47 protein-coding genes and 3 pseudogenes are annotated in these 57,671 nt (G+C 60.2%); 33 read left to right on the plus strand and 17 right to left on the minus strand.

Annotation, left to right across the window (positions count from 1 at the left end):
* The 4 genes and pseudogenes from AC5ZG5_RS36785 to glyA all read left to right on the plus strand — a co-directional run.
* The coding region (locus AC5ZG5_RS36785; RefSeq protein ID WP_496165506.1) for an IS256 family transposase at window positions 1-900 on the plus strand (900 nt) is incomplete at its 5' end.
* Window positions 901-1,105: 205 nt separating this feature from the next.
* Window positions 1,106-1,408, plus strand: a complete 303-nt coding sequence (locus tag AC5ZG5_RS36790) for a helix-turn-helix domain-containing protein (RefSeq protein ID WP_456645784.1) — start codon at window positions 1,106-1,108, stop codon at window positions 1,406-1,408.
* A gap of 84 nt (window positions 1,409-1,492) precedes the next feature.
* Window positions 1,493-1,786 (plus strand): annotated as a pseudogene (locus AC5ZG5_RS36795) (hypothetical protein); the annotation flags it as partial.
* A gap of 124 nt (window positions 1,787-1,910) precedes the next feature.
* Window positions 1,911-2,197 (plus strand): annotated as a pseudogene (glyA, locus tag AC5ZG5_RS36800) (serine hydroxymethyltransferase); the annotation flags it as partial.
* A gap of 610 nt (window positions 2,198-2,807) precedes the next feature.
* Here the strand turns inward: glyA and AC5ZG5_RS36805 are convergent.
* Window positions 2,808-3,014 carry a hypothetical protein gene (locus AC5ZG5_RS36805; protein ID WP_456645783.1) on the minus strand — a complete coding sequence of 69 codons (207 nt, stop codon included), beginning with the start codon at window positions 3,012-3,014 and terminating at the stop codon, window positions 2,808-2,810.
* Window positions 3,015-3,027: 13 nt separating this feature from the next.
* On the minus strand, window positions 3,028-3,999 hold the full coding sequence (locus tag AC5ZG5_RS36810) for a CobW family GTP-binding protein (RefSeq protein ID WP_456645782.1): 972 nt from the start codon (window positions 3,997-3,999) through the stop codon (window positions 3,028-3,030).
* A gap of 355 nt (window positions 4,000-4,354) precedes the next feature.
* Here AC5ZG5_RS36810 and AC5ZG5_RS36815 point away from each other — a divergent pair, with 355 nt between their 5' ends.
* The 13 genes and pseudogenes from AC5ZG5_RS36815 (at window position 4,355) to AC5ZG5_RS36875 (ending at window position 14,809) form a co-directional block, all read left to right on the plus strand.
* Complete coding sequence (locus tag AC5ZG5_RS36815; protein WP_456645781.1) at window positions 4,355-4,888, plus strand: hypothetical protein; 534 nt, start codon at window positions 4,355-4,357, stop codon at window positions 4,886-4,888.
* A 1,195-nt stretch (window positions 4,889-6,083) separates the two neighbouring features.
* Window positions 6,084-6,857, plus strand: coding sequence for a TonB-dependent receptor domain-containing protein (locus tag AC5ZG5_RS36820; protein WP_456645787.1), 774 nt, complete (start codon window positions 6,084-6,086; stop codon window positions 6,855-6,857).
* A 34-nt stretch (window positions 6,858-6,891) separates the two neighbouring features.
* The gene (gene tnpA / locus AC5ZG5_RS36825; RefSeq protein WP_456645780.1) at window positions 6,892-7,332 is read left to right on the plus strand and encodes an IS66-like element accessory protein TnpA; all 441 of its coding nucleotides are present in this window, start codon (window positions 6,892-6,894) and stop codon (window positions 7,330-7,332) included.
* On the plus strand, window positions 7,329-7,688 hold the full coding sequence (gene tnpB / locus AC5ZG5_RS36830) for an IS66 family insertion sequence element accessory protein TnpB (protein WP_456645779.1): 360 nt from the start codon (window positions 7,329-7,331) through the stop codon (window positions 7,686-7,688). Before tnpA ends, tnpB begins: the two co-directional genes overlap by 4 nt.
* A 43-nt stretch (window positions 7,689-7,731) precedes the next feature.
* Window positions 7,732-9,278, plus strand: a pseudogene (gene tnpC / locus AC5ZG5_RS36835) (IS66 family transposase); the annotation flags it as partial.
* Between the two features lie 215 nt (window positions 9,279-9,493).
* The gene (locus AC5ZG5_RS36840; protein WP_456645786.1) at window positions 9,494-9,937 is read left to right on the plus strand and encodes a UPF0149 family protein; all 444 of its coding nucleotides are present in this window, start codon (window positions 9,494-9,496) and stop codon (window positions 9,935-9,937) included.
* Window positions 9,938-10,143: 206 nt separating this feature from the next.
* Complete coding sequence (locus tag AC5ZG5_RS36845; RefSeq protein ID WP_456645789.1) at window positions 10,144-10,770, plus strand: hypothetical protein; 627 nt, start codon at window positions 10,144-10,146, stop codon at window positions 10,768-10,770.
* Window positions 10,758-11,546 carry an outer membrane protein gene (locus AC5ZG5_RS36850; protein WP_456645778.1) on the plus strand — a complete coding sequence of 263 codons (789 nt, stop codon included), beginning with the start codon at window positions 10,758-10,760 and terminating at the stop codon, window positions 11,544-11,546. The genes AC5ZG5_RS36845 and AC5ZG5_RS36850 overlap by 13 nt, the downstream gene beginning before the upstream one ends.
* 72 nt (window positions 11,547-11,618) lie before the next feature.
* Window positions 11,619-12,428, plus strand: a complete 810-nt coding sequence (gene exbB / locus AC5ZG5_RS36855; protein ID WP_456645777.1) for a tonB-system energizer ExbB — start codon at window positions 11,619-11,621, stop codon at window positions 12,426-12,428.
* Between the two features lie 5 nt (window positions 12,429-12,433).
* Complete coding sequence (exbD, locus tag AC5ZG5_RS36860; RefSeq protein WP_456645776.1) at window positions 12,434-12,868, plus strand: TonB system transport protein ExbD; 435 nt, start codon at window positions 12,434-12,436, stop codon at window positions 12,866-12,868.
* The gene (locus AC5ZG5_RS36865) at window positions 12,865-13,587 is read left to right on the plus strand and encodes a TonB family protein (RefSeq protein ID WP_456645775.1); all 723 of its coding nucleotides are present in this window, start codon (window positions 12,865-12,867) and stop codon (window positions 13,585-13,587) included. The genes exbD and AC5ZG5_RS36865 overlap by 4 nt, the downstream gene beginning before the upstream one ends.
* Window positions 13,588-13,737: 150 nt before the next feature.
* On the plus strand, window positions 13,738-14,094 hold the full coding sequence (locus AC5ZG5_RS36870) for a hypothetical protein (protein WP_456645788.1): 357 nt from the start codon (window positions 13,738-13,740) through the stop codon (window positions 14,092-14,094).
* A 424-nt stretch (window positions 14,095-14,518) separates the two neighbouring features.
* Complete coding sequence (locus AC5ZG5_RS36875) at window positions 14,519-14,809, plus strand: hypothetical protein (RefSeq protein ID WP_456645774.1); 291 nt, start codon at window positions 14,519-14,521, stop codon at window positions 14,807-14,809.
* Here AC5ZG5_RS36875 and AC5ZG5_RS36880 read toward each other — a convergent pair.
* Window positions 14,796-14,975: a hypothetical protein gene (locus tag AC5ZG5_RS36880; protein ID WP_456645773.1), complete on the minus strand. Its 180-nt coding sequence runs from the start codon at window positions 14,973-14,975 to the stop codon at window positions 14,796-14,798. The genes AC5ZG5_RS36875 and AC5ZG5_RS36880 overlap by 14 nt on opposite strands.
* A gap of 90 nt (window positions 14,976-15,065) precedes the next feature.
* Between AC5ZG5_RS36880 and AC5ZG5_RS36885 the strand changes: the two genes are divergently transcribed.
* Both AC5ZG5_RS36885 and AC5ZG5_RS36890 read left to right on the plus strand, forming a co-directional pair.
* Window positions 15,066-15,614 carry a hypothetical protein gene (locus AC5ZG5_RS36885; RefSeq protein ID WP_456645772.1) on the plus strand — a complete coding sequence of 183 codons (549 nt, stop codon included), beginning with the start codon at window positions 15,066-15,068 and terminating at the stop codon, window positions 15,612-15,614.
* Window positions 15,615-15,631: 17 nt separating this feature from the next.
* Window positions 15,632-17,272 (plus strand): hypothetical protein, encoded by a 1,641-nt coding sequence (locus AC5ZG5_RS36890; protein WP_456645771.1) that lies wholly within the window; start codon window positions 15,632-15,634, stop codon window positions 17,270-17,272.
* Between the two features lie 644 nt (window positions 17,273-17,916).
* On the opposite strand, the gene AC5ZG5_RS36895 is transcribed toward AC5ZG5_RS36890, so the two are convergent.
* Together AC5ZG5_RS36895 and AC5ZG5_RS36900 are read right to left on the minus strand one after the other, a co-directional pair.
* Entirely contained in the window at window positions 17,917-18,204 is a 288-nt protein-coding gene (locus tag AC5ZG5_RS36895) for a VirK family protein (RefSeq protein ID WP_456645770.1), read from the minus strand.
* Window positions 18,201-18,347 (minus strand): hypothetical protein, encoded by a 147-nt coding sequence (locus AC5ZG5_RS36900; protein ID WP_456645769.1) that lies wholly within the window; start codon window positions 18,345-18,347, stop codon window positions 18,201-18,203. Before AC5ZG5_RS36900 ends, AC5ZG5_RS36895 begins: the two co-directional genes overlap by 4 nt.
* Before the next feature lie 700 nt (window positions 18,348-19,047).
* Here AC5ZG5_RS36900 and AC5ZG5_RS36905 point away from each other — a divergent pair.
* From AC5ZG5_RS36905 to AC5ZG5_RS36920, 4 genes are all read left to right on the plus strand, one after another.
* A complete protein-coding gene (locus AC5ZG5_RS36905; protein ID WP_456645768.1) occupies window positions 19,048-20,037 on the plus strand; it encodes a hypothetical protein in 990 nt (329 codons plus the stop codon).
* 2,060 nt (window positions 20,038-22,097) lie between these two features.
* Window positions 22,098-22,787, plus strand: coding sequence for a response regulator (locus AC5ZG5_RS36910; RefSeq protein WP_456645767.1), 690 nt, complete (start codon window positions 22,098-22,100; stop codon window positions 22,785-22,787).
* A gap of 31 nt (window positions 22,788-22,818) precedes the next feature.
* Window positions 22,819-24,273, plus strand: coding sequence for a type II and III secretion system protein family protein (locus tag AC5ZG5_RS36915; RefSeq protein ID WP_456645766.1), 1,455 nt, complete (start codon window positions 22,819-22,821; stop codon window positions 24,271-24,273).
* A gap of 10 nt (window positions 24,274-24,283) precedes the next feature.
* Window positions 24,284-24,949: a CpaD family pilus assembly lipoprotein gene (locus AC5ZG5_RS36920; RefSeq protein WP_456645765.1), complete on the plus strand. Its 666-nt coding sequence runs from the start codon at window positions 24,284-24,286 to the stop codon at window positions 24,947-24,949.
* 283 nt (window positions 24,950-25,232) lie between these two features.
* Here AC5ZG5_RS36920 and AC5ZG5_RS36925 read toward each other — a convergent pair whose 3' ends face one another.
* Window positions 25,233-26,972, minus strand: a complete 1,740-nt coding sequence (locus AC5ZG5_RS36925; RefSeq protein ID WP_456645764.1) for an alpha,alpha-trehalose-phosphate synthase (UDP-forming) — start codon at window positions 26,970-26,972, stop codon at window positions 25,233-25,235.
* 523 nt (window positions 26,973-27,495) lie between these two features.
* Here AC5ZG5_RS36925 and AC5ZG5_RS36930 point away from each other — a divergent pair.
* The 7 genes from AC5ZG5_RS36930 to AC5ZG5_RS36960 all read left to right on the plus strand — a co-directional run bounded on the left by AC5ZG5_RS36930 (window position 27,496) and on the right by AC5ZG5_RS36960 (window position 37,873).
* Window positions 27,496-30,648: a DUF2169 family type VI secretion system accessory protein gene (locus AC5ZG5_RS36930; protein WP_456645763.1), complete on the plus strand. Its 3,153-nt coding sequence runs from the start codon at window positions 27,496-27,498 to the stop codon at window positions 30,646-30,648.
* On the plus strand, window positions 30,638-31,714 hold the full coding sequence (locus tag AC5ZG5_RS36935) for a pentapeptide repeat-containing protein (protein ID WP_496165507.1): 1,077 nt from the start codon (window positions 30,638-30,640) through the stop codon (window positions 31,712-31,714). Before AC5ZG5_RS36930 ends, AC5ZG5_RS36935 begins: the two co-directional genes overlap by 11 nt.
* A gap of 4 nt (window positions 31,715-31,718) precedes the next feature.
* A complete protein-coding gene (locus AC5ZG5_RS36940) occupies window positions 31,719-32,126 on the plus strand; it encodes a DUF4150 domain-containing protein (RefSeq protein WP_456645761.1) in 408 nt (135 codons plus the stop codon).
* Between the two features lie 33 nt (window positions 32,127-32,159).
* The gene (locus AC5ZG5_RS36945; protein WP_456645760.1) at window positions 32,160-33,116 is read left to right on the plus strand and encodes a hypothetical protein; all 957 of its coding nucleotides are present in this window, start codon (window positions 32,160-32,162) and stop codon (window positions 33,114-33,116) included.
* A 17-nt stretch (window positions 33,117-33,133) separates the two neighbouring features.
* Window positions 33,134-33,790 (plus strand): DUF3540 domain-containing protein, encoded by a 657-nt coding sequence (locus tag AC5ZG5_RS36950; RefSeq protein WP_456645759.1) that lies wholly within the window; start codon window positions 33,134-33,136, stop codon window positions 33,788-33,790.
* 5 nt (window positions 33,791-33,795) lie between these two features.
* A complete protein-coding gene (locus AC5ZG5_RS36955; protein WP_456645758.1) occupies window positions 33,796-35,568 on the plus strand; it encodes a tetratricopeptide repeat protein in 1,773 nt (590 codons plus the stop codon).
* A gap of 466 nt (window positions 35,569-36,034) precedes the next feature.
* Window positions 36,035-37,873, plus strand: a complete 1,839-nt coding sequence (locus AC5ZG5_RS36960; protein ID WP_456645757.1) for an NEL-type E3 ubiquitin ligase domain-containing protein — start codon at window positions 36,035-36,037, stop codon at window positions 37,871-37,873.
* Window positions 37,874-38,518: 645 nt separating this feature from the next.
* On the opposite strand, the gene xopAG is transcribed toward AC5ZG5_RS36960, so the two are convergent.
* The 4 genes from xopAG to AC5ZG5_RS36980 all read right to left on the minus strand — a co-directional run bounded on the left by xopAG (window position 38,519) and on the right by AC5ZG5_RS36980 (window position 43,263).
* Window positions 38,519-39,904 (minus strand): XopAG/AvrGf1 family type III secretion system effector, encoded by a 1,386-nt coding sequence (gene xopAG / locus AC5ZG5_RS36965; protein WP_456645756.1) that lies wholly within the window; start codon window positions 39,902-39,904, stop codon window positions 38,519-38,521.
* A 798-nt stretch (window positions 39,905-40,702) separates the two neighbouring features.
* A complete protein-coding gene (locus tag AC5ZG5_RS36970; RefSeq protein ID WP_456645755.1) occupies window positions 40,703-41,215 on the minus strand; it encodes an Hcp family type VI secretion system effector in 513 nt (170 codons plus the stop codon).
* Between the two features lie 192 nt (window positions 41,216-41,407).
* Window positions 41,408-41,767, minus strand: coding sequence for a hypothetical protein (locus AC5ZG5_RS36975; RefSeq protein WP_130582872.1), 360 nt, complete (start codon window positions 41,765-41,767; stop codon window positions 41,408-41,410).
* Complete coding sequence (locus AC5ZG5_RS36980) at window positions 41,764-43,263, minus strand: type VI secretion system Vgr family protein (protein ID WP_456645754.1); 1,500 nt, start codon at window positions 43,261-43,263, stop codon at window positions 41,764-41,766. Before AC5ZG5_RS36980 ends, AC5ZG5_RS36975 begins: the two co-directional genes overlap by 4 nt.
* 1,284 nt (window positions 43,264-44,547) lie before the next feature.
* Here AC5ZG5_RS36980 and AC5ZG5_RS36985 point away from each other — a divergent pair.
* The 3 genes from AC5ZG5_RS36985 (at window position 44,548) to AC5ZG5_RS36995 (ending at window position 46,287) form a co-directional block, all read left to right on the plus strand.
* Window positions 44,548-44,841 carry a hypothetical protein gene (locus AC5ZG5_RS36985; RefSeq protein WP_456645753.1) on the plus strand — a complete coding sequence of 98 codons (294 nt, stop codon included), beginning with the start codon at window positions 44,548-44,550 and terminating at the stop codon, window positions 44,839-44,841.
* 65 nt (window positions 44,842-44,906) lie between these two features.
* The gene (locus tag AC5ZG5_RS36990; RefSeq protein ID WP_456645752.1) at window positions 44,907-45,239 is read left to right on the plus strand and encodes a hypothetical protein; all 333 of its coding nucleotides are present in this window, start codon (window positions 44,907-44,909) and stop codon (window positions 45,237-45,239) included.
* A 151-nt stretch (window positions 45,240-45,390) separates the two neighbouring features.
* Window positions 45,391-46,287: a hypothetical protein gene (locus AC5ZG5_RS36995; protein WP_456645751.1), complete on the plus strand. Its 897-nt coding sequence runs from the start codon at window positions 45,391-45,393 to the stop codon at window positions 46,285-46,287.
* Window positions 46,288-46,330: 43 nt separating this feature from the next.
* Here the strand turns inward: AC5ZG5_RS36995 and AC5ZG5_RS37000 are convergent, their stop codons facing one another.
* The 7 genes from AC5ZG5_RS37000 to AC5ZG5_RS37030 form a co-directional block, all read right to left on the minus strand.
* Window positions 46,331-47,176, minus strand: coding sequence for a serine/threonine-protein kinase (locus AC5ZG5_RS37000; RefSeq protein WP_456645785.1), 846 nt, complete (start codon window positions 47,174-47,176; stop codon window positions 46,331-46,333).
* Between the two features lie 313 nt (window positions 47,177-47,489).
* On the minus strand, window positions 47,490-51,047 hold the full coding sequence (tssM, locus tag AC5ZG5_RS37005) for a type VI secretion system membrane subunit TssM (protein ID WP_456645750.1): 3,558 nt from the start codon (window positions 51,045-51,047) through the stop codon (window positions 47,490-47,492).
* 13 nt (window positions 51,048-51,060) lie between these two features.
* Window positions 51,061-51,939, minus strand: a complete 879-nt coding sequence (gene icmH, locus AC5ZG5_RS37010) for a type IVB secretion system protein IcmH/DotU (protein ID WP_456645749.1) — start codon at window positions 51,937-51,939, stop codon at window positions 51,061-51,063.
* Between the two features lie 14 nt (window positions 51,940-51,953).
* On the minus strand, window positions 51,954-53,294 hold the full coding sequence (gene tssK, locus AC5ZG5_RS37015) for a type VI secretion system baseplate subunit TssK (protein ID WP_456645748.1): 1,341 nt from the start codon (window positions 53,292-53,294) through the stop codon (window positions 51,954-51,956).
* A gap of 63 nt (window positions 53,295-53,357) precedes the next feature.
* Window positions 53,358-53,867, minus strand: coding sequence for a type VI secretion system lipoprotein TssJ (tssJ, locus tag AC5ZG5_RS37020; RefSeq protein WP_456645747.1), 510 nt, complete (start codon window positions 53,865-53,867; stop codon window positions 53,358-53,360).
* The gene (gene tagH, locus AC5ZG5_RS37025; RefSeq protein ID WP_456645746.1) at window positions 53,867-55,591 is read right to left on the minus strand and encodes a type VI secretion system-associated FHA domain protein TagH; all 1,725 of its coding nucleotides are present in this window, start codon (window positions 55,589-55,591) and stop codon (window positions 53,867-53,869) included. The genes tssJ and tagH overlap by 1 nt, the downstream gene beginning before the upstream one ends.
* Before the next feature lie 1,204 nt (window positions 55,592-56,795).
* The gene (locus AC5ZG5_RS37030; protein WP_456645745.1) at window positions 56,796-57,476 is read right to left on the minus strand and encodes a papain-like cysteine protease family protein; all 681 of its coding nucleotides are present in this window, start codon (window positions 57,474-57,476) and stop codon (window positions 56,796-56,798) included.
* Window positions 57,477-57,671: the final 195 nt, after the last annotated feature.

Raw genomic sequence — 57,671 nt, forward strand, 5'->3', positions numbered from 1 at the left:
ACGCCAGCTGGCTCAACATGGTCGAGATCGAGATCGGCGTTCTCGCCCGCCAATGCCTCGATCGACGCATCGACGGTGATTTCCCGGCTGACCGCGGAGTGGCAAGGTGAGTACGAGCGTTGGCAAAGGCGCGATCTGTCGGCGCGGCGATACGTGTATGTGTGGGCCGATGGCGTCTTCCTGCAGGCCCGCATGGAAGACCACGGCGAGTGCATGCTGGTGCTGATCGGCGCGACGCCGGAAGGCAAGAAAGAACTGATCGGCTTTCAGGTCGGCGTGCGGGAGAGCGCGCAGAGCTGGCGCGAGCTCTTGATCGACGTCAAGCTGCGCGGATTGCAGATCGCCCCGGAAATTGCCGTCGGCGACGGCGCGCTCGGCTTCTGGAAGGCGCTCGAGGAGGTCTGTCCCGGCACGCGCCACCAGCGATGCTGGGTGCACAAGACCGTCAATGTCCTGGATAAGGTCCCGCTCTCGGTGCAGGCCGCCATGAAGAAGGATCTCCGCGAGGTCTATTGGGCGCCGAACCGGACGTCCGCCGAAGCGGCGATCGACGTTTTTGCCGAAAAATACCGCGCCAAATACGGCCGGGCGGTCGAATGCCTGGTCAAGGATCGCGACGCCCTGCTGGCCTTCTACGACTTTCCGGCCGAGCATTGGGATCACTTGCGCACGAGCAATCCCATCGAAAGCGTGTTCGCGACCGTGCGGCACCGGACGGTGCGCACCAAGGGCTCGTTGTCGCCAACTACCGCCAGGCTGATGGTGTTCAAACTGGTGATCGCCGCATCAAAGACCTGGCGGCGGCTCAAAGGCACAAATCAGTTGCCGAAGGTCATCGCAGGTGTCAGATTCAACGACGGCATCGAGGTCATCCAAATGCCGGCAAACCACGCCGCCTGATCACCTCATCACCCAAAATTCCGCATAGCTCGTGTTCCTACAGGTTCCCCATAGAGATTCTAACCTCTTTTAAAGCCACTTGCTCGATCGCGTTGCGAGCGTTCCTATATCTCGATCATGCGGTGTGCTGATGGATCGTGTGTCGACCCAAATAGTTGGATTATAGCCAGTGGTTTAAATATCCGGGCGCAGACATGATCGGCGCATGAAAGCTCGTGCTCTTGTGGCCCTAAATGTGCGTCGGATCCGCGTGGATCGCGGTATTTCGCAGCAGAAGCTGGCTTATGAGGCTGGGATTGACTGCTCCTACTTGGCGAGCCTCGAGCGGCAATCGAAAAGCCCGACAATTGATATCCTCGATCGCATCGCCGACGCGCTGGGTGTTCATCCATTCGAATTGGTTGTTCAGCATTCCAAACGCGCCAAAGCTCCAAATACGTTGCATGAAGGTCGTAAGCGCGCGCCTCTTAAACCGCCGAGGAGAGTTAAACCGCCGAGGAGAGGATAGTTGATCGACACTTGGTCCTCAGTTTCCGGCGAATGCCGCCTTGCGCGGTGTGATGGAGAATGCCGAAGGTCTCTGGGCTGGAAGTTGTCTCAAAGGTTCCGCAGGCGTGCCTCGCTGACATGCGCCCGCACCGGACTCTGCCTCGGCCCTGATGAATGGCTTCTCGAGGCGCCGGAGGCGGAAGGCGCTATACTGGTCGCGGCGCTTGCCGACCTCGCGGCGCGGATGCCGCTCGGCGCAGTAGATATCTCCGACCGTGAGGTGACGTTGGCTCTCGCCGGCCCTGTGGTTCTCGAACTGCTCGCCACCGGCTGCCCACGCGAACTCGCGCGGATGCCGGTCGGCTCCGGCGCCCGGACGATATTCGACACCGCTCAAGTGGTGCTGACCCGCGAGAGCGAGGACCGCTTCCACCTGACGGTCTGGCGATCATTTGTGCCCACGTCCGGGTTCTCCTCGATACCGCTGCCCGCGAGCTCGCCATCGGCCTTTGAACCCGTCCATGCTTCACGCGCCAGCATCCCGCCTCTCCAACCACGCCGTCGCGGCCGCCATCGCCCGCGAGCTCGGCCGCGAGCAGAATCAGATCGAGCTGATCGCCTCGGAAAACCTCGTCTCCCGCGATTGGCTGATCGCTCAAGGATGGATGCTTACCAAAAAGTATGCCGAGGGCTATCCCGGCAAGCGTTACTACGGCTGTTGGTCGAGACCATCGCCCTCGACCGGTTGAAGCAACTGTTCGGTGCGGCCTTCGCAAATGTGCAGCCGCACTCCGGCGCCCAAGCCAACTAGGCCATCGTCGCCGGCGCCTTGGCTTACCCGCGCGAGATCGACTCCGCGCCACGCACGAGATGTCCTGAGGCACGGAAGGGCAACAAGACTTCAGACGGCGGGCGGCGCGCGTGACAGGAATGCCGGGTGACGCGGTTTAATCACCCGATCGGAAACCGGATTGAACGCGCGACCAATCTCCGCGAATTGCAGCGCTTTCAGATCTTCAGGCGCATCCGATAGTGAGGAGTTCGACAGCAGCAAGCCCGAGAAGCAGACTGGGCAGTTGTCCTCGTGATCGGCCAGCCGCGCCGGCAGCGGTGTTACGGCTTGCTGTGTTGGCGGGGCGCGCCTGAGGCTGTCGCCATGGGCGCGGCCGGACCCTAAAAAGGCGAGATCATGTTTGTGGACGTGCGCGAACGCGAGCTGCAGTATCAGCGCCGCCAGCGCGAGATAGGCTCCGCATCGTCGGGTGAAGACCCCGTGCCGACATCGATTTCGCCTCTGCCAAGGAGCCGTTCCCCTTCTGACGTCCCTAGCCGCGAGGCCACCGCCTTCGGCCGAACGATGGCCGTGTTGTATTGGCGATCATTCTGCAATGGACGAGGAAAATATGGCGGATGAAGTGCTATAGGCGCCCCGTCATTCGAACGTTTCCTTCCGAGGGACCGGGTCCTTTCAGTCCGGTTGCATCACCTTTGCCGGCTCGGTCAGGCGGTCGGTCGCCGACCGCATCGGTCGATGGAAAGATGCTGTCATAGATCGCCCGAGCTTCGCGAATGAGGCGAAGCCGCTCGAGCTCGGATTTCGGAACGAATCCTGCGATCTCGCCCATTTTCGTTCCCCCTTTAGGCGCAGCACGCCTCAAAGCCTTGCCTTAGCAGGTCCTTTGGCAGGTCGCGCCCGATGAAAACGAGCCGTGTCTGGCGCGCCTCCTGGTCCTTCCAGGGACGCCGACTTCCGCCTTCAATGAGCATGTGCACGCTCTGAACGACAAATTGCCGATCGTCATGCTCGATTGATGCGATGCCCTTCATGCGCAGGATGTCCGGACCAAAGCGCTGGGTGACATCTTGAATCCAGGACACGAACCTGCCGGGCTTCATCGGTCGGTCGGCGACCAGGGACAGGCTGCCGATCCCGTCGTCGTGTTCGTGCTCGTGCTCTTCGGTGAGGAATCCGGGCTCGACTTTGAGGATGCGCTCGAGATTGAAGGCGTCTTGCCCCAGTATCTGGGCGAGATCGATACCACAGCGCTCCGTTCTGTGAATCTTCGCATATGGGTTGATGTTTCGGATACGACGTTCGACTATTGCGAGCCCGTCCGCATCGAGAAGATCAACCTTGTTGACGAGAACGACGTCGGCGAACGCGAGTTGCTCCTGCGCTTCCGGCGCGCGGTCGATCTGTTCGAGGAGATGCCTGGCATCCGCGACGGTGATAATAGCGTCGAGCTTCGTCTTGCGGCGGACGTCCTCGTCGACAAAGAACGTCTGCGCCACCGGCGCCGGATCTGCGAGCCCTGTCGTCTCGACGACAATGCCGTCGAAGGCTCGGCTGCGCCGCATCAGCCCTGCGATGATCCGGATGAGGTCGCCGCGGACCGTGCAGCAAATACAACCGTTGTTCATCTCGAAAATCTCTTCGTCGGCGTCGACGATGAGATCGTTGTCGATACCGACCTCTCCGAACTCGTTTACGATCACAGCATACCGCTTGCCGTGCGCCTCGGAGAGGATGCGGTTGAGCAGCGTCGTCTTCCCGGAGCCGAGATAACCGGTCAGAACGGTGACGGGAAGCCGGGGTGCAGCATCGGGCATGGGGCCATCCTTTCGCGCTTCGCGGGCAGAACGCTCAGCACCGTAATGCAAAACGCCGCCGCGAAACCGCATTGCAATGTTATAACATTACATGTACTAGAAGGAGACGCAAAGGGAAAGACTTTGGCTTGGCAGATGCGGGATAACCGTTCTGGAGGCTGAGTGCGGACGCGCGGATCGAACAGACCTTCGCCAACATCAAGCACTGGATGCGCTCCGCCTAGAAGCGCACGATCGACGACATTTGTCGCCATATCGGGCGGTCTCATCACAACCATCCAGCCCAACGAATCCAGCAACTACTTCGAAAACGCAGGGCAGGCTTTTATCAAAACGTGAAACGCTCCAGGCGGCCGTGGAGACGATCATCACCGGGCCCCCCGGGTCGAATAACTCAGGTATTCGCCGAGCGGCTGGTCGATTTTCAAACGCAAGGCCAATTTTCGACCCTTTGATCTTACGACAAGCTTGGATAACATTAGCTCGAGCGAGCGAAGGGCAATTGCTTTTCCAGATGCGCTGGTTTCGGAAACACATCAGGCGTGGTTCATGGCTTGCGCTGACCGCGCTTGTCATCAACCTTGCGCTGGCTTTTGGACACGTTCACGGTCTCAGCGCGAAGGTACCCGACCAGACCCGTGTCCTGGTTGCCGCCATAGCCGGCGCCGATGGTGGTCAAAATCGCCACCACCCGTCAGACAGCCATCCCGACTATCTCTGCCCGATCTGCATGGCGACCGCGGTCATGGGCAATGGCCTGGCGCCGACTCCGCCAGCGGTGCACGTGGAATTTGCCGAGGCGAGGATCGATCAGCCGATCGATCATTTCCGCGTCTTGCTGCAGCCGCCGCGTGCCGCGTTTGAATCCCGCGGACCTCCGATTTCCTGACATCGCTGCTTCGATCCGCCGCTGTGCCGCGCCATGGGCGCGCCGCGAGTCAGGGCCGAAGCTCCTTCCGTACACGACGCTTTTGCGTCGCGGGCAGGCGTTCAGTCAGGAAACATTTTTTCATGGGCACTCCGTTTCGCTTTCGCACCTTCCGCGGCATATTACTGTCGGCATCGTCGCTCACGCTCGTGGTGGCATCGGGTGCACCCGTGCTCGCCCAAGCCCCCAACGGCCCGGCCCCCCAGGGGCCGACGGCAACGCCGCAGCCGAGTGCCCCTCCGTCCGCCTAGCCTTCGCAGCAGCCGGAAAGCTCGGTCACGCCGGCGCCTTCTCAATCACCGGCCAATTCGCCGACTCCGCAATCAACGCCGGCCGTGCAGGCCGCGCCTCCGGGCGCCAACGTCCTGCCCGAGACGCGCGTCGCCGCGCCAGCCGAGCGGCGGCGGCCACGAACGCCCCCGCCGCGGCAGGTTGTTCGCAATCCGCCGCCGACCGCGGCGCCCGCGCCAAGCGCGGAGCAGGCCCAGGCTGCGGCGAATCGCCAAGTCGTCCAGCAGACCCAGACCTTTGACCAGCGGCGCGACAACATCATCATGCCCAAGCTTGGCACGACAAACTATCAACTTAGCCAAAGGGATATCGAGAACCTCCCGCAGGGGAATGCAGCCCAGCTCAGCGACATCGTCCTGCAATTTCCGGGCGTCTACCAGGATTCGACGAGCTCGGGCGATTTTCACGTTCGCAACGAGCACGCCAACGTTCAGTACCGGATCAACGGGATCCTACTGCCCGACGGCGTGTCCGGCTTCTCGCAGCTTCTGGAGACCTCTTTCATCGGCAGCATCGGCCTGATGACCGGTGCCCTGCCGGCACAATATGGCCTGCGTACCGCCGGCATCCTCGACATCACGACCAAGACCGGAGCGGCCCTGTCCGGCGGCAGCGTCAGCGTCTACGGCGGCAGCCGCCAGACCATCACGCCAAGCTTCGAATATGGCGGGGTCGAGGGGAAGACCGAGTATTACGTCGCCGGCCGCTATCTCAGCACCGGCCTCGGTCTTGAGAATCCTATAGCGCCCCTCAACGCCATTCACGATCATTCCGAACAAGGCAGGTTCTTCGGCTATACCTCCACCGTGCTCGATCCGACGGCGCGGGTGGTCACTATTTCGGGGTTCGGCGCGACCCGTACCAGATTCCCAACAATCCCGGGCAGCCCGGCAACGCGGGAGGCTTTTGCGGCGGGCCGTTCGATCCCGCGAACCCCTGCCTCAACCCGGATGGCACGCCGAACCCGAATGCTCCCGCCTATACAGCGTTCGGCAAAAGTGGATTCGACTCGGCCACCCTTAATCAAAACCAATACGAGAAGAACGCCTACAACGTCATTGCCTGGCAGAAATCGGAAGGCAATTTCGATGCCCAGCTGTCGTATTATTCGCGTTACAGCGATCTTCATTTCGTTCCCGACCCGGTAGGCGATCTCTTCATCAACAACGTCGCGTCCGATGTGTACCGCAGTTCGTTCCTGAACGGCGTGTCCGGCGATTTTTCGTACCGTCTGAACGATGCGCATACGGTTCGGGCCGGCTTCTACACCAACGGCGAGCAAACCAGCATCGCCACCGGAAGCACGGTCCAGCCGCTCGACCCGAATGATCCCAGCGGGCTGACTGCGATCGACAGACCATTCAACATTCTCGACGGCAGCAAATTGTTTGGCTGGCAGCTTGGTGCCTATGCCCAGGATGAGTGGCGGCTCACCCAGCAACTCACGCTCAATTACGGGCTGCGGTTCGATCAGATCTACCAATATGTCGACGCCAACCAATTCAGTCCGCGCGCAAGCCTGACTTACAAGCCATGGTGGTCGACTGTGCTGCACATCGGCTACATGCGAACGTTCGTAACCGGCGTGACGCCCCCACCTAGCCATCCCTCGGCTTGCGCGCGATACAGCCTGGCATGAGCGGTTCGGTGGAGGTGGAACGATGGCAAATGCCATGCTTGATGCCAGGCAGGAAGGCGATTCCTATCGTCGCGTCGAGGTGATCACCGGGGAGCGCCGGCGGCGACGATGGACGGGCGAGGAGAAGGCCCGGATCGCGGCGGAGAGCTTTGAGGCGGGTGCGAACATCTCCGAGGTGGCGCGGCGCAATGGCGTTTCCCGCGGGCTGCTCACAGTGTGGCGACGCCAGGTTGCGGCGGCGGTGGCCGGCAAGGCGCCGAGCTTCGTGCCGATCCAAATTGGTGCCGAGAGCGACGGCGAGACAGTCGGCGAGTCCGAGCGCATTTCGCCAGCACAGACGGAGATCGCCGCGCCGCCGGCGAAGGCCTGCGGGGTGATCGAGATCGAGCTGAGTGGGGCGCGCATCCGGGTTGAGCCGGGAGTGGAGCTGGCGACACTTTCGATGGTGCTGTCGGCGCTTCGGGGCATCCGGTGATTGCACTACGCTCCGACCTCAAGGTGGCGCTGGCGGCGCAGCCGGTCGACTTTCGCAAGTCGGTCCACACGCTGTCGGCGCTGGTGAGCGAAGCGCTGCGTGCGAACCCGTATTGTGGCGACGTCTTCGTGTTCCGCAGCAAACGCATGGACAGAGTGAAGCTCCTGGCGTGGGACGGCAGCGGCATGGTGCTGGTGACGAAGTGGTTGCACCAGGGGCGTTTCACCTGGCCGCCGATCCGCGACGGTGTGGTGCATCTAAGTGCGACGCAGTTCGCGATGCTGCTCGACGGACTTGAGTGGACGCGTGTCTCACCCAAGCCTGTGAAGCAGCCGGCCGTTGTTGGCTGGAGGTGAGGATTTCGCTGGAGCATGGAGTGGGCGCATGTATCGTCTGATCATGGCGATTCGCCCCGATGCTCTCCCGACCGATCCGGCGGCTCTGACCGAGATGGTGCTCGCGCTTGGCGCCGAGAACGAGAAGCTGCGCGTGGCGATGCAGACGCTCAAGGAGATGATCTTCGGGAAGCGCTCGGAGCGGCTTGCCACGCTCGTGGCCGAGCAACTCGCGCTTGAGCTTGACGACCTTGAGACCGGCGCCACCCCGCCTGCGGCTGCCAACGACGATGCGCCTGCGGCGAAGCCGTCTGATAAGCCACGCAAGAAGGCGCGCCGCAACATCGGCGCGCTGCCCAAGCACCTGCCGCGCTGCGAGCATGTGCTGGAGCCGGAGGCGACCGCATGCCCGTGTTGCCAGGGCCAGCTTCACAAGATCGGCGAGGACGTCAGCGAGGTGCTGGACATCATCCCGGCGATCCTGCGGGTGCTGCGGACGGTCCGTCCCAAGTACGGCTGCCGCCGCTGCACCGATGGTGTGATCCAGGCGAAGGTGCTGCCGCGCCTGATCGAGAGCGGCATGGCTTCGACCGCACTCGTGAGCCACGTGGTAGTCTCGAAGTTCGCCTGGTATCTGCCGCTGTACCGACAGGTGCAAATTCTGGCCGGCCAGGGTGTCCATCTCGACCGGGCGACGCTCGCCGGCTGGGTGAAGCGTGCGGCCTGGTGGCTCAGGAGCCTCTATGCGCTTCAGCTGCGCACGATCCAGGCCGCGCCGCGCCTGTTCTGCGACGAGACGCCGATGCCGGTGCTCGATCCCGGATCATCGCCCGCGCATCTGCCAGTTCTGGGCGCATGCCATGGATGACCGGCCATGGGGCGGTCCCTCGCCGCCGGCGGTGGCCTACGTGTTCGCCGACGGCCGTAGCACGGCGGAGATCGCCAGACAGTTGATGGGCTTTTCCGGCATTCTGCAGGTCGACGGTTATGCCGCCTACAAAGCGCTCGCCCGCGATCATGGCGGCGCGATCCAACTCGCCTTTTGTCTCGCCCACGCCCGCCGCAAATTCGTCGAGGTGTATAAGACGACCCAGTCGCCGTTCGCGCGCGAAGTGATCGAGCGCCTGCAGGCGGTCTATGCCATCGAAGCAGAGATCCGTGGCAGCAGTGCCGAGCAGCGGCTGGCCGATCCGTGGCAGCAGTGCCGAGCAGCGGCTGGCCACCCGCGGCACCAGGTCCGCTCCATTGATGGAGGCGCTCAGGACGCGCCTAACCGCAATGGTCGGCCAGCTCTTCTCCCAATCGAAGCTGGCGGAGGCCATCAACTACGCACTCAATCACTGGGACGGGTTGACGCTGTTTCTCCGCGACGGCCGTGTCGAAGTTGACAGCAACACAGTCGAGCGTTCCATGCGCCCGATTGCGATGGGAAGACGCAACTCATTGTTCAGCGGCAGCGAAGGCGGCGCCGAGAGCTGGGCGATCCTGGCGTCGCTCGTGAACACGGCAAAACTCCATGAGCTCGACCCGCAGGCCTACCTGACCGATGTGCTGGAGCGCATCGTGTCCGGGCGAACCAAGAGCCATCAGCTGCACGAGCTGCTCGCCTGGAACGGCGGCGCGCCGGCACACACCGCAGGCAGCGGCATGAGCCCACGTCGCCATAAGGCAGCATCGTCGATGGCGTCAGCCGCGATGTCGCTTGCGGAGCTCGAGCGATGGCTCCAGGATCGCGTCGATCGCCATCCTGCCGCCACCAGCATTCCCATGCTCGACGGCTATACCGCCGCGATCGTGGCCGGACCGGTGTCGATGAGCGCGCTCGATTGGATCTGCCCGCTGCTCGCGATCGATGCCGACGCTTCAACCATGGCGGCACGCCGGAGTTCGCCGCGATCTCCGCCGTCGCGCTGCGCCACAACGACATCAGCAACACCCTCTCGACTGCCCCCGATCGGTTCGAGCCGATGCACCGGCGCGACCCCAGCGGCAACATCGATGCGCATCCCTGGTGCCAGGGTTTCTATGCCGCGATGCGGCTCAGACTGTCGGCGTGGGCGCCGTTGCTGGACACCAACAACGTCAATCACGGCCTGCTGCTGCCCATCCTGCTGCATTGTCGCGACGATCAGGCCCGTCCGCTGCTCGGACCGCCACGAAGCGGTCGCAAAACCGAGGATTTCCTCCGTAACGCCTACCTCGATATCCCAGCCGTCGTCGAGGCGCTGCGCCAGCACTGGATGCCCATCCGCTACGCACGCGACCGCTAATCATCGCGGACGTGGGAGCTCATACCGGTTACGAACGTTCGAACCGCCCCAACAGGTGCTTGGCCGAACGATTCCAACCCAGATCTTCAACGGTACCACCGCGGGCACCCCGATCATTACCCCCGATCAGGCCGCCGTGCTGCCCGGCCAGGTCGCGGGCCAACCGGCTCCAGAGTATCGGCGCGATCCAACCCGAACGGGCGAATGTGTACGACGCCGGTTTCACCCAGCAACTGCTGCCGCAATGTCCGACGACACCGAGCTCCGTACCCGGCAAAGCACCCGCGGCAGCTGCAAATTGTCCGAGCCTCGAGCTCGGTGGCAGCATCTACTACAAGACTGCCCGGGACCTGCTTGATGATGGGCAGTTCGGTCAGGCCTATGTGCTTACCGCATTCAACTATGAAAAAGCCGAGAATTACGGTGCCGAGCTGAAACTCAGGTTCAGGTACGGCGGCTTCTCCGCTGACACCAGTTGGGCCTGGGGCGTCCAGCATGCGCACACTGTCGTATCAAACCAAACCCTGTTTTCCCCGGACGACTTGGTTTACATCCAGAACAATTGGATCCACACCGACCATGACCAAACCTATACGGGTTCCGGAAGGGTCGCGTACCGGTGGAGCAACACGAACAGTTGGTTGGACGGCACAACTGCGAGCGCCAGCTTCATCTACGGCAGCGGCCTAAGGACGGACCCAGCCGACGGAGCGTTTGCCCCAACTGTGGCCACCTGCCATCTTACTGGCAGATCAATACCGGCGTGTCGCATGAGTTTGCCAATGGCTGGAACGGACTACCGGCTACGGTCCGTTTCGACGTGGTCAACCTGACCGACTACATCTACCAGATCCGCAACGGTGCCGGCATCGGTGTGTTTGCGCCTCAATATGGACCGCGGCGCGGATACTATTTTGGCATTTCGCAGAAGCTCGGGGCCCCGGAGAAGGTTGCCGGTGTTCTGCCCGGCTTCTACACCAAGACCCGCAACCCCGCAGCGACCGCTTATTATTGGGCCGGTCCCTACGTCGGCGCAAATTTCGGTGGCGCCTTCAGCGGCGGCGAGCACGTGCTCACGCCAATCGGTACCGACAGAACCAATCCGGCGGGCGCGCTCGGCGGCTTGCAGGCCGGTTATAATTTTCTGGTTGCTCCGAACTGGCTGGTCGGGATCGAAGGCGAACTCGCCTGGACGTCAGCTCAGGGTAAAGCCAATTTCGTTGATCCCGCCGGCACGGCGTCGCTCTCGATCACCAGCGACCACAACTGGTATGACACCCTCACCGGCAGGATCGGCTATGTCACCGGGCCGCTGATGCTCTACGCAAAGGGCGGCGCCGCGTTGATGAATGCTGATGATCGCATGGAGGTGAATAGCGGGCTCGACGGTGTCTCCTTGACCAACACCACCCGGCCCGGATGGATCGCGGGCGGCGGCCTGGAATACATGCTGGGATCACACTGGTCGGCTAAGCTCGAGTACGACCATCTCGCCTTCGGCAGCAAAAACCTGGATTTCGTCCACCCGTTCGGCACCAGTGTGACTGTCAAAACTGAGGTCAACCAAGTCAAAGCCGGCGTGAATTATCACCTTGAGGGATTGCTTTAGCGACTGGTTAGCGCGAGCAGTCCCACAGGTACGGGGCATAAGTGGGGGCCGATTGAGACGAGAAAGAACGAAATGAAATACAGCAAAACAAAGCCTCAGCACAAAATTTGGCTCCGGCTGCTGCCGAGTGGCCTCATTCTTGCGGCCCTCGCCATCCACTCGCAGCCCGCGGTCGCGCAAGTTCCGGATTCCCTGCTGCCGCGGAATTTGTCGCCGTGGGGAATGTTCCTCAACGCCGATATCGTCGTGAAAGCCGTCATGATCGGCCTCGCCTTCGCCTCGCTCGTGACCTGGACGGTCTGGCTTGCCAAGACCATCGAGCTGCGCGTCGCGAGGGGCCGTGCGCCGCGGCGGGTGAGGATGCTGGAGGACGGCGGTAGCCTGACGGAGGCGGCCGATGAATGCAGTGGCGACCGGGATGCTGTCGCTCAGCTGATCCTTTCGACGGCGCGCGAGGCCGAGCTGTCCGACGGTATCGTCGACGACGGCTTCAAGGAGCGTGTCGCGCTTAGGCTGGACCGTGTGGAAGCGGCGATGACACGACAGATTTCGCGCGGCATTGGCATTCTTGCCACCATCGGCGCGACCGCCCCCTTTGTCGGCCTGTTCGGCACGGTTTGGGGCATCATGAACTCCTTCATCGGCATTTCGGAATCCCATACCACGAACCTTGCGGTAGTCGCGCCCGGCATTGCCGAGGCGCTGCTCGCCACCGCGCTCGGGCTTGTGGCCGCCATCCCGGCGGTCGTGATCTACAACCATCTCGCCCGCGTGATCGCCGGCTATCGCGCGCTCCTGAGTGACGCCTCGGCGCAGCTCCTGCTTCTGATCAGCCGCGGGCAGCGCAGCCGCGATGTGGTCCTGCCACACGCTGCGGAGTGATCGCCATGGCTGTCCGTCTCGGTTCTCGTTCGAACGGCGATGATCTCGAGATCCAGCACGAGATCAACGTCACGCCCTTCATCGACGTGATCCTGGTGCTGCTCATCATCTTCATGGTCGCAGCGCCGCTTGCGACCGTCGATATCGGCGTGAATCTTCCCGCCAGCACGGCGCCAGAGCAGCCGCGACCGGACAAGCCGGTTTTCGTCACGATCAAACCGGACCAGACCATTGCCGTCGGCGAGACCGTCGTCGTGCGCGAATCCCTCGCGAGCGCGCTGGATACAGCTACCAACAACCACAAGGACGAGACCATCTTCGTCCGAGCCGACAAGTCGCTGAGCTATGGCGATCTGATGGCGGTGATGAACACCTTACGGGACGCCGGATATCTTAAGCTCGCTCTCGTCGGGCTGGAAGCGCCGGCGACAAAGCCATGAACGCCCACGCCCTGCATCTGCCTGACAGTCGCGGTGCGTCACGTTGGATGCTGGCGGCGCTGGCAATCCTACTCGCGCATGCCGCAATCGTGGCCGCAGTCGCACTGTGGTATTCCCGGAGACCCGTCGAGCCCAACATCATTCCTGCGATCAGCGTCACGCTCGCCCCGGTCGAAGCCAGTTCACCTGAAATTCAGAACCAGGACATCGCGGTCGGCCCGACCATGCAGCGGGCGGAGGAGACGCCCAATGAGCAGCCCAAGCAGGAGCGGCCCGTCGAGAAGGTCGAACAGCCGCCACCTCCGCAAGCACAGGCCGAGGTCACCCTGCCGCAAGAGACACCCAAGCAAATCGAGGAGCCAAAGCCGCAGGTGCAGCCGCCCGCGCCCGAGACACGCGCGCCGCCGAAGACCGAGCATATCGGCCAGTTCTCACAGGCAAGCGCGAAGGCCTATAACGCCCTCGTGTTCGGTCATCTACAACGCTTCAAAAGGTACCCGGCGGCGGCGCATGGTGCCTCGGGAACGACGGTGCTGCGATTCGACCTGAATCGTGCGGGGGAAGTGATCGCAAGCGAAATATCCAAATCGTCAGGCAATACAGTGCTCGACCGAGAGGCGCTCGAACTGCTTCATCGCGCCAGTCCCTTCCCGCCCTTCCCGGCCGAGAAGCCCGGGGCGCGCGATAGCTATCTCGCGCCGGTCGCCTTCGCGCGCTGACGTCTGCCGTGAGATCAATAATTTCGTCGCGGTTAGGATTTTCCATGCCGAGGACGGGAGATCTCAGGGAGCAAACAGACCGCACGGTCAGAGTAGACCAGCCCGTCTGCCTTGGTCGGATTGTTAAAGCCACTCACAGAGGAGTGCCGAATGACAATGCGAACCTCGTTGTTGGCTCTTTTCCTTCTGCTTTGCAGTGTGGTGACCGCTGGTTCCATGGGCAGCGCCGTCACCAGGAATGATCCCTGGGATCGTCATCATATCGACGATCTGCCCGCCGAGATCCGACAATATATCGCTGCCATCTGCAGGGGGCCTCCCAGCGCGCAGAATGATTTTGCAACTTACTCTCCGCATGAGAAGCGCTGGCGGATCAATCTCGAATACCTTCGATGCGACGGTTTGGCCGAATATCGTCGAGGAAATCAATGTCTGGATGTGGACTTCATTGCTGTCGGCTCGCATTTCCGGCTTGCCAGAAGGGACTACAGAGACTGTGGGTTCTAAATCAGCAACATTCGAAGGCTCGCACGCCGGTCGCAAAGATTTCCAAGGAATTGAAGCGCACCGTCGGCCCCGTGCGCGTCAAGGCCTCGCAACTCGGCATTGGCTTGGGTCATCAGCGCTGAACGTTCTACTTTCGGATAGCGCTGCGCGCACGCGATGTCATCGGGTGAGGCACAAACACGGCGCGCTCAACAGGCCGGCGCAAGGCTAACATTCGCGCGTAGAAGGCGTTGAAAGATGGGCCGGGAGACCAACTCGATTCCGGCTCCCGCCGCTGCGGCTCAAGTCGTATGATTGCGCCGTTCGCGGCGAGCTTGGGGCAGCGTATGCGCTGCAAGGCGGCGTACCGGTACGGGTAACGAGTCCCGCCAGGACCGTCGTGGCCATGCTGCGTTAACGGGACAAGTTTGGCGACGAGCCGGCAATGAAGGCGATGAAGGATTTCATCGCCGCGGGCGGGGATCCACACCAAATGATGGAGATTGCGCGCGAGATCGGCTGTTACCGTCACGTCGAGCCGTTCACTCGCCTGGCCGAAGAGATGCAATCAGCATTCCCAGGAGATCTCCGTGAGACAGAACAACGTGTCGACCGAGAGCGTCTCGCGCAAGCTCGGCATTTCGCACGAGTTCCTGATGCGCTGCTACCGCGCCGACCTCCGACCAATCGAAAACCCGGCGAATGGCATACGGTCGTCGCGATCATGGCGTCGTGATCGCCGCAATCGATCTGAGGGCCAAGACGATCGCGATCGTCAGCGGAGCATACCACGCATTGCAGCCCAACTCTTCAGTTGAAGACACTCTTTTGTCATCCGGCGCCTTCTCTGGCGGCACGACCGAAGCTGCAGCTTCTTGGAAAAGGCACTTGCCGGCCATCATTAATTCTACCTTTCTGCCCGGCCACGTCAGGTTTTGGAAAGCTAGCGTGAGTAGCGAAAGAACGAGGAAGCGATGCCAGCGGACTGCACCATGGACCGATACAACACGATCAACCCAGCCGCTAAAGATTCCGCTGCGTCTGATGCCACCGTGGAACAGCAGCAACAACCGCAAGCGGTGTTTGAGCAACACTTGGGAGAGGCGCGACAGCTCGGCCCGATATATCCCCATAGGGAGCTTTATGACATCACTGAAGAAGACGATCGCCTCATCCAAGCAGCGTCTGGCGCTGCCCTCGAGCGAGGGCCACCGCCGAATGCGACCACCATCGAAATTTACGACCGTCGGCTTCGCAAATTGGCTGAGGCGCTGAAGCAGTCTGGCCAGTCGATTGCTGGGCTCGATGACGATACGTTGCTCGACCGCTCCAAGAAGCTGCCAAAAGACAAGGTCATCGCCCCTGCATTGTCAATGGTTAGCAGGTACCGCGAGCCCAGCGCCACCGCTCCGCCCCTCACAACACATTACCGTCCGTCCAAGGAAGACGCTCGCCTCATCAGAGAGGCCAGCGAGGCGGGCTTTGGTCGAGCAATCGACGCAAAACTGCCGGAAATTATGCTAGCAGTCTTCGGAAGCTAGCGGCAGCACTGCGACCCTTGTCAATTGCTAAGCTCAGCCACAAAGCGCTGCTCAGCCATGCCGACACTTTGTTTCAGAATGACAAGAAACTCATCTACGCGTTGAATAGGCTGAGTGACTACCGCGCGATCGCCGGGCAGGACAATTCGGGTGCTGAAGGAGGCAACTCGCGCCTGCCAATACAGCCGGCCGCCGATTTGCCCGTACAGCTTTTCGATCATGAGCAGCCTTTGGGGAACGCTGCGGACCAAGACGGCTCATTTCCGGCCGACGGTTTCAATGCTCTGCAGGTTTGGCAGGGAATGGGTTTAACCGCTCATTCTCCCGTGCAACGTGTCGCCCCGGATGTGCTTTTCGACGCTGTGCGCCGAAGCGACGTGCCTCCACGTGCCAGCTTCGATGCGCCGGTACTTTGGCAGGGAATGCGTGCCGCCACCCCCTCGCCCGTGCAGAGTTTTGCTCAGGAAGTGCTTTTCGATGCCGCGGATCGCGAGGGCCTGCTGCCAGCGACACCCTTCGATGCACCGGTGCTTTGGCCAACGACGAGTTCAGTCACCCACTCGCCCGTGCAAAGTGTCGCCCAGGAAGAGCTTTTCGATGCCGCGGATCGCGAGGGCTCTGTGCCTGCTGTCGGTCTCGATGCATCCAAGTTTTGGACGGCAATGGGGTCGACCACCCAAAGCGTCGGCCGAGCGGATCTTTTCGATGCCGCGATCTGGCAGCCCAGCTCACGGTCGCAGAATCCCGCCTCTGAAGAAGACTTTGGACGGATGATGGATCGAGATGGTGCGGCCCCGGCCACACTTGATCCGACGTCCGCCGCAGCCCGCGAGAGCTTTGATGCCTCTTTGGCCGTTCCCAAGGATTTCTCCCATGGCACCCAGCCCGCGCCGGACATGATGCGCTCCAAGCTCAGCCGCTGGGGTCTGTTGCCGGATGCAGCACAGCGGGTAAAGACCTACGACATTCACGGTGAACGCTATACGGCCGTGTTAGGACCGCGTGGGCGCAATGATATTCAGCTCATCCATCTGCGGTCTCCTGCTGTCGGCGATACATTTGATGTTTCGTTCGCCGTGCCCAAGGATTTTTCCCATCGAACCCAGCTGGCCCCCGACGTGATGCTTTCCACGTTGGGCAAGTGGGACTTCTTGCCTGATGCCGAACATCCGATCATGAACTATGAGATTGGCGGCGAACGCTACACGGCTGTGTTGGGACCGAGAGGATCCAACGACGTTCAACTCATTCATCACCCCAGGTTCGCTTTGCTGGGTGAAGCTGCGCTTGTGACGCCGACAGCTGCCCCGCATACCTACGGCGGCCTTGCACTCGGGTTTGATCCGCCCTCCTCGTTCGAATTGCGAAAGGACGCTCCTTCGGCGCTGGCGCCAAACCTTCCACTGCCGTCTGCCGCACCGGGATCGGGCCATCAGCCGTCCCCGCAAGTGCCTGAACTCGGAGAGTTGTTCGGCGACTACTGGAGGCACGGACCCAGAGAGGCTTCGCCTGTCGTGATCGATATGCTCCAAAACCTGGGTCTTCTGCCGAGCCAGGATGTCCCAATGAGCCGTTTTTTGATCCATGGTCAGCCCTGCACGGCCGAAAGCCTACCCGGAGGCCGCGTTCTTCTCTTCCATCGGCCGCAATTTGGCTGAACGAGGTGCTCGTCGGCACCTCGGACAGCTGCTCAAGCCTCCCGAAACAACGTCGGATCTTTCGCTTTCAGAGATCTTAGAACTGCGTCCGAACGGCAGCTGGGCCGTGAGCAAACCCGCCGCGGCCAGTCCCAGCATGATCTTAAGCGGGATGCATCAATCACATTGGTCCGCATTCGGCAGCACGGAACTTTCAGGTGAAAGGACTCAAAAGACTCGGGATACAAGGCGCGGTATCCACACTGTCGCGTGGCGGACGATCGAGCGTCATCATCGCGGGCCAGCGGCTTGATCGGGTTGGAAATAATGTCCTCACAAGGATCGCGGATAGCGTGCGGACGTACTTTGGCGAGCTCTATCTGGAGCGTTCAACTGAGAGGCCTTGGCTCCAAACCATACGAGGATAGCCGGAACCGCCGATCTTCCGATCACTGAGATTCAATGAGGATTTGACGGCCCTCATACGGTACCTTGAGCGAACTGCAACAAGTTCGTGCAACTCGATGACCCCCGACGAAAAGACGGCCAGAAACAATCTGGCCGTCCCTTACGATCGAGACTATCCGTGTCATGACTTGCGAAGATGTCCACGCGGTTAAAGCATCAAGGTTTCGAAGCGCATCCCCCTGCGCTGTGCTCTTGGTTTACCAGATGAACTTTGCGCCATCCGGCAGTTCGCAGATGAATTCGCCCTGGTTCACGAGTACGGTGGTCCCGACGACAAGCTTCGGGGCCCGCACCGTGAGCTTGCCTTCGCGGCTGAGGCTATGGCGGATGTACTCGGTCACGGCATGTCCGGAGCTGTCCACCGTTTGGTGCGCATTGGTGAAGTTGATGCCGTTCTGGGGAGTCACCCTGAAGGCATTGATGACCAGACCGGCCTGCGTCGCCGACGCGGGCTTGCCACCCTCCGCGGTGGTACAGCGGCTCATGTCTTCACATTCTTGCCGGTCTGCAGGGCATTAAGCACCTCGGTGTATTTCGGCGAGGGCTCATCGGCCCTCGCCATCGTGCTCACGCTTGCGGCCGAAAGCAAGGACAACAGAATCGCCAGCCCTTTGCGAGAAAACTTCATATGCTCTTCCCTCGATAAGTACCACAGGTCGCGCTTTGCAAGACGTCGTGCTCACAAGCCGTTTGGCGGATTCCAGACATCAAGCGCGCTCGCGCCTGCGACAAAAACAACTTGTCGCAACCAGGCGCAAGTCGTTGTGGCGGTTATTCCGACGTCACAACCTCGTAGGTCAGGTTTGAAAGTGGCCTAGCCTCGTGCGACATCGCTAGAACGATTTGATCGAGCGGCAACCACTTAGAAACCACAAAAGGCAACCGGTCGCGCTAATCCAACGGAGGCCGATATGATCGAGAGGATGCGGTTCTCACATGTGTTAAGCGGACGATTTCTTCAAGAACACTTCGACCCGCCGCAACTGCCAGCTTGTCCACGTTGATACCTGGCAAGGACTCTCTGCCACCCAGATGACCAGGCCCGCAATGAGGTGGCGGAGCGAACCTGACGCGGCGGGCCGCAAAAGCTCAGTCAAGGCACCCGATCTCGGCCTCGTCGAAACAGAAATGCCAGATGGCACAAAGCAGCGCCGACTTTTGATCCATCGCTTCGCGCGGCTTCCGTCTGGCTGACCGCTCGCCTCACTGAACTGAATTCATCCGGCAACCCTCAAACGGCTACTGGCTTCCTACCTGGTCCGTCAGCTTCTCGACAGCTGCACCTGCAACAATCTACGCCAACAGCCGGTACTCTAGGGAAGAGAGAAATGAATGTTGATCAACGGAATGTCGCAGACACTCCCTTTGAGGTTCACGACGTCCTGCAGCAGCCGCACCGGGTGGACCGGCAGCCAGACGAGCTGAGCGCACAGACCAACGCTCCGGCACACACGTCCGAGGATCAAGCAAGCTTTGAGCAGCAGCTAGATGACCTGGATCAAGGTGACTTGGATTCGGTCTACCCAACGTCGGATTCAGTCTCCTTTGCAGCAAATTCCAGGACCGCCACGTCTTCGTCTGCACCGAACGAGATGGCCCCGGAAACCGGTCGCTATCCAGCCACATCATTTGTCAGCGCGCGCGCTCAACTTGCCGCAACGCTGACAGGTGCCACGCTTGATGCGCTCAGAAACGAGATCGACCTCGCCGAGCAGCAATCAGCACGTTGGTCGCCAGCGACCGCAGTTCCCGATGACAGCGTCGATCGGGACCGCGTCTTCGACGACGTAGTGGGGTCGTCATATGTCACACTGCGGCGCTTTCAGAATCAGGACAATGATTGCAAGCCGCGCACGGAAGACAACACGAGCGCAATATCGCATGTCCGTAACACGGCGTGGGATCATTCTTCCGTTGGATATCCTCTGGAGCGATATCCCATGGACCGGGCGCGCCAGGCCGGATGGCATATGCGCGGCAAGACAGCAGCATCTCCTTTCGTGTCGTTGGTTGAGGATCCCTCGAAACTGGCTATTTCGCGCGACCACTGGGCGCGAGCGATCGCCAACAATGCGAACACGCTGCACACCTACACCGTCCCTAAGTCCGCGGTCTGGACGCCCGACGACGTGCTGAGCAGTATCGGGCTCGGAATGAACGTTGAGGACCAGGACAACATTGATGCGGATGTGGATCTGATGTGCTCGTTGGGCAGAACGCCAACCCGAGAGACCGAACGATTGTTTCTAGGCGGCAACCTCGACGACTACCGGACGGCCAGCGACGCAAATCCGTACAAGCGCGATGGCGCTGATTAGATACCTGCTGAGCTCGCCCTATCGCAGTGGGTGTCTTCACGCTCAATCATCAAGGCACCTACCCTTAGGGACGAGTTGGAGGATGCGCGCAGGCTTCAGGAACAATAGCTTGAGCAGCCTGAGCATCGAGCTGCCATCAGACGGCTCAATCGGCGCCGACATCCTGAGAGCGGATCCGACACCTGGAGCCCACTCGCTCCTCTCTTCCAAGTCGTTCCTTGGCGGTACTCATTCGAGTTTTTTCGGGTATTGCCCGACATCGATCCAATCGTCGCGGTCACATTCGCCACTGAGCTCGGTGACGTGAGCCGTTGAAAGCCGCGCCTCCACTTATGGCTGGCTCGACCAGATGCTGGACGCGCGTTCGACCAGAAGACCGCCGGACGCGATAAAAGCCGCATCAGCCATGGCATGGCAAGCGGCGTAACGCGCTACGCCTATCCGCCGCTTGAATGCGTTCCATTAAAACAATTGATTTTGCCGATCTTGCCTGAAGCCCCCATAGTCCGTCGCGGTTTTTGGATGCAGCATTCAAAATGTGGTGTGACAATCGATTCTCTCTTCCGTCCCCTGCCGATCAATTGGACTTGGGCAATCGCGTGTCTGCATCCACGACGTTAAGTCCCACGCGTCAGATCAACGCATCTCGCGGCCAGCCATAGTCTGCCTGCCAATCGCCTCATGTGAGGCAATTAGGCAATCGCATGCTTACGCGCGTTATGGCTTACCTTAAAGCCTAGCAGGAACGACTGACTCACACCATCGGCGCGGCTCAAGCTGCACCTCATAGGATTTGGACAGACGAAATGCTCACGACGTTGGAGAAAGCGAGACCGACCGCGATTCTCAAGGCTATGACCGTGTCCAGACTGTGTCGTCGTCGCTTCAGGACGCGCGCAAGTTGGAGGGTGCTCGTAACGAACTGTTAAAGACACTTGAATCTCACCTAACGTCAGATTGTAGGATTTCCGATAGCCTCGCGACACAGAACCCCTGCTCGCGCGAACACCTCCTGACAGGTAGCAAGAATTGCAAACGTCTTTCAAACTTAGCGCCGCACCGCTCCGCTTCATCACGCGGGTCGATCACTCCTGTCGGCAACGTGTTCTCCGCACCGCCTATGTGCAGGACAGACGAACCAGCGCCACCCCTGTTGCAGCCGGAGCAAGATTTAGCAGTCGCGTAGAAGTCGGGTTCTGTTTACCTCGCCCTTTCCGCGCACCACGGAAGTCCAAATTCGAGTTGCGATCATTTTGCCGTCGTTCATCCCAAGTGAAGAGATGCAACTGGCGTAACGACGTCAGCCAGATGCGCCATCGCCCCGAAATGCGGCGGTCCTATCCGTCCCTCGCTGGCTGCTTTCGATGGGATCACGCATCGGAGGCGACCGAACGTTGGGAGCGTTGGCGTCCTGCATGTCCATCACCGGCTAGGGAAAGGCTTTTTCCGTAGCCGGGAGGCGCATCGATCGTTTCGTCGCGCAACGCGGCTCTGGAGACATCCTCCAGATGCATAGCGTGAAACTGTCTTTCGCGCGGAACAACTCGCTTTGTCGTGACTTGGCGACGCCACAGGCTCGACAGCATAGCAGGACTGACCGCGGGACTGGGGCAAAGTGGGGAGTTCCCAATGTCGGTTTCGCTGGGCTATTCAGCCACAAATCCATCCGCTCGCTCGTGCGCTTGGGTTTCGATTGCGCGGTCCAGCGCTATCAAAACTGAGGGCTGCTGCTCAGTACGTGCAAACACGGCTGCGATCGACGCGCAGATGCGTCAACCTGCTGCTACGGCTTTCGGCCTCGTGAATGATTTCGGACTTCTTCCCGGCACAAGGGGCCTGCTCGGCATCGCCGACGACGCATGCGGTCCCCGGCAGGCCATCGCACTCTCCAATCCGGTGACAGGGGACTCACTGGGATTGATCGCCCGCCACCATGCTCTGCCTCCTCGCTACCGGACTTTGGCGCTCACGCCAAAGCGGGCGCCTGTCAGTTTCGTCGAACCTCTTGGTCAACCGTGCCGCGCTTAAGGTCTTGGCGTGGATAGACGAGAGGCGATGAAATGCGAATTCTCCTGGTTGATCATCATGCGGACTTTGCGCGTGCTGTGAAGGAAGCGCTGCTCAATTGCGGGTTCGCGGTCGACGTGGCACGCACGCTGGATGAGGCGGCGGCCGCGCTGGATTGCGCGCACTACCACATTCTTTTGCTCGAATTGGTTCTGCCCGATGGAGACGACCTGGACTGGCTGAAGCAGCTGCGGCGCGAGGAACGTTCAATGCCGGCTATGATGATGAGCAGTCTCAACGATCTCGGCCGGCGGATTGCGATTTTCAATGCGGGTGCGGATGATTTCCTCCCCAAACCTGTGTCGACCGAAGAACTCATCGCGCGCATGCGAGCCATTCTGCGGCGGTCGACGCAAATGACGGCGCCGGTCGTGACATTCGGCAACCTGCATTTCGACCCGATCGCGAGGCAAGTCGCGGTCGGCGGTCGGATACTGAGGATTGCCCGCCGCGAAGTGTGCATTCTTGAACATTTGCTCAACCGTGCCGGCCGCACCGTGCCGCGCGCATCCCTGGAGGATAGCCTTTATGCGTTCGACGACGAGGTCTCGACCAATGCGTTGGAAGTCGGGATCTATCGCTTGCGCACGCATTTGAGCCAGTCGGGTGCGACGCTCAGGATCAAGACCGCGCGCGGCGTCGGTTACACCCTTGAACTCATTGGCGCAGCGTCGGCTGCCTAACTAACTAAATCGAACTTGACAGCAACATCCCTTGAAGGTCGTTAACAATGCTGCCGGCGCTGACGAGCCGTCGATGGTCGCTGGGGCGCCGCGCTCTGCCGTTTTGCCTCGCCTCTGCTACGTCCTGTGCGGACTTGCTCTGCTATTTCCCCTTGCTGCGGCAGCCCAGATCAAGCGGGATGGCAAAGGAGAACCGCCGCGTAGCGCGCCCGGCAGTACCTCCGGCACGCTGAACCTTACTTCCTCACAGGGCAAGACAGTTCATCTGACCGCCCCGGCCGCGAGCATCTTTGTTGCCGACCCGACGATTGCGGATTATCAGGCGCCGTCGAACACGACGATCTTCGTGTTTGGCAAGAAATCCGGACGGACCAGCCTCTTTGCCCTGAACGAAAACGGCGAGGCTCTCGCCGAGTTGCGCGTCGTCGTCACACAGCCGATTGAGGACCTGCGAGCCACGCTTCGAGCCGAGGTCGGCGACTATCCGATCCAGGTCAGCTATACCCCGCGCGGCGCAATCTTGAGCGGTACGGCGCCCAATGCTGAGGTCGTCGAGACTGCCAAGAAGGTCACCGAGCAGTTTCTCGGGACGGGGGCGCTGGTCGTCAACAAGATCCGGGTGGCCGGCTCGCTGCAGGTGAATCTCAGCGTGCGGGTGGCTGAAGTCTCCCGCAGCGCCGTCAAGGATCTCAATATCCACTTCACTGCTTCTAGCCCGAACGGCGCTTTCCTTATCAGCGGCAAGGATGGCGGATCCGCCGCGGCGAATGGCGGCGGCACGATCGGTATCGGGCTCAGCGCGGGCAATACCAACCTGAGCGCTGTTCTCGACGCGCTCGCCAGTGAGCACCTCGCCTCGATCCTGGCTGAGCCGAATCTGACGGCGATGTCCGGCGAGTCCGCGAGTTTCCTGGCCGGCGGCGAATTCCCCATTCCTGTGATGCAGGATAATCGCCAGGTTTCGGTCCAATTCCGCCAGTTCGGCGTGAGCCTCGAGTTCGTCCCGACGGTTCTCAACAATAATCAGATCAATGTCCGTGTGAAGCCCGAAGTCAGCGAACTGTCGAGCGAAGGCCAAGTCAAGATCAATGGCATGGAAGTCCCTGCCCTCTCGACGCGGCGGGCCAGCACTGTGGTCGAACTCACCAGCGGTCAGAGCTTTGCGATCGGCGGACTGATCAGGCGCAACTTCAACAACGACATTGGCGAGTTTCCCTGGCTCGGCGACGTGCCGATCCTCGGCGCGCTGTTTCGCTCCTCATCGTTCCAAAAGCGCGAAACCGAGCTGGTCATTATTGTCACGCCTTACATTGTGCGGCCGGGATCGAACCCGAGCCGGATGAGTGCGCCGAGCGACCGCATCGCACCGCCCTCGGACGCGGGCCGCATTTTGACGAACACACTGGCGCGGCCGCCAAAAGACCGCGATGCGCCCCGCACCAGCGCTCCAGGATTGACGGGCAGCGCCGGCTTTATCATCGAATGAGGATCGTCAAATGACCTTGCGACATCTGTGCCATTTGATCGTTATGGCGGCAACATTAGGCGGGTGCGCAAACAGAGCTTCGATCCATTCCGGACCGGCTGAACAAGCGATTCAGGTGGAGCAGAAGAGCAGTGTCCTGTTCCTACAAACCCTTCGTGGCTCCGAAAGGCATCGGCTGCGGAATTTCATTGCGAGTGCTAGTGGCGGCCGGCGGGATGCACTCCATGTCGATGTCACCGGCTCACCCCAGCTCATCGCACAGGTGGCCCACGAGGCCCGCGCCATGGGCGTTGCCCCCTATAACATCCGCCTGTCCGCCTCCCCGCTCGATCTACCCACCCGTTTCGGGGTGAGGACCGAGGCGATCACCTTTGAAGCCCACCCTCCAGTCTGTCCGTCGCTTTCCATCGTCGGGCCTGCAGTAAACGATAATTCGTTCGACCCGACGCTAGGCTGCTCGACCAGAAACAATCTGGCAGTCATGGTCAACGATCCGCTCGACTTGCTGGACAATCGATCTGTCATGACGAGTAATGGCGATCGCGCCGCCATTCCTGTTGCCAGCTATGGCACCTTTGCCCCGGGTAACAAGAGCAACGGAGAAGACGGACAGAGCAACAGGACCACGCCGGAAGCCCAGGCACCGGGAACGAGGGACGTACAGCCTCCTCGATGAGGGGCGTTGCAATCCCTAGCGCACGGTCAAAATAATCTCGCGTTTTTTTCGTTCCGGTTGAATCGGGGCGGAACCCTGGATTTTTGTTCTGGCGCGTTTTCTTCACGCGAACCGGTACCGACTTCGCTCGAAAGCACTCAGACCAGCCCGGCAGCGTGAAGCGCCTTTGCGATCGGCTCGGACCTCTAGCAGGCGACGGCCGATAGGACGACATCGGATGACCGAAGACCTTTGATGTCGACCGTTCAAGCAAGAGGTGCCAATTACAAGCCACGACGCACGTTCAGCCGCCCTTAAGTCGAGGTATGAGAATAACTTTGACGCCCAGCGGATTGTTGGGGGTCACCTCCCCCATCCCTGCAGCCAACTGTGCCATGTAGGGATGACCGTGGATGTAAATATCTGTTGTGGGCTGGTACGGCCTCGGGAAGGCATCTACGCTATTCAGCGCGCCGAGCACAATGTCTGGAGCCGCTTGAGGACCGTGGTTCCAGCCCGAGTCTACGATGTGGGTGAAATCCTCATCTAATATCCTAGCCCGCACACCGAATGCTGGGCATGACAAGTGCCGCGGCAGGTCAAAATGGCTTGCGCCTCCGGCCAATTTCGCCTCGACCTCTCGTTTCGAACTGCTGGACTCTCCCACATCCCGCGGGCTCTGTCTTCCGAGTTTCTCGGTCCGAATCTTCTCCAACTCGGAGATAAAGTGCGCCGACCACTTCTGGATGGGATACGCTCGAAGCTTCGCGATCATCTTCTTCCAGCGGCAGATGCGCTCGGGTAGTGACATTGAAAATGCGATCGAAATCTTGTCTGCTATGTCTTCGATGTCGTTGGGCTCGATGAGCCGCGCCCCGTCGAGTTCCTTGGCCGCGCCGACATATTTCGACAAAACGAGCACGCCGGGATTGCTGGGGTCTTGCGCGGCAACATATTCTAGCGCTACGAGATTCATCCCGTCACGCAACGATGTTACCAAGCCGACACGTGCAGCGCGGTAGAGGCCGGCAAGCACTGCCTGACTCTGAGGCTTCGTTTCGTGACGGATCGGCATCCAGCCGTCCGCGCCATGGCGCTCGTTGACGTCCTCGACAAGAGCCGCGACATCGTGCTGATAGTCATCGTAGCTCGTGATGCCTGATCGTGAGACGGTCGCGATCTGCAAAAGCGAGATGCTACGCGGCTCTTTGTTCAAAACGTGATCGATAGCCCGAACGCGATTGTCGAGACCCTTGGTGTAGTCGAGTCGGTCAACGCCGATGGCAAGCTTCTCACGATCGAGACCTTCCAATAGCGACGAGACATCGGCATTCGAACTCGCGTCTGCTGCATATTGTGCAAATTTGTCTGTATCTATGCTGATCGGAAATACTTGGCATCTTGTAACGCCACCACGGCGTGAAGTCACAACACCGTCTTCGCTGGGTGTGAGGTCGAGATCGGCACGGACGCAGGCAAGGAAATTCTGCCGGTCCTCGTCGGTCTGAAAGCCTAGCAAATCATACGCAAGCATCGACTCGGTCAGTTCGCGATGATGCGGTACCAGCTGCACGTCGGGCGCCGGCCATGGCGTGTGCAGGAAGAAACCGATCGGTCGGTCGACGCCCAGATCACGCAGCTCGGCGCCGAGCGTGAGGAAATGATAATCATGTACCCAGAACGCGTCCCTGTCTTTATACTCGATCAGCGCGTGGGCCATGAGGCCGTTGATTTTGCGATAGCTATTATAATCGCCGGCCGAGGAGGAGACCCGCTCTGTCAGCGAATGTAACGCCGGCCATAGTTCCGAATTCGAAAAGCCCTCATAATAGCGGCGATAATCCTCGGCAGGCAGATCCACCCTCACGAGCTTGCCTCCGCCGAGCGCCACGACGAGCGGTTCAGCCTCCGACGGGCGCCTCGGCCCCACCCAAATTGCGCCGGATTGTTGCACCACGGGAACCAGCGCGGCCTCAAGCCCGCCTGTCCTTGGTTCAAGGGCGTTGCTGCCGGCAACCCGGTTCGAGACGACGACGAGATTCACAAGTCATCCTTTCCCGTCTGATCTGCGTTTGCCGGGCCTTCGATCAATTTGCCACGCCTGATCGCTGACTTTTACGGCCTGACGCCCGCCCCCCTTCGACGATTTCATGCGGGCGCGCAGCTTCGAATAACGGGCGTAGGCCCTCGCTGCCACAAGGCGAAGGTGCTCATTCCGACGCCGAGTGCGCCAACGGCTTCGTCGCGCGAAGGCGGCCTTCGCAAGCCAACGAAGCACCGGTTTTCTGCAGACAGAACGGCCTGTACTTTTCGGCCAGCCGCACCCTGGTCTTCTATCTGGCCGCTCGAGCGGCCTTGCGGGCCGATGATTCCGCAGTAGCAAATCGCGGCTACCTCGACCATCAAACCGTCGCCACGGTACGGAACGACTATTTATGCAACGCGGAGCTGGATGGCTGCCTACCTCACTTGGTATGTGACACAAAGACGCGTTTGGATGTTGAGACCGAAAGTCCGTCACGCTCGAGAAATATTGGTAAAAAACCAAAATCGTCACGGCAGGCTTCATGCCCGTTCTTGTAAAGCCCCGCACACTGGGTCTGTTGACCAAATGCGAGCGTCGTCGTCCAGGGGCGAGCCTCATCATTTCGGTCTTCGCGATGTTCGACCTCGCCAACCCGGGCGCCGATCGTCTGCTGGGCGAGCAGGAGCTTTGGGTGATGGCCGCGAAGGAGCTTCCGCCCGGCACCCCTCTCGACATCGGCATGCCCAAGCCGCAAGCCGAGCTGCTCATCAGCGGACATGCGGCGGCGCCTGAGGGACGGCCGACCGAGCGCATGATGTTGGGCTGGACACTCGGACCGATCCAGAAGCACCTTCTGGTGACGGGCGACCGCTATTGGCAGACGACCACCTCCGGCTGGCGACCGACAGAAGTGCAACCATTCCAGCAAATGCCGCTCACGCGCCAACGCGCGTTTGGCGGGCCCGGCTACGCAGCGAACCGGGTCGGCGCAGGCCATGAGGCTCTCCGGCGCAGCATGGCCGGCGAGCTGGTGGCCCTACCCAATATAGAACGCCCCGAGCATGCTATTCAGTTCATCGACGCGATCGCACCGCCCGCAACCTTCGGACCAATGGCGCTTGATAGCAATGAGCGCCTACAGTACGCGGGAACCTATGATGCCACGTGGCTGCAATCAGTTGCCCCCGCTCTGGCGAGCGATGCCGATCCGCGGCTTTTTCTGTTCGCTCCACCAGACCAGCGCTTGAGCGGCTTCATCTGCGGCGGAGAATCCTACGCGCTGCAGAACTTCTCCGCCGAGCATCCGTTGATCGAAGGCCGTCTGCCGACCTTTCGCGTGCGCTGCTTCATCGGCTGGCGCGATGTGATGCGTGGCGTCACGGAACTGCAGACGCACATCGACACCCTGTGGCTGTTCGCGGGAGCCCGCCGCGGCGTCATGATCTATCGCACCGCGATTGCCGTGCAGGAATTGGACGGCAGCGACGTTGGCGACATTATCGTCGCTTACGAGCAACAAGGCGAGCCGGCGCGGCCGTTCGATCATTATCTGAATGTCCGGCGGCTGCGGCTCGACCCGGCGAGCGCCCCACGCTATGCGTTTTCGGAACATCAACTTGCCCCTGAGATTTCGGCTGCCGAACGCGAACGTCGCACGGCTCGGCGTCGGCATCTGGCCGAACAGCGCAGAGCGCGACAGCTGGCCTCCATGCACTGGGCGCTCGATCAGGAGTTCGCACGCATTGAGCTCCCGCCTTCGCTGCGTCCGACGATCGAGATACCGTCAGTCGAACCATCGAGCATTCCCGAATTGTTGCCGGAGGAACTCGAGAGCGGCGAGATCGAATTGTCCGAGATCCTCGACGCGTTGGAGACGGTCCAGGCAAAGGCAGAATCCGACGTCGACAGGCTTGACGCCCAATATCGACCGATACGTGCAGCCTATGAAAAGGTTGCTAGCGGAAACGCCGCACCGAGCGATATCGACGCCTTGCTTGCCGCAATCTCGTCCACGGACGCCGCGCAGTCGATGGACGCAAGCTTTGAGCACGCCTCGCCATTCCCTGAGTTGCCGGATACTGATCCGGGCCTCATAAAGGATATCGAAGACAAGTTTGCTCGGGCGAAAGACTGGCGCGGCGATGTCCTTGGGACGGCAACGCAACCGCTCGACGAGCAAAAACAATTCGAACTTGCGCATGCTCGCTTCTTTGACTTGGCGGCGGGACGGCCGCTCGAGCCGATACGCAACGCGATATCGGACGACGCCTTTTTGCTTCCCGATATCCCAGAGCCGGACCTGCCGGAAAAATCGCGGAGCGCCACGCCAGAGGCGCCGCCGCGCCTGACCATTGACGAGATACTGGCGCAGATCGACGCCTCCGATCCACCGCCTGACGCCGCCCAACGAGCGCGTACGGCACTCACCGATGCTGAAGAGGCGCTCAGAAGGGTCCTTCCTGCGTCACTGTCCGATGATCGCGCGCCGTTTGAGGCTTTGAGTGCACCCCATCAAGGGGCAAACAGTGACGAGCCCGGAGCAGGGATCGCCGCAGCGAAGACAGAAACTACGAAAGCGGTGACCGTCCTACGGACCGAGATCGACAGAGCGGAAGGTCAGTTGGCAGCCGGCACGGCCGCGGTAAGGCTCGCCTCACCCAAGCCGCTCAAGCCTGACGCGATGCTGGCGCCGGCTGTCGCACGCGCGCTGGGCGATCTGGTGGAAGAGGAGTTCCGACGCGGCAGCCTGGTTGCTGGTCGGGATCTCGCCGGCGCCGACCTCTCCGGGCGAAGGTTCGCGAACGCGGACTTCTCCGGCGCCTTCCTTGAAGGCGCGAAGCTGAACGGAACCAACCTGGCCGGTGCGAAACTGATGAAAGCCGCGCTGACCGGCGCAACGCTCATCAACGCTGATTTAAGCGCGACCGATCTCACCGAAGCCAATCTCGGTGAAGCCGACTGCCGTGGAACACGTTTCGCGGGCAGCCAGCTTGTGCGCACCAATCTTCTCGGCGCGCGCATGGTGGGCGCATGCTTCGACCAAGCGCATCTTGGCGAGCTCCAGGTTTTGCGGGTACCGATGATCGGGGCGACCCTCCGCTCTGCGCAAATCCGTGAATGCTCCTTCATCGAAGCCGCGCTCGATAACACGGATTGGGGGAACGCCGTCCTCGAGCGCGGACAATTCATGGATCTCTCGCTATCTTGTGCGAGCTTTGCTGGCGCGCGACTTGAGCAAACCTGTTTTCTCAAGGTGACAGCGGCCCTACTCGATCTCTCGAGCGCGCGATTTGACCAAGTCAGCTTCATCGGCGATGTCGATCTGCGCGACGCCCGGTTCGGCCGCAGCAGCGCCGAGGCGCTCTCCTTTCAGACGGTCGACCTCAGTGGCGCCGACTTCACCATGGCTCGACTGAACGGTGCCTATTTCGGCAAGTCGACGCTGGCGCGCGCCACCTTCCGAATGACCTCGCTGAAACGCGCGGTCTTCACCGCCAACGATCTGCGCGGCAGCGACTTCTATGCGGCCAACCTGCTCGAGGCGCATCTCAACCAGGCCAACCTGGCCGGCGCCAGCCTGCGCCATGCAAATCTCTATGGTGCAGACCTGATGGATGCTTCCTTGGTCGCGACCGATTTGAGCAACGCAAATATCGACCGCACCGTCCTGATGGTCACGCGCCATGTCAATTGATCTTATATTGCAGTCGATCGACCATCAGTTCCCCGTACGCAAAGCTAACCTCGATGGCGAGACGCTATCTGGACTACGCCTGAACGATGGCGTGGTGCTGAGTTCCTCTTTTCGCGGCAGCCAGTTCACGCATGCCCGCCTGACCGGCATGACGTTTCAGGACTGCGATTTCAGCGGCGCTTCCTTCGCCGATGCTTACCTTGACAAATGCATATTTGTCGATTGCCACGCTGGCGGATCCGACTGGCGGCGGGCGCGCTTGACCCAGTCGACGTTCATGACATCAGATTTCAGCCATAGCGACTTCGGCGAGACGCGGCTCAGCCAGACGACAGCGATGCGTTGCGTGTTGGCCCGGACGATCCTGAGCAAGGCCACTCTCTCTCAAAGCGCTCTCATGGATTGTGACCTCGCCAATGTCGTGCTCGACAACGCCACGCTGAGGAACGCCGCCATAACGCAGGCCGATTTGCGTAGTGCACAGCTCACGGGACTGCGCTGCGACACGATCCATTTCTCCGAATGCGATCTGTCGGAGCGGGATCTCTCCGGGCTGATGCTCGCGCGAGCGAATCTGAGCGGTGCCAAGCTGCGAGGCGCAAACCTGTCCGGAACAGACCTGTCCGGTTCCGTGTTGACGGGCGCGAGCCTCGTGGGTGCCGATCTCTCCGGCGCGACCGCCCCGAACACACTGTTCGTCAGGGCTGACCTGCAAGCCGCCAGGCTGCGCAATGCCGATTTGAGGCAATGCATCTTCGTAGAAGCGCGCCTCGACGGCTGCGATCTTTCCGGCACTCAATTGGGAACAGCCGTTTTCACACGTGCATCAGCCAGGTGCGCCTCGTTTGCCGGCGCCGATATGTCCTACGCGCTGATGCACCACGCCGTGGTCGATGGCAGCGACTTTTCCGGCTCGCGATTTCTGCGCACTGACTTTCACTGCGCGTCGATCGAAGGCAGTCGGTTCGTGACCCGGCATGGGAGCGTCTTAAACACTGTGCCGGAACGCGCCGTCGCCGAACTCTATGATCCAAGCCGCGTCATCCCTCTCTATGGAGTGAGCTAAACAAATGAGTTTTGTCAATTCAAGTGGCCCGATGTCGGCGGCGGATCAAGCCTTTCCCGACGTCTGCAACACACCATCCGGACTCGCCGTTGTGCCCACCCCCTATCCAAACGTCGCTATGAACACGACGGCTATTCCTACGCAGTCTCGGTGCCTGATCATGTGTATGCCTGCACACAACATGACGACCGAGCGCGCGACATCGATGGGTGATAGCGCAGGTGTGGGCCTCGGCGTCATCTCTGGCCTTGTCATGGGTCCGGGCCGCGCCAAAGCGGGATCGGACAATTTGTCGATCGGCGGGTCACCGGCAACCAAAATGGGGATGCCGACGAAGCAGAACGGCGCCAACCCGAACGCGTTCGGACTTTCGATATCACCCTCTCAAACCCGTTTGACGGCGCAGCGCTAATGTGCCGACAGCTATCCGATTAGGGTATCCGCTATGCCAAATGCCTATACGCGACTGGTCGTTCCAGACAGCCTGGCTTCTCCCCTGACGAAGTCAACTTATCTTCGCCTCGGCTCTTATTCGGACGAAGAAGAAAAACTTGTCACTGGCCTCACAACGACTATTGGCGAAAGTCCAGCTGCGATCAGCAAACATGAAAGCGACAATTCCGGCTTGCTTGCCTTCACCAACAAGGACTTCCAGGCCAATATCGAAGGCGCTGCGCTGCTCAAAATCGGTCGCGGTCAGACCACGGAGGTCACGAACGGCAACTCCCAACATCAGGTCTCGAAAGGCACTTATGAGATCTCCGCCGAGAATGGCGTGTCAATCAGTGCTGGCGCTAATGGGACGCCTGCGGACATCATCCTGACGGCCTCGAACCGAGTCAAGCTCATCAACAACGGCCACAAGCTGGAAACGACCGTTGGCAACTCGGAAAAGCAGACGATGGGAGACACCAAGGAATTGTTTCAAGGCACTAAATTCACCTGCATGCGAGGCGCAGCTACCACGCTGACGATGGCCAAGACCGTAAGCATGTTCTTTGGAGAAGCGTTCACCTTCAAGATCTCGCGAGAATGTTCAGTCAACCTCAGTGATATGACCTCTATGACGATCGGCAACAAACTTGACATTGTCGAAGGACACGACGTCAAGCAAGTGATTGGCAACTCGACCAAGTGTGTTTTTGGCCCCGATTTCAAGTCGGCTGACAGCGATACCAAGATTCTCAGGACGAGCGATTTCAAGCTCGCTCCCGTCGAAGACTTCAAGTCGGTCGGTCGCGACATCAAATTCTGCAAGACCAGCGTATCCCAATCCGAAGAAGAATTGAGAAAGGGACAGTCGAACACCGAAGAGTACAAGCTTGTGACCCGAAAAGCTGAGATCACGTCCAGTTCCGGCAATGAGGAAGTCATACAAAAGAAGTCGATAAATTTCATGTAGCGAGCTGGAGAACAAGGATGACGATGCCGATCCGTGCCACAAGCACCGACATCTTGGCGATGGCCGAGCGCTTGCTTGAGCCTGGGCATCACACGGCCCGTGTCGTGTCGGTCAGCGACGATGGCTCTGCGGTCGAGGTCGAGGTCGCTGGCGCCCGTCACACGGCGACGGTCGCCGTTGGCTGCCTGGTCCGACCCATGCCACAGGACGTGGTGCTGCTCTTCACCAACGTGGAGCAAGTCTTCATCGTCACTGTGCTGGAGCGGACGGCTCCCAATGGTGGCATGGTCGGCCTGCCCGGCGGGCGCAATATGTCGATTGAGGGCGAGACCATCACGATCGCCGCGCGCCAGCGCCTGTCCTTGCGGGCCGACAGCATCGATCTGCAGACTAAGCTGCTCGCAGTGCTTGCGGACAAAGGCACCTGGATCGGCAAGCTCTACACGTTGATCGCGGACCGTGTCCGATGCTCAGCGCGACTCCAGGAAGCGAGTGCCGAGCAACTTACGGTAAAAGCGGTCGAGCGTGTCGCGGTGATCGAGCGTATCGACACATTGCAGACCGAAACCCAGGCCATTAGAGTCACCGGCATTGCCTCCGAGATGGCGCACAGCAAGGTCATCGCGGTGAGCGAGGATCTCCGCCTCGATGGCAAGCGCGTCACAGTTGCATAGCACAGATGCTGTCCACTGGCATGCCGGCTCCGACCCGGCAGGAGAGGGTTAGAACGGCCCAGGAGTTTATCTCGGCCGGCCGTCTCGAGGAGGCGGAGGCGCTGCTGGAGGAGGTCGCCACCACCAGTGATCCCGATACGCTCAATGCGAGGGCCACACTGGCGCTTGCGCGCCGGCGGATCGAGTTTGCCTTCGACATGCTGTCTGAAGCTGCGACCATCTACCCCGAACACGCCGGCCTCACCACCAATCTCGGCATCGCCCACGGATTGCTCGGCCGCGCTGAGGCGGCGGTGATTTGCCTCGAACGCGCGGCGGCTCTCGCCCCGCGCAACGAGGAAATCAAGCTGGCGCTCGCTCAGGCCTTGCTGAGCCGAGGCGAGGTTGCGGAAGCCCGTGCGATGACAGAGACCGTGGTCCACCACGAGCCCATGAATGCGCGTGCGCTCCTTCAACTTGGCGCCCTCGAGTTCGCCTTGGGCCACAGCTCGGCGGCTGAGGCCGCCCTGCTTCGTGCGCTTGAGATTGCTCCGGACGATCCCGACGCGCTGGGCAATTTATCGGTGCTCAAGCTTGAACGCGGGCGCCTCGACGAGGCGCTCAGCCTTGCCGCGCGCGCGCATCTGCGCGCCCCGCTCGATACAGCTGGGCTCTTGCATCTGGCTTATTGCCACGCCGCAAGTGGACTCTGGTCGCAAGCGGAGGCCACCTGCAAGAAACTGCTCGCCTATGCGCCCGCTCATGTTGGTGCGCGGGAAATCTTGGCCCGTGTTACGATTGCCAAGGGTGAGGTGGACCGCGGCATTGCGCAACTGACGGAATTCGTGCGCGCTCGCAAATCGGATCCTACCGCCGCGCTTGCTCTGGCGCGTGTCCTACAGCTCGTTGGCCGGCTCGACGAATCCCTCACACTTGTCGGTCACGTCGTGCACACGCGACCTGAGAATGACGCAGCGAAGTCTCTGCAGACGACGCTTGAACTGACGCTTGGTCGCTTCCCGACGCCCGAGCCGGCCGCCTCGGCACCTGTGAGGCGGATAGTCGTGCCGCCGACGATGGGCGCCCTTGAGTTCATCGCACTCGCTCGTCTCTTGCGTCGGCTGCCGCGCCCGCAAGATGTGCATGTGGTCGCGCATCCATGTTATCAGGCTCTTCTTGCCAACCTCGCCGAGCAAGTGATTTTGGACGAACCGAGGCCCGCGATCTCGGCTATGCCGCTGCAATCATTATTGCGCGTTCTGCCGACCGACGCCCGCAACATTGCCGATGGCATTCCCTACCTGCGCCCCGAGGCCGAACTGTTCGCCAAATGGCGGGATGCATTGGCCGCGTTCGCAAGGCCTCTGGTGGGCATCGTGTGGGAGGGTGGCGCGCTCGGCGTATCGATGGGGCAAGTCGCAGCTGCGATTCCAAACTCCGTCACGCCTGTCAGTTTGATGAGCGGCGCGCAACGGCATGACATGAAGCGATGGAGTCGTCCGATCGATGCTGGCGTGCACATCGAGAGCCCTGCGGAAATGATCGCAGCGATCGCCAATCTCGACGCGGTGGTCGGGCCCGACAGCTTCGCCGTCCATATCGCCGGAGCGCTCGGCGTCTCCGGCGTGGTTTTCGTGCCGCGCGGTTATCCCTGGTATTGGGCTCAGGCTGGCGGAAAACCACTGTGGTATCCTTCATTCGAAGTTGTCGTGCAGGAACGGTTCGGGCATTGGTCCGGCGCGATCGACGAAGGGCGGCGCCACCTCGAGACCCTGCTACGCAAACAACCGATTGACTGAGCGGCGCGCTGCCACAGCATCGCGGCGAGCCCAAGTCGCCGATTGCTTAAGCTGCGATTGGTGCTTCCTTCTGCGGTCGAGTCCGATCGGCGGGAGAGCTGCAATAGCCAAGCGGCTCGATCGCATCGTGCACGTGATCAAGCGGCTTGAGCGCAATGAAATTGTCACGTTCGAGACAATGACGTTGCTCGTGCGCTTTTGGATGACGGTACCATCGGCATTGCCGAAGCGGTCGAGCATTGGTGGCGGCGGAAGCTCATCATCCGGCAACAGACATGCCGGCCATCGCCGACTCATTTGGTACATGCGCGCCGCCTCGGAGCGAAACCCGACGCCGTTACACGAGATTTGTCGCCTACGAGAGCGTCTCTATCTAGGAGTCACCCATTTGACCTGGTCAGATTCAGAACGAGAAATGTGATGAAGCCTGTTCGCAATATCAACCACGGCGATTGCAGCAGATGTCGTGCAGACGTACGAGTCTCGCTGCAACTGCTCGGCCGCGGTCCTTGATCGCCTGCTTCATCAATCGTCGCTGATCACCATTCGTGGTGCTGGCGATCGGCTTGGAGACGAGTCGTTGCGCATGCCCAGCGAGGCCTGGCATGACTTGCGAAACTCCCGAACAAGGGGACCAGCAAGGTTCGAGCGCGCGGAGCAGAAGGGCAAGGCCTTGACAGAGCCGCGTGCGTCAGCCGCCGACGATCCGACGAACCTCGAGACTCCGGCTCCAGGCGAATCGTCGCAAGATCAGATCCTTGAGGCCTGGGCGGCCGAAGCGGGGCAGGGCGACCATGAGAATCGGCCAGAGGCGGTAAGACGAACGAAAGCTTGGCAGGAAACAGCGCCCCATGAACCGCCGTGGCTGGATCTTTCATTGCTGTCCCTGACCAGCTTGTCCGCCGCCCTCCCGGCGGGGCTCCAACACCTGAATATCGACGGCAATCAGCTGACGAGCGTGCCCGATATCCTTCCGAGCGGTCTCCAAACCCTCCACGCCAGAAACAATTGGCTCGCCAACCTGCCCACCAATCTCCCGGCCAGCGTCGAATGCCTTCGCGCCAGCGGCAACCGGCTGACCAGCCTGCCCGCAACCCTCCCCGTCGGGCTCCAGCGCCTGTACGTCCCAAACAATCAGCTGACCAGCCTCCCCGCAACGCTTCCAGCCGGCCTCACGCTGCTCAGCGCCAGCGGCAACCGGCTGACCAGCCTGCCCACGGCTCTCCCGGCAGGACTCCGTCAACTGCACGTCGACAACAATCGGTTGACCAGCCTGCCCGAGACCCTGCTAACGCAGCTCGGCTCCGGCCGCCTCGTTGATCTGGATGATAACCCGCTGCCTGCGCGGGTGCGGACCAACCTGACGGCGGCCATGAAGGCTGAGGGTTATGCTGGCCCGAACGTGTTCTTCTCGGATCCCGACGAAACAGCACAAGATCGGGCGCGGCCTCTGGCCGAGGCAGTCGCGGATTGGCTTGACGAGCCGGACGCGGCGGCCATCTGGCGGAGCTTCGCCGACGAGCCGGGAGCCGAGGAATATTCACGCTTCCTCGACAGGCTGCGGGACACCGTGAACTATGACGCATTTCGGCAGGCGGTGGCCGAGGACCTGCGGCAGGCGGCAGGGAGGCCGACATTGCGCGAGCAGTATTTCCAGGCGGCCGTCGCAGCGAACGAGAGCTGCGAGGATCGCATCAAGTTGAACTGGAATGGCATGCATACCGCGCGCGTGAACGCTGATGTTCTGGGCGGAGCCTACAATGAGCATCTCGACAAGCTCCTTCAGCAGGGCCGCTTTATGTTCCGCGTGGTCGCGCTGGAGGGGATCGCGCGCGAAAAGGTGACCTCGCTCCCCCTCGTCGACGAGATCGAGGTCTATCTCGCCTATCAGGCCAAGCTGCGCGAGCCGCTGGAGCTGGGGCACATCGCGCCGGACATGCGCTTCGTGGGGGTCTCCTACGTCACCGAGGACGATCTTGCCGCGGCTAAGACGTCCGTGCGCAACCAGGAGGCGGCGGAGTTCGCCGACTTCCTGGCAACCCGCTGGCAGCCCTGGGACACGCTGGTGAGCCGCATCGCACCCGAAGCTTACACTGCGATGGAAGGCCGGATGGGCGAGGAGTTGGAGAGCCGATTGGCGCAACGGCTGGCTGATCATCAGCCGACCAGCGACGCCGAGCCGCCCCTCCGAGCCCGAATCCGCAACGAAATTGTCCGCGAGATCAAGGGGGAGCTCATGCAGAAGGTGCTCGCAGAGCACGGCTTGGAAAGGTTGCTCTTACCTGACAACTCCGCCACGGGGTAAGTCCTCTGGTCTGCCATCCCGCCTAACGCGCAATCGGCGATCCGCTGAACTGCCTAACTGGGGCGTCGCCTGGTGCTCCCCCCGTCGCGCGGCGGCATTGAAACCTATCGCGATCTGCAGAAAGATATCGCCCGCCTCGCCTGCGATATCAGCGATCGCCATCGCAAGGACGATTGCCCGCGGATCATATATCCTAAGAACGACTTTAGCCGGTCTCGGGCTAAAATTGGCGTCGCAGGCTCGACGAACCCCGTTGTCGCCCAAACCGATACAATTGGATGACGGAAATCAGCGGACTGGTGATACCGCCCTATGACGCGACAGTATCGAGCAAGCGATAACAGGCCAGCCCTATTACGCGAGATCAAGCAACTATACTCCGCGCAGTCGATCACTGCGTCATTCCGGATGACTGCGGCACCGTCATGGCCTACTTCTCGTTTTTGTAGCGCGACCAAAGTCTTTCTTGAAATGACGGCATGCGCATTGCGTCCCCGCCTCATCATTCCCTCGAACGAGCCGCTTTTTCATCCTCCCGGATTCGCCATCCAACTTCTCTGGGACACATATGCGCAATGAGATCGGACCCAACTCGTTCCAGCTCAGACTGCCGCGAGAGCGTAGTTCGTCCGATGCCTTACGGCGTCAACTCCGCATCGAGAGATATTTGCCGCCGTAATACTCTTGCGCGGCGTTCCGACACACTCCCCCATAGAACTCGTCTGCGTCTTCGATCGTGTAACCAGCGCCGGCGAAGCAACCTCGTGCCACCTCGTGGAGCGTATGTCTTATTGACGTCGTATCGTCGTATACGGCGTTAAGACACGCGACGATGACTACGACCTCCTCCTTTGAGAGGCGCGGCTGGCCGCTTATCAAGCGCGCGTGATTGATGCAGGCGACCGCATTGGCGCACGTGAACGAGTCGCCAAGTCCCGAGCAGTCCTCGAATCCATTGCTTTGCTCGTTCAACTTGACGTGCGCGATGGGCAGATATTTCAAGTCATCCATCTTAGCGTAATTCAACTCCTCGCCTGTCACGCGACCATGACGCGACCGCCTCTCCTGGAGCCAGCCGTCGAGTTGGTGCAGGTTCGGCCCAACCCAACTTTTGTTGCGTTTGAGCGGGTTCTTATTCGGATCTTCGAACATAAAAGTCGCATCGAGCCTGCTGGTTTCCGCCCGTGACAGCCAGCCTTGCTCCGACAGGGTCTGCATCACGACGTTCTCAGCGTGTCCCCAATGCTCGTCCGCCGCGTAGACCTGCCTGAAGTTCAGGATGGCTTGGCCGGCCGCGAACTGGGCCTCCTCTCCGAGACCGCAATCCTTGTCGAGCAGCGCCTCGAGCCTCTCGATACATCGCTTGAAAGTTAATCCCTTCTCGCTCTGAATGGCATCGTGGAAGTGCTGCATGCCCTTGTTCACGAACGGTTGCGTGATTGATCTTGAGGTGTAGCCGTAAGCACCAGTTTCCTCGTTGAGCACGCCCGTCAATGCGTACTTGTTCTTTTTGTCGTATAGCGGGCTCTTCGTAAGGTCCGGATCCTTCGGTACTTTCGGTGGCCTGTACTTGGCCACGCACTCGTCCTTCACGAGATGCCCCTTCATACAGCTCAGGTTCACCACAAGAGACGTGCGCGCCTCTGTGGTATTCACCAGGTGACCAACGTGTACATAGGTCGCCGCCCGGAAGTCTATCATCGTTACGAACAGGTTGTTACCGCAGGTACGGATTGGATTGAGGGGACGTTCATTGAGGCGCCGAGTGTCAGGGTCGGCAGCGTGATACGATGTGTAGTACTCCCTCGCCTTCGCCTGGGCTAACCTGAGCCGTTCGTTGCTGGTGAAGCCCTTCTTCCCGTCGTGCAGTGATGTCGTAGAAAGGAAGAAGTTGTTTGCGACCTCATTATAGGCGTAGCCCGCGCCCGCGAGATACAATCCATATTTCACTGCGCGCGCAACGTTTGGCCCATCTCCCCTCCCGCCTTTCGCTCCGTCTCCATTATTCGTTCCCCTCCCAGCCTGCCACACCACAGAACTCCTCCCAGTTGGAGTTGCTACACTCCGGGCACTGACCGCAGCAAGCGAATGGCGCTCTCCATGAAGCGCAGTCATCGAACTCGGGGCCTCGGCCTGTCCGCCGACGATTTGCCAAACCTGGGAGCGAAGCGCAGCAAGTGAATGGTCCGCTTGGTGAGGCGCACTGAGGACACTTGCCCCAGCCTGTCCGCCAACGATCCGCCAAACCCGGGAACGTAGAGAAGCAAGAAAATGATCAATTTCGTGGAACGCGGCCATCGAGCTAAGCTGTCGGGCAGTCCACGAACGATCCGCCGGTTTCGTGGCGAACACCGTCAGGGCTGGTTATTCCCAATTCACATCTCATGCGCGTCAATCATGGCCATTATGCAGGATCAGCAGCACGATTGCGGCCCCTCTTGGCGCGCGCGACATTTCGGTCCGAACACGACCGACTTGATGCACCGCGAGATCCTAAAGCCACCAAATGAATCGGTAGATTTTTTGCCGGGTGTCTACGTTGTGCGTCGGACAATTCGTTCGAGCCGCAAGCATATGAGCCCGGCTTGCTCCACCTGGTCTCACCGCACCCATTGTAGGAGCCAAAGCCGCAGGCTTATCCAACACTCTGTTAAGCGAAGCTGGATCAATCTACCAACTCCTCGTCGTGTCTACACACTGCCATGAAGCAGAACCGGCATGACCACTTCGAAGGCCCGGACGCGTCGATGCGGGCAATATATCCACCATTGCCCGCATCGTGCCTCGGACCAAGTCACCGCCCTTCGCTTCGCAAACCTGACAGGGGGGTTACCATTTATCCTCGCCGCTGGTGCTGCCGGGAACGTGCTCCCATTTCACTTCTTTGTAGGTGAACGACCAGTCTTCCATGTTTTGAAAGAAATTGTTCTGCGGATTGATCGTCAGCGGCACATAAGCCTTGCCTTCGACTAACGTCGCGTTCTTCCAGCTTATTTTGAAGAAGTTCTGCGGCTGCGGCATGCCCCCGGGGTCGGCGCGATAGAACTCGCAAACCACATCTTCGAGCACCTCGTTTGTTGCCAGCGCCTGCCATAGCAACGGCGAGGCACGATCGAAGAACTTGGTGAAGAGCACCGGCTGGTGGTTGCGAGCGCCCGTGGCGACACCGCTCGTCGCGTCGCGTGGAACGATGATGCCACTGGTGAAAGCGACGACGGTGATCTTCCCTTGCTTATCCGAGTCACCCTTGGCGACCTGCCCAATGCTATCCGGCTTGGAGGCATCCTTGGAGATGTCACCCTGCTTCTTTCCCTTTATTTTCAAGTAGGCTTCAAGGGACACTTTCCCCTCCTGTTTTCTGACATACGCCGGCACGCACCGGCGCGATGGATATCGCAAAATCCATGCCAAGAGCGGTGGCTATCCGCTACCAAGTATCGCGAGCCTTCCCGATCTGACGGCACAGCGCTGCGCGGTCGTCCAGACACCGGCACCATCGAGCGACGACATCGTCGCGATCGTGACAACGTGCTGTCAGGGCGTAACCGGGCCGACCTGCTTCAATTGACACAAGACATCGAGAAATGCGCGCGTGGCAACGTCGAGGACGGCCCGCCCGGTCACACTGTAACCCGTGCTGTTATCGACAACGACACTGCCCTTCAGCGCGTAGACGAGCACCGCGCGAGGGCCGCGTTGTTCCTGCCCGAGACAGTGCGTAGACAATTTGAGGCGCAATTCTCGTCCATCACGAAGCCGTTGCGACCGAATGCCATCGGCCGATGGCGGCGGCATGTTGATCGATGCTGTCGGCAAGATGGTTGCGCGTGCCGTATCAGCGACCGATTCCAACAGCGGGTCGATCTCATGAGTCGCTGGACGCCAGGCGGTCATAAGGCGCCAGAAGGTGACGCAGGTCCGTCGTAGATTTCGATCGAGGCGCCAGATTGCGACTTGAGGCGATTGAACAAGTGCGTGTCCGAAGTCACTCCTCCCTTCATATCGGGGTTGTGGACCGCCCCGATCACGACTGGTCGGTCAATGTCGCCGTTCAAGTAGCCGACCATGACTTCCGTTCCTGGCACCAACGGACAATGCAAGCCGGTTTGATTCGGACCTACATAAGGTTCGAGTTTGCGCACGTAGTCGCTGCCAGCGCCTTTCGCCAGTTCCTCGGCGAATGTAAACTGCAGCCTGTAGCGTCCCTGGTTGTCAATCTCGGCCCGCCCATTCCAGGCTTCTCCATCGACCGTGGCGGTGTGAAGGCCGACGCCCAGAGGCACAGGCGTCATCGCAACCGGTCGATAAGGCACGTCCGAGCGGATGCAATGGACCATGTTCTGGTAGGCTCGCCCATTCTGCATGGCTGCATGGAATCCAGTCGGGGCCGGGCAATAGGCCGAGTGATCCGCGGCGATAACGAGATACTTGCCATCGAAGCGGGGATGGCCCTCGAGTTCGAAGATGACGCCAGCTCGCAGCTCCGGCGCGTCGCTGTGAGCGATGTACATTGTCTGGCCGGCGCAGATCTGTTCGACCCGGATCCGGGCCAGGGCGGTCGCTTCGGCTTCGTTCGCAAAATGCCCGCCGAAGCGCGAGGCCTTGCCCACAAAACCGCTGCCTTGCCCGACCTGCTGATCGACAGAGACGACGGAAGGCACCGTTTCATTATAATCGCGGAACGCGATCGTCTTTGTCGAGAGAACCCGGCGCTGTCGGAACGAGCGAACGGCGCTTTCGTCGACGCTTCGCGGTGCCTGCCGCTCGTGCGCGCGCGCGTAAAGAATCCTCGACTTATCGCCGAACTTGACGTTGGGAAAGGCCAGATTCTTGTCGCCAAAAACGACGGTTTCACCGTCCTCTTCTTGCTTGAAGAAGTAGAAAATTCCATTCCGTTCGCAAAGGCGCGAAATGAACGTCAGATCACTTTCGTTGTATTGCACAATATAATTTCGCTTCGGATAGCGATCAAGATTGTATTCGCTGGGAATTGCGATGCTCACTTTGCCCAACTGCAATTTGATGATGTCGTCGACACCCACGGGTTGGTCAGGGCCATAAATGCGGCTCGCAACGGAGAGCTCGGCGACCGCAAAGCGCGGTCGCAGGACAAACTGGAGCACCCGCAGGTCGGTCACCGTAGGGTCGAGTTCCTCGATTTGGGCGCACAGGCCCGAGGCAAGCCATCGCCCACATGCGGTTTTGACAGACAGCGTGGCGCGCTCGCCAATCAAAGAGCTGGTATCGACATCGCTCGATGTCGTGGCGTAAATCACGTAGCTAAACGGCAAGGAAATACACTCTGTGCCCTCGAAACCTTGGACGTTGAGCTCAATGCTGCGCTTGCCGCGAATGTCCAGGTCAATGCTGAGATTCGATTCGTTGGTCATCGGTGCACCAAATCAACTGCGGCAGTGCTAACAACGCTTGCCACAGTGCCGCGGAGCAAGGGGCCGCCTGGGAGCCCAAAACACCTAGTGCAAACGATATCTCACGTTCCCGACCCGTTTTACGACGGCAGCAAGCGCCGACAGCGGAGGCAGACTCGGGACGATCGAGGACCAGGCGAACTCGCCGACAGGCTCGATACGGTCGCGTCGATGCCTGAAGCGAGCCCGCCGTTCCGCGGGCGAAATGGTAGGCGGCCAGCCAGCCCGACGTCAGTTTCTCGTTGCCATGAATAAGGTATCGCGATTGGCTGGCGCCGCATGGTGCACGTTCCAACCGTGCATCTGGCGTCCTTGATTGTGAAGAGTTCATCGCCTCTCCAATGCTCCGAGCGCAAGACGCATCTTGCGGTGATCCTTGCCCCTCAGCAAGGGGCCGACAGCCGGGTGGTGCATTTCGAATTGGCTCCGGCACTAGCATTGGCCACCTCGCGTCATTGTTGTGAGCCCAATCGACTGGCCCATGCACCTGTTGCGTGTGGCTCAGGTACGGTGGGGATATGTTGGGTTTCCTTCTCGAAAACGATGCGCGTGGGTTCAAGGGAAAGCGAGCGTCATTCGCCCAGCGGTTCGTGGACTCTGTGCATCGGTGTTTCTGCATCTCAATAGCAAAAGTTGTGCCAATGGGCATTTCCTCTTTGAACTGCTGATCAGGTTTTGAAAAGCTGCGGTTTGCCAGATTAGTGTTCTCAAGCTGACAAGGCCGGCGCGACTGTCAGACACCGCACAAGGAGTCAAGCTGGCCCAAACCCCAAGGTTCTTTTGCTGCATCACATAATTTGTCGATCGGGAAGGACCGCTACTTTTGAATAACCGACTAGCCCGAGATGATCGGCAAACGACATTCGACGCTGGAAGATGCGTCTTTGACGGGTAATGTCGATCCTGCTTGCTGCTACCACGCTGGAAATAGCACTACGGGTCTAAGAATTGCCCAGCAAAAGGGCATGTCGACAATGGTCGTAACCGAACAGACGCTCCAGACTGGTCTGTTTCACTTCCCGGCATCGCGCTCGAATTGGATATCTTCTCCTAGCCTAAGCATCTCAGAACGGCACGATGCGCCTTACGCTCGTAAGAGAAGAGCGTTATGATCAGTTCAGGCGCGACCGAAGATTGTGGCTCCTATCTTCGAACCGCTTTGGATGCAAGGCCGTGATAACTCCGGAGCTACCGAGGACGCGGACATTACGACGCGAGAGGACAGACGGCCACGGAGTTTTGTCCGTGCCGGACAAAGGAAAGGGATCCAAGCGGAGCCGCCGGCGTGAGCCTCTCGTCTCTCAGCGATTGACCGCAGCCGATCGACTCGCTGTTGCTCCGATGGAATTGCCTTTGAGCGAACGCGAGAACGGGTATCACCAGATGATTGTGGTCGTCAGAGTTCTCGTGGTCATCGCGGCATATATGATGCTGCCCAACGAGCAAGTATGGGCTGCGGGAAGATTGATCGCGAAGGAGCGACGGCAAATCGCGCTGCTTTTCAATTTTAAGGCATCGGGCTCAACCGAACTCACGTAACATGCGCGCTTCGGATCGAGCGAACATGTCTCAACGCTGCAATTGCACATTTTTCGGAGGTTCGCGTGAGCGACAGCAGCAGCGGCTCCACTCAGTGGTCGCGGCCCTATCAGGTGGATACGCAACTCTATGGCGACTTCTGGAACTGGCTTGCTGCGAAGCTTCCGCGCCGCCGCTCCTACGGTGCCGCCCTGGCCGCAGGCGATATATACGACTTCCTCGCGTGGATCCGCGAGACCAACAGACCTCCAATCGCCGACCGGATTGCGCTGTCGTCGTCGGACGCCGACGTGCAAGCCTATGCAGCTGACTATATAGGGCGCGATGTACCGCTGATGGGTGGGTTTCGTGACCGCCTGCTGAACTTGGGAGAATATGCTTCGAGACCTGCAATTTGAGAACTGGGCTCGTGAAAGGAACGTGATGTTTCAAGCCTTTGAGGGGGCCAGGCCATCGTCGTCGGGCAGCCGTCGCAGCTCTACCACCGATAGCGGTAGCACCCATACCACCGACAGCAGCAGCTCCAATCGGGGACCCGCCCCTTATGACGTGGATTTGCCACTCTATGAGGACTTTTGGAATTGGCTTACTGAGAAGCTCCCGAACAGTCGCTCGCGCGGCGCCGAACATGCCGCTGACGATATGAGCGATTTCCTCAGGTGGATCCGCGAGACCAACAGACCCCCAATGGCTCACCGCATTGCGCTGCCGTCGTTGGATACGGACATACAAGCCTATGTACGCGACTACATTGGGCGCGACGCACCCACGATTGGCGGGTTTCGTAATCGTCTGCTGAATTTGCGGGATATGCTTCGGGATTTCCAATTCGAGAATTGGGCACTTGCGAGAGGGGCGATGTTTCAGGGCTTCGAAATTGCCGGGCCATCGTCATCACCACTGGCACCACCCACAATGCCGTCGGATGGACCGATCCTTACAGCCGGCGCAGAGGATAACCCGGCGCAGCGTGACTTCGGAGCCTATGTCCTCCCCGGCTGGAGCGGCGGCGTTGCCCCGGACCCGCTGATCGCCGAATTGCGAGAAAGCGGCCTCCTTCCGACGTCATTGCGACCACAAAGTGTGCTTATCAACGGTATGCGCTATGCTGCGCTATTGTGGCCAGGTCGGGTGCCCGTAACGCCAAATAATCCGCTAGGCGAAAACTTTATCCTCACGCCTGGATACAGGGAATTAGGGCTCCAGCCTCACCCTCGAGTTGAGGCGATGAACCAAATCGGGCCATTGCCCGATATCGGAGAGAGTGTCGGCCGTGACTGGATCCACGGCCCGCGCGTGGCCGACGACTTCCTGATCAGCGTACTGAGAGAGTTCAGACTTCTGCCGACCCGCCAGGTCGCAATGACACCGTTCTACATCCATCGCGAGCGATACACAGCCGAGTCGAGACCAGACCGCCGCATCCTTGTCATCCATCGACCCTAAGCTTGCCAAGGGAACGCGCATGGGCTGCGACCAGAGGCATCGGCTAACCGCACCATCGATAGAACCAGCGCGGGCAGGCAAGCCGCCGGACGAACTCACTGACGGTGTCGATCCGGTCGCCGCGGTTGAGGGCAAGGCCCGAAGCGAGCACCCGCCATTGCGCTGACGAAATAGTCGGCGGCGGTGCCGGCGCGAGATTTGCGTTGAGGGCCTCGTTGGCTGGCCGCTGTGCATACGGGTGGTTGCCGGTCAGGGTTAGATAGGCAACCACTGCTAGAGAATAGACATCGTCGCTTTCTGTCCGCGGCTCACCCATCAGCATCTCCGGCGACGCATAAACCGGTGTTAACAGTCCAACGTCGTAGAGCAAAGCGGTGGCCCCGTCGCGTCGCGGCGGACGATCGAGCATGAGAACTGTCCCAAAGTCCACAATCTTGATTTCGCCCGTCGAGGTCATGAAGATGTTTCCCGGTTTGATGTCGCCATGGACGATCCCTAGACTGTGCATGTGAGCGAGGCCCTGCCCGACGGCGCGGACGATCTGAAAGGACACGGAGGGTGACAACGGCCGTCCGTGACGATAGGCCAGGACCTGCGCCAGCGAGCGGCCCTTCAAGAGCTCCATGACCAGGTAATGGTACTTGCCGTCGTAGTCGGAATCGTAGATCCTGACCAAATTCCGGTGTACGCAGTCACGCAAAAGACGCGCCTCGCGGTGCAACAGCTTTACTAATTTCTGGCGCATCTTCGCATCTGGTTGGATGACTTTGACTGCGACTTCTGGACTTTGTTCACGCGCCCAAAGGCCGATCCGATCGATCGCACGATAGATGGTGCTGGTGCCGCCCTTGCTAATAACCTCTGCCAAGTCGAAACGGCCGCCGAGCACGTATCCCAAGGGGGCCTCACTCACGGCACAGACTCAAGTTGGGCATTTCAGGATTGCACTCATGTCGTTGGTCGCCTACTGCGCAAAAGCGCAAGGCAGCATCCTGCCCGTCGGAACACCGACCGCTAATCGTTTGTGGAGAGCACGACACGAGATTGCCTTTGCGATCTGCTGGCTTACTTGGAAGGTGTCGCGTCGCTTACACATCGCCGCAAGGGGGCGGCGTAAAGTACTGCGACCGATCTCACCGCTCGTACTAAGGTGCCGCCAGCGTCATGTGCCCGCCTCCTGCCCAAAGCTGAGAACTCTCCTATCATAGGTGATCCGGACATCGGAATGAACGAAGGGCACCCAAGTTGAACGGATTGCTTACACTTTCCGCCCGCAATTCAAAAGTCGCGTCAGGCCGGTCGGATCGTCCGATCGTGATCGTGAAACGGTCGGGAGTACCACGCGAGGTGGGTCGCAAGGCATCAATGAGATGGAACAGCGCCCAAGGACCTGAGCGCTCAATCCTCTCCTCGGTTTCGTCCAGAGAAGCAAGGGCGACGGAGGCCGTGCTTGTATCGGTTCGACTCGGCCATTCAAGGTCGTAGGCACGGGGCGCCTCATGGCGATAAACGATCTCCTTGCCATCCACGACGAATGTTGCGCGCAGAAACTTGGAGGCAAGATAAACCGGCTTGATGCTCAACTTTACAACCGGAACGGAACCCGAGCCGCTGAAAAAGGACTTTCGTATCTCTCTCGCGCGTTGAAATTGATTCAGGGCGTCGGTGTGGATCGGCGCCGCCACACCGTCGATAGCTGCCAGCCCAAGGCCGGTTCTGCCCTCGATGACAAATGGCGACAGGTACTTCTGAAAATAATCATCGAGGACGCCGCCGGGACGAAAGAGATCGCCGAAGTCCTTTAAAGTTACGTCCTCGGTTGCGGCCGCAAACAATGGATAACGCTGGTAGATGGCCACCTGGCAGGACGGGGCCACATCCCGTGTCCACACGGTATCGACATGACCGTGTGCCTCTCGAAGCAAGACGCTCCATGTCGAGAGCGCGACGTCGTTCATGATGGTGCGGACCAGTTCGGGTCGTAGCGCTGAGTCAGCGCGCAAGGTGCCGAAGGCATCGTTGGCCGGATCCTTGATGCGGCGCTGAAAGAGTTGAAATGCGGCCTGGCCGGGATCGGGCGCGGTCGCGATATTGGCCATCGTTGCATACAGACTGCCGAAAAGATCGCGGATGTGATCCATGCTGGCCGCCTCTCCCGAGGCTCCGCCTAGGCCCAGTTGGGCCAGAGGCCGGAAGGCTTCGGTGATCCGTGTTCCCGGCCAGGGGGCGTCGCCCAATGCCGCCGAGAATACGGCGGCCGTTGTCTCGCCCGCCTTGACCGCGGTCTGTTCTCCGGGCGGCGGCAGGTTCGTATTGTCGCGTACGAGGGAAATGATCTGTTGCAGTGCGCTTTCCGGACTGGCCAGCCCGCGCAGGATCGCGGAGGCGCGCCCCATATCGTCGAATTTGACGACGCGGACGCGGCTCAGCGCATTCGTCCAAATACGAATGTAATCGGCAACATAGCGGTCGACGACCTTGCGCACGATCTGTTGCGTATCGGCCGCATCGAACGAACTGTTGGCAAGGACCCAGTCGCCGCTTTGCTCGTCCTGGACAATGAGTGGAAGGTGCGGCAGCAGGAAATCGATCAAACCATCCCGTGTGAAGATGCCTGGAATGATCGCAGTGCCGCCCGACGAAGGGAGATCCTGCTGACCAATTGTGAAAATAGCCTGGGGCTTTATCTCCAGCTGGCCGGCTCCCAGCACACTAACGAGGTCGATTGGCCGGAGCTGCGTGTTCTCGGCGCCTTCGCGCAAAAGCCGGGCGTAGACCTGCTCGACAAGCGGACGCTCCATCAGCCGCGAACCCACTGCAATGACGAATTTTGTGTCGCTCGTGATGGGTTTCGGCAGCAACTCGATAAGACGTGAAAAATGCTCCTGCAGTTCGCCAGCTGATGTCGTCTGGAGCGCAAACGTGCGCGCCACTTCACTGCGCATAGCCTGTTCGACCTTGCCGCGGTCGAAGTGCCTCGGATCGCTCAGCATCAAATAGGTGCGGAACGTTTCCTTGGCCTGGTCCAGCAGAGTATCGTTGCCCGACCGCAATAGCGCATCAATCCGAACGGCAAGCCTTCCAGCAAAAACCGGCAGCAGGCGGTCGACCAGAATCTGGTCATAGGTTTGTTGCGCAGCTGGCGCGAGCACCGAGGTTGCTGAAATCCCGAGGCCGCCGAGCCATGCAACCCACGTGTTCTCGCCAGCTGCCAGACGCAGCCGGCGCGCGGAATTGAGGGTCGGCAGGAGCTTGACCAGATCCAGCGGCTCGCGTGCTTCCTTGAGGCGCGCTTGCATTGTCTGTGCGGCCATTCTGGTTTCAGCGATGCGTGCTTCGCTGCGAGCGAATGCGTCGTACCACTGCGTCAGCGCGGCGACCACCAGTATGACTGCCGCGAGGTAGCCACCGCAGTGCACGATCGCGAGCTTGCGTTCGAGTTTGAGATTGCGGCCGACCAGCCCCTGCTCAGCGAAGATCACGTCGGTCAGCAACTTCTTGATGAAGAATGTTTTTCCCGGCCCGATGGACGGCGTGGGTGGGCTTGCGTGCAGACCGAAATTCCTCCTGATCGCACCGCTCATCCTCTCGATCGGCACTCCTTCCTGGGCAGCGCTAGTCAAGTAGACCCCGCGCAGCATCGGTTGCACTTCGAATCGGCTCGGCCGGAAGATCTCGCTAACGAAGGCGCTGACCGCGGTCCGGATGCTCCACAACTCTTTCGGGAACATATACATCATGGCACGACGGTCATGATTACGTTCGTCATGCATGCGGAACGCCAAGTTGCCCTCGAGCCGCTCGGCAAGTTGCTGAATCTCGAGGGTTACGGCGTCGTCGATGTGATCGCCTGGTCCCTCGAGAGGAAAGGTCCTGCCCCAGACCTGGGCACGACCATCATGGTCGAGATCGTCGAAATACTCGGTGAAGCCAACTACCAGATCGCATTTGGTTACCAGAACATAGACCGGAATACGCATACCAAAGGTCTTGGCGAGCTCCTGTATCCGCGAACGAATCGACTGAACGAGCCTGCGCCGGTTGTCATCGCCCGATAAGAGATCGCGCAGGCTGATCGCAACCAAGATGCCGTTGATCGGTCGCCGGCGCCGATGCACGGTAAGAAGATCGAGAAAGCCATGCCAGGCCGCGCGATCGACCTCGGCATCCGTATCCTGTGTCGTATAACGGCTTGCCGTGTCGATAAACACTGCCTCTTCGGTAAACCACCAGTCGCAGTTTCGCGTGCCGCCGACACCGGCCACCGGATCGACGCCAAGCTGTTCGGCCAACGGAAACTCGAGCCCCGAGTTGCGCAGGATCGTTGTCTTTCCGGCTCCTGATGGTCCAATGATGATGTACCAGGGCAACTCGAACAGATAGCTCGGTCCGCGCTTGCCGGCGAACACCGTATTGCGCAGGACCTTCAGCGCGCCCTCGAAGCGTCCACGGATGAGATCGATCTCCTCCTCGCCACGATTTTTGGAGGTCGTGACGAGGCCCTCGCTCGCCATCAATGACTTGATAACACGTCGGTTAGCACGGCGCGCCAGCCAGTAACGGACAACGATGGTGACGACGACCGTCAGGGAGAGGCAGCCGATTGTGGCCGCGCGAACCGTCATCGAAACCAGCGGATGCTGATCGAACAGGTCAAGGTGGGGGCCGCCGAACCAGATCAACGCGTCGACCAGCAACAAGGTGACCAGCGTGATGATACCTCGAACCGAAAAGAGGGCCGCGAATCGAGCGCCAAACACCTGCACCTCCCTTTTAGCGTGGTCCAGACTGGCCGATCATGACGAGCAGCTGCTCAACGGGCGCGAGTTCGTCCGATAGGCGCCAATGAAAGACACCGTAGCCGATCAGCACAATGACGGCCGCGACGGTGAAGATGATCCATAACGGCACGTAGCGACGCATCCGTGTACGTACTTTGGCGCCGCGCCATCGGATCGATAGTTCGGCCGGTGGTTCGCTCGTATAATCCCGCAACAGACGCCGAACGTCGGAACGCAGGTCTTCAAGCCGCTCGCGGCCTCCTTCCACCACGCGATATTTGCCCTCAAACCCCATCAACAAGCAGATGTTGATGAGCTTGAGCAAGGCGAGGTATTTGGCCGGCTTTGCCTGCACGCGTTCGAGTATCTGGAAAACCCTCTCGCCACCCCACGTCTCGTTATGGAACTGGTTAAGCAGGCTGTTGTCACTCCAGGCGCTCTCACTGCCCCAGCGCGTGGTCATCACCGCTTCGTCCAGCAACGCGCATATCACGTACCGGGCGGCTGTGACATCGCTGCCGCTCGCCTGATCTTTGGCCGCACGCACCTCGAAGCGGTGGATTTCCTCGGCCATCTCACGTCGCAGCACGCTGATATCGGCGTTGTTGACGACGCGAAGCTGCGCGACGACCAAAAGGATCGGTGTCGCGGCCGCGATCAAGGCGTCCTCCATTGCCTTTGGCTCGAACAAGCTTTGCATGACCATCTCGGCATGGTTCGCTGCCCACACCTCGTCGGATTCAGATACAGGCGACGGCAGAGCGCCCGCCGGGAAGGCGATCTTCGGCGCAACGCAAGTGGAGGATTGCCCGACTTGAGTGTTACGGGTCGGACCGACTGGCCTGCGACCGATGACTGTCGGTTCATCCATGTGTTTCGGGCCCGTCACGTACGTTGCCCACGGATGGCCCAGAACTCGAGATGGAGATCCGAGTAGTCACCGCTGACGTGGAACGCAAAGGCCGCCGAGCGCGGCAGGATCCGCCACAGCTCCACCGACTGGTCCAGCTCGAAATAGACGGCATTCTGGATGTAGGGCAACTCGCGCGGCGCCACAGCGAGCGCGTGAATCGGAACACCCGGGAGCTGAAGATTGACGAGATCGCGAATCTGCTCGACCGAGCCGACCTTCATCTGCGCCGGAAGCTGGTTGCGCAACGTCTCGCCCGGTACGCTTGCCACGGCGATGAGAACGAACCGAGAGTCCTGGAACAAGGTGCGGTCGGTGATCAGGCCGGTTAGAATGCCGTAGCCTCGGTCCTGCAACGGAAGCGATATTGCGGCGCTCTCGATCACAACAGCCAGCAGCCTACGCAGAATATCAGCCAACGGCGTGAAGCAGCTTTCGAGGTTCTCATGCTGATAGGAAGACATCTCTTGCGGCTTGCGGCGGTCGCCAACGAAGCTCGACAGCTGTCCGGTAAGGCTCAGCAATGCGCGGAAGAGGGTTTCAGGATGATGCCCACGTGTTGCTGCGAAGTGGTCGAACACGGCTTCTGCGCCATTCACGATCGATAAAGTGACAAGATCAATCAGTCCGGCTCCGTCTGCCGTCGCGCGCGAGGGATCCGCGCGCGCAGAAAGCGCCTCTGCGCGTGTCCGCAGCAGCGATCTGACCTCGTTCAACAGTGCGACCAGCGGCTTAACTGCGTGGATGTCGATGGCAGGCGGAACGTAGGTGTCGGATAACGTAATCGCGCGAGCCGGATCGATATCACGGATGCGGGCAATAGGCAGCGTGATCAGATCTCCCTGTTCCTCGCCGTCAAAGATGAGATGTGTTGATAGCGACGCAACCCTGATATCGACCGGAGCCTTTTCAGGCGCGCTCGCATTCCGGATCTGCAGGACCTCCTGATCGTAGCGGTGCGCGAGTGCATCCCCGGAACAGACGTCGCTGCCGGCCTGTCGGCGCGAGCCCACTGCGATCTTGACCAGCAGATCTTTCGCAGCCGGCGGAGGGATTCGTCCGCTCGGAAGGCGGACATGGTCCGGTGCATGAAGAGCGGAACCGTCGGGCATAATCGCTTCAAGTTCGGTAAGCGCGACTTGGCCAAGCGCCAGAAGATTACGATCAAGGGCAATTTTTCGAATGCCCCAGCCGTAGCCGACCAGACCAGAAACGCGGTTCTCGACCAACTGCTCGATCCAGCGGTCGTATTGCTGAAAGTGCTGCGGACGCACCAACATGCCTTCGGACCAGATCGGTTTGCTTGTCGCAGACACTAGGCGCCTCTTCGCTGACATTCCAAATGTGCATCTGCCCGGCTATTGATCACGGCGGACCGGTCAGAAGATTTTCCACCAGTGTCGGCTATCTTCCTGCTCAATGCTCACAGCCCCGGCAGTCAATTTTACCAAGATTCTGTTGTCACGATCGGGCTTGATTTCGGCAGTTGAGCGCCACTGGGCATCGTTGCCCGTGCGGAAGCCTGCGACAACGCCGACATTTCGGGTCTCGATCGGCGTATCGCGCTCGAAGGCCACCTTGTCGCCGGGGGTCAGCTCGACCTCACGCTTGGCCACCAGATCCGGCCCAAGCCGCTTGGTGTCATCGTCGAACAGCTCGAAAAACTGCGCCTGGGTGAAGGTGGTCGTCGACTTCAGTTCGTAAATGCGCACAACGACCGGCGACGGCTTGCCGTGCGCGTTCGGATTGACGAATTCATCGGCCTCGATCACGAACTTTATCGGCGTCGTCTTGGCGGTCTTGTCAGTCGAACAATTGGTGGCTGCAGCGGCCATCAGCAACGCACCGCCAACCACGGACAACCGATGGGCTGTATTCGGCAGCGCCATTAGGCCGTCTTCCCTTCATTGCGGCCAGATTCTGAGCGTTGCGTTTCGTAGCTTCGAGCAAACTCTTCTGCGACATAGGAGCGAGCGGTTCGATCAATGTCATTGACCATCGATGCGTGCAGTTCCACAAATCTGTCCCACAACTTGGCCTTATTGAGGCGAGCGCCGAAAAGCCCGCTGATTGCACCGTCGCTCTCGATACGCTGGGGGCTCATGTGCGTGAGCACATTGCTGACCGCGCCTCTCATTGCCGCCATTGCCGCGACCTCATGGGCCTTGATGTCCTCAAACCCTGCGCGCACCGACCGAGAGAGCAACCGGAATCCGTGATCCTTTGCGAGCGCCTCGCGGAGGACATGACTGCTGTTGGTGAACTGTACTGCGTTGTCATTCCCGGCGCGCGTCTGCGTCGGCCTGATTTGGCACTCATTCTTGAGCATAGCCCACGCCGCCAGTATCGAATGCAGCCCGTTCGTCATCTCGGCGACCGCATGGCCGAGTTCGGCAAAAAACTCTCGACGCTGTGCTGGCGGCACAAGATCCGGATTGAAACCGAGCGCATTCCAGAACGCCTGCAGTTCGTCTGTGTCGAATGGAGGGTTCGCAGGCAACGGCGAAGCACCGCTCCTTGTCGCGGTTCTTGTCTCAGGAGCGCCGACCACGTGCGGCGCAGCAGTTTCCTTCAGTCTCAGCAGCAGCCGATCGAGCTCCCGCTCATCGGGCGGCGGCGACCTTGAACCAGAATTCCGCAATTTCCCGAAGTGATTCGTCGGAGAAGAGGCGGTCGGCTTGGGCGCGATCCGGAGCGCTTCGTTCGGCTCATTGAGGCGCGCTTTAGCTCGCTGCGACGACACCGACGGCATGCGGCACGAGACCGGTCCCGGCAATAGATCGCCAAGATCGAGATCCTCAGGGATGATGGACGCAGGATGGCCATTCGACGGTACACTCCTGCCATTGGAGGGGGCAGAGGGCAGCGGTTGGGATGGCTCGATAAATGGCGTGTCGATCGATGACAACGGAATTGATCCGACATTTGCCGAAGGCGCGTGCGAGGACGGCCTCTGGGTCGTGGCAGCGCTCGACGGTCGCCGAGGAAGATCCGCTAGTGTCGGATCCACAGCCTCGATGTCGCTGCTGAGCGGCTTGTCTCCGGGCAAGGATGGCGGATGAGGTGCCTGCGGCTCGCATTGTGCCGCTGAATAGAAGATCGGGCGCGGGCCAGTCACCACTGAGGGATCGGGAGGAAGGTGCGCATCGCTTACCGACGGTGCGGCAGTCGGAACGGCTGCAGTTGCGGGCTCTTGGGTGAGTGTAGGAGACGGCAACCTCGGCGTGGTACGGCCGACACACACCGCTTTCGACCCCGTCAAGCCTAGCCGTTGACGTTCCTCGACAGGATCGTCCTCGATCATGACCGAGAGGACGTAATTCGCCAAATATAGCGTATCGCCATCAGCTAGCGGCGTGGTATTGCCGCGTCCCAGCGGGGCGTCCACCGTGTTGATGTAGACACCATTGGTGCTTGTATCGGTGATCGTGAAACCGATGCCATTGAATGCAATCAACGCGTGGTGTCCTGACAGCGTGTTGGTTGGATCTGGAAGCCGCCAGTAGCAACCGCGCCCGCGACCGATGGAGCCCCCTTCCGGTCCAAACGCCTGCCTTGCGTAGCGGCCCAAGGGCTCAGCGTTCTCTCCGAGGACTCCGAGTGTGAGATGCATCCCGCACCTTCAGGCTTGCTCGCCGGCACAAGTGGTCATCCGAGCGTCCCATTGAAATTGCCCTGGCGGCAGCATTGCTTTCGACTGGGCAGCATTGTTGCTGGGCCGATCGATTGTCTCATGCGCCGGTTGCGCAAGGCGAAAAGGATGGTCTCTTCGTGCGCTCAGCTGCATCGGAGTCCGCGCGGGCTTTCTCTCTCAGAAACAAGGCATGCGAACTCAAGCAAAGGAGCGCATCGGTCGTCTTACGCATCTACGTGCACTCCGCCAATTAATGTTGCCAGGTTTCGACAGCAACACTCGTGCCAACAGCACCTCCAGCCTAAGCCACTGATTTGACATAAGAAGGCGAATGACGCCGGTGTCCTCAAACTGACAGAGGCTCGTGCAGCCGTCAGACACCGGACAAGGTGAACCCTCAGACGACTTTTTGACTGCAACCGGCCCAGTGTTGTCTAGCTATCCTTGACCAAACGGATAGCGGCAGCTTGTCGAGCCAATATGGCGTCGACTTGGGCCGCCCCAAGATGCGTCGCCGCTTGCGGCAGGCAGTGTATTCGACGACCCGGCAGTGCTTGCGTCTTGAAACGAGCGGGCAGAAGTCTGGTGTCCCCGGCAAGTTATTGCAGACGCGATGCCGCACCGAATTCTCCCCGGAGCTCGCATATTGGAGTTCGATATCGACGGCATCGACATAGGAGACCTTCTTTGCCGCGGGCAGATTTAGTTTGTCGCTATGCAAAAAGAAAGCAGATGCGGTGCGAGTGCAGAGCCCGGTCGGCCTCTGCTTCACGAGGTCTGCATTCTCGTCCTCTTTCACGGCGAGGCAAAGCCGCTTTAGGATGGCAAGGTCTAGGCGTCGCGGAGCGCACGACGCCGCGATATCGGCGACGGCGCCGAACGCAGAAAAGTTGCGCGGACGGCTGAAAAGACCGCGCGCACGCGTTGAGCGAGGCGTTGGCTGTCTCGCCGGGCGTCATGACCAAGCAACCAAGCCATCACACGTCACAGCAACCGGCTTGCCAGACAATCGTATGCGATGAAGGGAGACAAAAGCAGCGCGCTCTCACGCCATGCCCGGCCAACCACTCGCGCCCTGGGCGGCGGCTTCCGGACTTACATGTCGCCAATCGGATACGAAAGCAGGAGGAGGTGCCTTCGCTCGGGCGTTCGCAGCGGAGGGCCTTGCGGCCCAGAGGGGTGTTCACAGCCAATCGCGATTCTTGACGAAAAGGTCATCGAACAAAAAACTATAGAAGTAGATCAATCCACGTGCTGGGTAAGACGGATCATTGTAGCACAACATGTCTTCTATCAGACCAGTCAACACTATTATATGCCCGTCCCATAGTGTTTCGTTCCCTGAGCATGACGGCAGACGCAGAGCAGCCCAGATTGGCCCTCGTATGGTCAAGGTCTCTGCAATAAAATCACGCGTAAATCCGTCATCTGGCTTTTCGAGCCTCTCTAATCCTTCAGTGCGCGCCAACCAGTCAAACTGGTAACCGTTGATGCCTACGTCGGCCTGCCAAACGGAAGGCAGACCCAGCCGAGGCCCCGGGCGAAAGTAGTACGACAGCATACAAGCGCAAGCATACCAACAATTGTTATTCCCATGCGGTCGTATATTTCCGGCATAGTTTCGTCGCATGTTCAATTGGCCGTCATAGCCATGTTGTTGGCCGACAAGCGGAACATCCAGCACTACGTTTAGCACCCCTACAGCTCCTCCAAATTTACCAGCGAGCTGGGCAAATTGCGTGCCGGACGGCTTTAGCGCCAACCGCCGGTAGCCATGTCTACTCACACACTTGGCGCGAGCGAGACGGCTCTCATGGGCCCGGCGGGCGCGCACCGGCTCGTGGCTGGGATCGATGCGCAACATGCTCTTCGCGCCTCGCGCCAGTCCGCGCTCTCTGCATCCGCATCCAAGAGGCGCATGCAGGTGACGGCGTGCTCGCGGTCGTAAGGAGTCGGCTCGGTGCGGTGGCATAGCAGTCTCTCGGTCATGGAAGCCATTGGAGCGCAGCCGGCATGCTATGGCAACGTCTAACCGGGTTGACCGCGACTCTGGCCCGTG

Source organism: Bradyrhizobium sp. Ses1 (assembly GCF_059512365.1).

Coding starts and splice junctions, on each gene's coding strand:
- AC5ZG5_RS36935 (WP_496165507.1), top strand. CDS start 30,638: ATGTCAATTGATCTTATATTGCAGTCGATCGACCATCAGTTCCCCGTA.
- AC5ZG5_RS36870 (WP_456645788.1), top strand. CDS start 13,738: ATGACAATGCGAACCTCGTTGTTGGCTCTTTTCCTTCTGCTTTGCAGT.
- AC5ZG5_RS36875 (WP_456645774.1), top strand. CDS start 14,519: ATGAAGGCGATGAAGGATTTCATCGCCGCGGGCGGGGATCCACACCAA.
- AC5ZG5_RS36930 (WP_456645763.1), top strand. CDS start 27,496: ATGCCCGTTCTTGTAAAGCCCCGCACACTGGGTCTGTTGACCAAATGC.
- AC5ZG5_RS36805 (WP_456645783.1), bottom strand. CDS start 3,014: ATGGGCGAGATCGCAGGATTCGTTCCGAAATCCGAGCTCGAGCGGCTT.
- AC5ZG5_RS36980 (WP_456645754.1), bottom strand. CDS start 43,263: ATGACCAACGAATCGAATCTCAGCATTGACCTGGACATTCGCGGCAAG.
- AC5ZG5_RS36790 (WP_456645784.1), top strand. CDS start 1,106: ATGAAAGCTCGTGCTCTTGTGGCCCTAAATGTGCGTCGGATCCGCGTG.
- tnpA (WP_456645780.1), top strand. CDS start 6,892: ATGCTTGATGCCAGGCAGGAAGGCGATTCCTATCGTCGCGTCGAGGTG.
- AC5ZG5_RS36975 (WP_130582872.1), bottom strand. CDS start 41,767: ATGACCGCCTGGCGTCCAGCGACTCATGAGATCGACCCGCTGTTGGAA.
- AC5ZG5_RS36910 (WP_456645767.1), top strand. CDS start 22,098: ATGCGAATTCTCCTGGTTGATCATCATGCGGACTTTGCGCGTGCTGTG.
- AC5ZG5_RS36880 (WP_456645773.1), bottom strand. CDS start 14,975: ATGATGGCCGGCAAGTGCCTTTTCCAAGAAGCTGCAGCTTCGGTCGTG.
- exbB (WP_456645777.1), top strand. CDS start 11,619: ATGAAATACAGCAAAACAAAGCCTCAGCACAAAATTTGGCTCCGGCTG.
- exbD (WP_456645776.1), top strand. CDS start 12,434: ATGGCTGTCCGTCTCGGTTCTCGTTCGAACGGCGATGATCTCGAGATC.
- AC5ZG5_RS36955 (WP_456645758.1), top strand. CDS start 33,796: ATGCTGTCCACTGGCATGCCGGCTCCGACCCGGCAGGAGAGGGTTAGA.
- AC5ZG5_RS36810 (WP_456645782.1), bottom strand. CDS start 3,999: ATGCCCGATGCTGCACCCCGGCTTCCCGTCACCGTTCTGACCGGTTAT.
- tssJ (WP_456645747.1), bottom strand. CDS start 53,867: ATGGCGCTGCCGAATACAGCCCATCGGTTGTCCGTGGTTGGCGGTGCG.
- AC5ZG5_RS36905 (WP_456645768.1), top strand. CDS start 19,048: ATGAATGTTGATCAACGGAATGTCGCAGACACTCCCTTTGAGGTTCAC.
- AC5ZG5_RS36945 (WP_456645760.1), top strand. CDS start 32,160: ATGCCAAATGCCTATACGCGACTGGTCGTTCCAGACAGCCTGGCTTCT.
- tagH (WP_456645746.1), bottom strand. CDS start 55,591: ATGCATCTCACACTCGGAGTCCTCGGAGAGAACGCTGAGCCCTTGGGC.
- icmH (WP_456645749.1), bottom strand. CDS start 51,939: ATGGATGAACCGACAGTCATCGGTCGCAGGCCAGTCGGTCCGACCCGT.
- AC5ZG5_RS36885 (WP_456645772.1), top strand. CDS start 15,066: ATGGACCGATACAACACGATCAACCCAGCCGCTAAAGATTCCGCTGCG.
- AC5ZG5_RS37030 (WP_456645745.1), bottom strand. CDS start 57,476: ATGTTGCGCATCGATCCCAGCCACGAGCCGGTGCGCGCCCGCCGGGCC.
- AC5ZG5_RS36900 (WP_456645769.1), bottom strand. CDS start 18,347: ATGAAGTTTTCTCGCAAAGGGCTGGCGATTCTGTTGTCCTTGCTTTCG.
- AC5ZG5_RS36920 (WP_456645765.1), top strand. CDS start 24,284: ATGACCTTGCGACATCTGTGCCATTTGATCGTTATGGCGGCAACATTA.
- AC5ZG5_RS36950 (WP_456645759.1), top strand. CDS start 33,134: ATGACGATGCCGATCCGTGCCACAAGCACCGACATCTTGGCGATGGCC.
- AC5ZG5_RS36895 (WP_456645770.1), bottom strand. CDS start 18,204: ATGAGCCGCTGTACCACCGCGGAGGGTGGCAAGCCCGCGTCGGCGACG.
- AC5ZG5_RS36865 (WP_456645775.1), top strand. CDS start 12,865: ATGAACGCCCACGCCCTGCATCTGCCTGACAGTCGCGGTGCGTCACGT.
- AC5ZG5_RS36940 (WP_456645761.1), top strand. CDS start 31,719: ATGAGTTTTGTCAATTCAAGTGGCCCGATGTCGGCGGCGGATCAAGCC.